The sequence below is a fragment of the Streptomyces griseus genome (assembly GCF_001715295.1).
Taxonomy (GTDB): Bacteria; Actinomycetota; Actinomycetes; order Streptomycetales; family Streptomycetaceae; genus Streptomyces; species Streptomyces griseus_G.
Map to the genome: position 1 here is coordinate 472,856 of NZ_MDKB01000002.1, position 57,003 is coordinate 529,858.

The window sequence follows — 57,003 nt, forward strand, 5'->3', positions numbered from 1 at the left end:
CACATGACGGCGACGCGACCGCGCTCCGCGAGGGAGGTGAGGCGGGTGATGCCCTGCTCGTACGCCGGAAGCAGGGTGTAGTCGGCGTAGTTCCTGAAACCGGTGTTGTGCCAGCCCGCGTTGACGGCGGGGTCCACGTCCTGCTTGCGTCGCCGGCCACCGAGTTCGTCCAGGTACACGTAGTCGATCCCGGCCCGCTCCAGCCATCCGCGCATCGTCCCGCCGCAGAACTGCGGGCTGCGGCGGGAGCCGGGGTGCGCCCGGACGTCGGCCAGTACGTCGATGCGCTGGGCGTCCAGAAGGCCGATGAACGTCTCCTCCGGGCACGTCCAGTGCCCGACCGTCCAGATCTCACGCATCGCACCCCTCCTGCCGAAGGCCGCGCGCCGGGGCCGCCCGGGCCATGATGCCCGGGCCGCGTCCGGAGGACGGGGAGACATGCGGCCCGCGCCGCGGGTCGCATGTCCGCTGCGCCCGGCGCGGCCCATCCCGCGCGCACGGGAAGAGGCGGGTCGCCCAGCCCCACCGATACCGGCCCGCGGTCGCCGAAAGGGATCGACGTATTCACCGCCGGAACATGTGCACGTGCAAAGCATGGCCACGGAAAGGACGGTGATTTCCCGTCCTTCCAGTCCCGGTGAAAACGGCGCTTCCGTTTTTCCGAAGGGTTGTCACTTCCGTTCCCCGACAGGCCCGGTCACCGCGTCTTCATGACGGGCTTTCCCTTTCCGGGCCCCGCCCGTTCCCGCGGGCGGGGCCCGCAGGTCATCACCGGGGGAACGACCCGGACACCCGGCCGTAGCGGAGCACGGCGGAGCACAGGGCCCCGAGGCTGACGACGCACAGGAGGGTGCGGACGACGTTGGCCGGCACCCAGACCGACTTGAAGTCCTCGATCACCGCCGGGAGGTCCTCGGCGGTCGCCGGGTTGCCGAGGTCCGCCAGTTCCGCGTTGAGCGGGAGGTTGACCGCGACCGTGATCACCAGCACCGCCAGGTAGCAGACGGCCGCGACGACCAGGGGCACCGCCACCGCGAGCCGCTTCCTGCGGAAGGCCACGATCGCGGAGGCGACCGTCAGGCCCAGCGCGGCGATGAAGACGAGGCCGAACAGCCCGCTGCCGTCGATCACCGCGTTGAAGCGCTGCATGGCCACCGCGTACGTGCGGTCGTCCAGCTCCGCGAGACCCGGCATGACGGAGACGTCGTAGGCGAAGAACAACCCGGCCATCAGCCCGGTGCACAGCACGGAGGCCACCAGTAAGGGGCCGAAGACCCGTTCACGCGTCGGGGAAGGCGGGGGCGGGTAGCCGGGGTACACCGAGGAAGAGGGGCTGTGGGGTGGGTAGTGGCTCACGTTGCCGTCCTGTCGATCGGGTGGGCTTTTCCCGGCTTCCTGTGGACGGTGCGCGCAGAGAACACACCGTACGCATCGCTCAATTGATCATCCCAGCAGGTGCATGTCCCCGAGGTCCATGCTTCACACGCTCGATCACATACGAGCTCGTCACCGCGCGGGTGCCGGGACGGCCGCGAGGCACTCCTCCAGGAACGCCAGGGCGCGGGAGTGGTAGAGGGGCGCGGCCAGTCCGAGACTGAGGTTGTGGCCGGCCTCCGGGACGCGTTCGACGACGGGCGGGCGGGTACGGGTGAAGCAGGCCGCCACAGCGGCCAGTTCGTCCTCGTGCAGGTCCCACCAGCCCTCGTACTCCCCGAAGGTGAGCCGTACGGGGCAGTGCACCCGCGCCGCCGCCGCCGGGAAACGGGCGGGCCACAGGGCCGTCTCGTCGTCCTCGGCGGCCGGGACGTCACGGAGCAGGGAGCGGCTGGCGCGGAAGGTGCCGCCCGGGTAGAGCCTGAGCGGCCCCCAGTTGAGCTCGCCCGCGCCGCCGGCCAGGGTGTCGGGGAAGTGTGCCGCCGCCGAGGAGTAGTGCCAGCCGCACCCGTTGAGGTCGAGTCCCAGGAGCCGGTCCGCGGGGGTGTCGCCCCAGGGCTCTCCCGCCAGGTGCAGGGCGGTCTTGCCTCCGTCGGAGTGACCGAGCAGGAAGAAGCCGGCCCCGACGGGATCGGTTTCGGCGTAGTCGGCGAGTACCCGGCGCAGCAGCCGGGCCTGGGCGGCCAGCGGCAGCCCGAGGGGGAACGAGGAACGGGACAGGCCGTAGCCGGGCCGCTCCACCGCCAGGACGGTGTGGCCGAGGGAGGACGCCAGGGCGATCAGGGAGGTGTGCGGGGCGACCGGCCCGGCGAAGTAGCCGGGGGACATGCCCCTGCCGTGGACGGCGACGAGCACCGCCCGGGGGGTGCCGTCGGCCGGTGCGGCCCGCCAGGCGCCGAGCCGGTGGCGGCCGCGGCCGAGCACGATCCGTTCCACCCCGTCGGTGGCGGGGCTCTGTGCCGGGCCGGCCGTCACGCGGGCACTCCTTCCGCCTCGGCGGCGGGACCGTCCGGAAGCAGCGGCCCGGGGACGGCCGCGGGCGGTCCGGCCGGGGAGGGCGCGGCCGGCGGTACGGCGGGGCCGACGGCGCGCCCCGCGCGGTGGGCGTCGAACTCCCGCAGCCAGGACTCCACGTCGGTGGCGCGCAGGAGCGAGGTGCCGACGAGCAGGGCCGCGTACCCCTCCGCGAGCAGCCCGGCAGCTGCCTCGGGACCGTTCACCGCGCTGGCGCTGACCGGGCAGAGGGTGCCCGCGGCCCGTACGGCGGGCAGCAGGGACCGGCTGCGCTCCACATCCCCCGCGTCGCGCTCCCTGGCGGCGATGTCCTTGTTGTTGACCGCGATGACGCAGTGGTGCGGGTCGGGGAGCCCTGCCGCCTCCTCGGCACGGGTGATCTCCACGAAGGGGGTGAGACCGAGTGCGTGGCACTCCCCGGCGAGGCTGTGCAGGGCCTCGGGGGGCAGCAGTGCGGCCGTCAGCAGTACCGCGGAGGCGCCGGCGCCGGCCGCGGCGGTGAGCTGGTCGCGGCGGGTGACGAAGTCCTTGAGCAGGACGGGAACGCGGACCCGGGCGGTGACCTCGTCCAGCATGGCGGGCGATCCGCCGAACCACCGGCCGGTCACGACGGACACGCAGGGGGCTCCGGCCCGCTCGTAGACGGCGGCCATGTCTCCGGGGGCACGGCCGCGCAACAGGTCCGCGCCGTGCGCGTCCCGGGCCTTCACTTCCATGATCAGGGGGCGTCCCGCGCCGAGGAGCGCGGAGAGGAAGGGCGGGGTCATGTCGGCTTCCCTGGGGAGGTGACGGATGCGGAAGGGGTGTCCGTGGGCGGCCGGGGGCCGGACGGGGCGGCCACGGCACGGGGGTGAACGGCGTACGGAGCGTCCGCCCCGGCCGGGAGCGCCGGTGAGCCCCGCCCGCCGGTCCAGGCCCGGTCCAGGGCGGCGACCTGTGCGGGGCCGAGCAGGCCGTCGCCGCCCCGGGCGGCGCCGTCGACGTCCACGCCCCGGAAGCCCGGGTGGGCCGCGAGTGCCGGGGCGCGCACCGCGTCGGCCGCGGTGAGGCCGCCCGCCAGCAGGAAGGGCAGCCCCAGGCGGGGCAGCAGGTGTTCCAGCGCCTCCGGCGGGATGCGGTGACCGGTGCTGCCGACCGACCCCCCGGGGGTGGCGGCGTCGACGAGGAACAGGTCGGTGCCCGCCCGCGCGTAGGCCCCGAGGAAGGGGCGTTCGGCGCACTGCCCGTCGAGGACGTGGACGGCCTTGACGACGACCGCCTCGGGCAGCGCGGCGCGCAGGGCGGCGACGGCTCCGGGCGGCTGGTAGGCGTGGAGCTGGATCCAGCGGATCCCGGCGGCCCGGGCCACCCGGCCGAGGCGGTCGGCGTCGTGCAGGAAGGTGACGAGGACGGGTTCGGCGCGGCCCCCGGAGCGGACGGCGTCCGCCATCCCGGCCAGGGCGGGGCCGGTCAGCTGGTGGGCGCCGCCCTCGACGCCGTACCAGAGGCCGACCAGGTCGGCCCGCGCCGCGGCGGCGGCCGCCTCCTCGGGCCGGGTGGCGCCGCACACCTTCAGCAGTGGCCGGGGCGCCGGTGGGGCTGCGTCCGGGTTGCTCATCCCCCCAGCCCCAGGGTCGAGGCCACCCGGTTGTACTGGATGTCGTTGGTCCCGGAGTAGAGGGTGCCCGCGACCGCCGCGCGCAGGTCCTTCTCCAGACCGACCTCGGAGAGGTAGCCCGCGCCGCCGAAGACGCGGATCGCCGACAGGCTGGTGGACAGGGCGGCCTCGCTGGCGAGGATCTTGGTGATGGCGAGGTCGGCCGTGACGTCCTCGCCGGCCGAGAGCCGCTCGGCCGTGTCGTACAGCCACTTGGCCGCCGTCTCGGTACGGATCTTCATGTCGACCACCCGGTGCGAGACCGCCTGGTAGTCGCCGATGGGGTGGCCGAAGGCGCGGCGTTCGCGGGCGTAGGAGACGGCGCGCTCCAGCCGGTGGCGCATCTCGCCGAGGCCGACGGTGAACCCGAAGAGGATCTCGCGCTTCATCACGTGGTCGAGGACGAACAGCCCGCCACCGACCCGGCCGAGGACGCGGTCGGCCGGTACCCGGCAGCCGTCGAGGTGGAGGGTGGACAACGGGGCCGTGCGCAGGCCCATCTTGGCGGTCGGGCCGCCCACCGAGAGGCCGGGCGTGCCGCGTTCGACGAGGAAGGCGGTCGTGCCGAGCGGGCCGCCGTCGGGGTGGGTACGGGCGTAGACGACGAAGACGTCGGCGATCGGCCCGTTGCTCACGAACGCCTTGCCGCCGGTGAGTACGTGGTCCGTGCCGTCGCGCTCGGCTCGGGTGGTCATCGCCATCGCGTCCGAACCGCTGTCGGGTTCGGTGATGGCATGGGCGCCGATCAGCTCCCCGGCGCAGATGCCGGGCAGGAAGCGCTCCCGCTGGGCGTCCGTCCCGAAGGCGGCGAGCGGCACACCGGTGCTGGCCATCGAGGTCGTCGCACAGAAGCTGAGTCCGGTCTCGCGGCAGGTCTCGCCGAGGGTCTCCAGGACGTGCAGCGTGGTGAGGAGGGACTGGCCGGCGCCGCCCCACCGTTCGGGGAAGGGCAGCCCCAGGACGCCGCTCCCGCTCAGCGAACGCCAGCGGGCCGGGTCGAAGGCGGACCGGGCGTCCGCCTCGACGTGTCCTTCGCTCAGGGCCTTGCCCCACTGGGCCATGCCGGCGCACAGCGCCTGCTGATCTGCGTTGCGGTGCCTCACTGCGGAGCCTTCCGTACGGGCCGTGCGGGTGGCCTCGGTCGGTTGCGGACGTGGTACGTGACGACGGGTGACCTGCCCGGGGGGGCAGGCCGTCGCCGGACGGGCGGGCGCCCGGGGAGGCGCCCGGCGGACGGCGGTCGGTGCCGGGACCGGCGAGGTCTGCCCCGCGCCGGACGGTGCGACGGGGCGAAGCCTGCCGGGTGCGGCCCAAGGCCCTGTTTCGAAAGGATCGTCGTCTGCCCGAAGGGCAGGTCCGGGGGCGTCCGGTGCGTGCGATCGCACGGCGGCGGGTCGTCCCGATACCGGATGTATCGGGATGATCCGACAACGCGGCGCGTGCGCGTGCCAGGCGTCGCCGGGCGGACGGTACTTTCGAAACACGGCCTAGTAGGCCGAGGAGACGTTCTCGTCGAGGCGGTGGACCTCGTCACCCCGGAGCGCGGGGGCGAAGACACAGACCAGACGCAGGTCCTCGTGGGGCGAGGCGATCAGGAAGTGCGGGTCGTTGTTGTCCAGCGAGTAGAGGACGCCCGGCGTCAGCGGGTGGCTGGTGCCGTCGAGCTCCACCACCTCCCCGGATCCCTCGATGCAGTAGCAGGTCTCCAGGTGGTTGCGGTACTCCAGCCGTGACTTGGTCCCGGCCCGCACGGTGGTGTCGGTGACGCTGTAACCCAGCCCGTCGGCGTCCAGGACGAAGCGGCGGCTGAGTCCGTTGCCCCAGTCGACGGTCTTCACGCTCTCAAGTCTGCGGATGATCACGGGTGTCCTCCTCTGGACGTGGGGTGATGGGACGGCCGAGGGCGGCGATGAAGGAGCGGTAGGCGTCGACCGGGTCCGTCCCGGCCTCGCGGGCCCGCTCCACCACCGCCACTCCGGCGGAACCGACGATCGCCGCGTCCGCGCCGCTCAGCGCGACGGAGACGAGATCCTCGGCGGCGGACACCCCGAAGCCGACGGCTATCGGGGAGGCGGTGAGGTCGCGCAGGGCGCCGACGAACGGGGCCAGTGCGGCGTGCCCGCCCGGGGGCGTGCCGGCGCCGCTGCGTCCGTAGCGCGCGACCAGGTAGAGGTAGCCGGTGGCGTGGGCCGCCGCCTCGGCCACGGTGGCCGGGGAGCTCTCCGGATAGCAGGTGGTGACCTCGGGAAGCCCGGCGTCACGCAGCGCCTCGCGATGGGCGGTGCGCAGCCGCGGGGGGAGCCCGTGTGCGAGCAGGGCGTCGGCGCCGCTGTCCGCCACGGTCCGCGCGTAGCCGGCGGGCGGCGCGTGGCGCAGGCTGTGGCTCCAGTCGGCGAGCACGGCGATGCGCAGGCGCTTGAGGGTGGGGCGTACGGCCGCGACGAAGGCGAGGGTCTCGGCGAGGCCGACGCCTTCGGCCAGCGCCCGGTCGGCGGAGCGCCGGACGACCGGACCGTCGGTGGGTGAGCCGGGGAAGGGGACGGCCAGTTCGAGGCAGTCGACGTCCGACTCGTCCAGCACGGCGACGAGGTCGGTCAGGACGGGCAGGGGCGGGTCTCCGGCGTTCAGGAAGACGGCCAGGCCCAGTTCGCCGCGGGCCCGGGCCTCGGGGAAGAACTCAGCCGGCACGGCTTCCTCCTCGCGCGTGGGCCGTGGTGAGACGTTCCAGCAGTCCGAGCGCGGCCCCGTCGTCGAGTGCGTCGCCCGCTTCGGCGACCGCCGCGCCCCAGTCGTCGCGGTGCCCGGAGGCGACGGCGAGCGCGGCCGCGTTGAGCTGCAGGGTGGCGCGCAGGGGAGCGCCCGCCCGGCCGGTCAGCACGGCCCGGAAGTGTTCGGCCGCCTCCTCCGCTGCGACGGGTGCGAGGTCGACGAGCGTGCCGTCCGCGGGGACCAGCGCGCCCGCGGGGAGCGCCTGTGTGCCGCCGTCCGGGAGGTGGACCGTGTTGTCGGTGACGCTGAGCAGTTCGTCCGCACCGGCCGGGTTGGTGGTCAGCCAGGTCACCGGGGCGCCCGGCCGGGCGGCGAGGGCGCGGATCGTGGGCGGGGGTTCGGGGGCGGAGACCCCGGTGACCTGGGCGGCCACCGGGACGGCCGCCAGGAAGGGGCCGAGGGTGTTGAGGAAGCGGCCGAAGACCCGCATGGGGGTCGGCACCGCGAGGAGAGCGAGCCGGGTGAGCTGGACCGGGTAGACGAACGGGCCGGTGAAGGCGATGCCGTGGGCGGCCAGTTGGTCGCCGGTGTGGTCGAGGGACGAGGTGAGGGGGACGCCGAGGCGGTCCAGGAGGTCGACCGAACCGGTCCGGGAGGTGTGGGCCCGCGAGCCGGACTTCACGACGTGGACGCCGGTGGCGGCGGCCAGCAGGGCGGATGCCGTGGACAGGTTGACGGTCGGCGGGCCGCCGCCGGTGCCCACCACGTTGACGGTGCCGGGCCAGGGCGCGGACGGCCGGGCCGGGCGTCGCCGGTCCAGGGCGTCCAGGAGCGCGAGCAGGCTCGGGCCGTCGGGGAGCGCCGCCGTGAGCGAGGCGAGCAGGGCGAGGGCGTCGGCACGTTCCAGCGCTCCGCCGGCCAGCGCCTCCCACAGGGCGTCCCACTGGTCCGCGTCGGCCGGGGCCCTCCGGTCGACGAGCGGGACGAGGGCGGAGTGCACGGGTCAGCCGCCCGTGACGGGGGCGCTCTGGGAGCGCGCGACGTAGGCGTCGATGGCCGCGACGCTGCGGAAGTTCTCCGGGTCGAGGTCGGTGTCGCCGACGGCGAGCTGGAAGTGGTGCTCGACCCAGGCGATCAGCTTGAGCACGCCGAGGCTGTCGATCGCGCCGTCGCCCAGGAGGTCCTGGTCGTGCGGCAGCTGGGAGGGGGTGAGGTCGGGCAGGAACTCCCGGACGATGTACTCGCTGATCCGGTCGGCGTTGCTCACGAGGTGCTCCTTGGCGGGTCGTTCGTACGGGTTGGCGTACGGAGAGGGCTGTGCGGACGGCGCACCGGGGGCGCGGGCCCCACGGACGGCGTACGGAGGGGCTGTGCGTGCGGCGCCCCGCGTGTGCTGGTGAGGCGGACGGAGAGGGCTGTGCGGGCGTGCGGCGAGGGCGGCGCCCCCGGGGGGCGGGCCCCGCGGGTCCGGGAGGGGGTTGCCGGTGGGCGGCCCCCGTCAGGGCCCGGTACCGACCGCCGCGGCGGGCTGCCGGGGCGCTGCGGGGAGCATCGCGGCCAGGGCGCGCCGGTCCACCTTCCCGGTCCCGGTGCGGGGCAGGGGCTCGCGTACCGGGACGAGGACGGCGGGTACCCAGCCGCGCGGCAGCCGGGCGGAGCAGTGCCGCTTGAGGTCGAGGCTGGTGGCGGCGGAGCCGGGGTCCAGCCGGACCACGGCGATCAGGCGGCGGCCCTCGACCTGGTCGGGCACGGTCGTCACCCCGGACTCCAGGACGTCCGGGTGGCCGAGCATCACCCGCTCGACCTCGGCGGTGTTGACGGCGACGCCGCGGATCTTGACCTGGTGGTCGAGGCGTCCGACGAGCCTGAGGACCCCGTCGGCGTCCGTCTCGGCGAGGTCGCCGGTACGGAACCAGCGTGTCCGCGCACCGGAGGACCCGTCGGCCGGGTCGGTGGTGAACTTCTCGGCGGTACGGGCGGGGTCGGGGTAGCCGGTGCTCTGGAAGGGTGTGGAGACCTCGAGTTCGCCCCGGCCGGGGCCGGGGAGCAGACGGCCCTCGGAGTCCCGCAGCCGGACGCGAACGCCCGGCAGCGGGCGGCCCAGCGGTGGCGGGGAGGGCAGCGGCCGGTCCCGGTCGATCTCGTGGATCAGGCTGTCGTTGGTCTCGGTGCAGCCGTAGATGTTGTGCAGTCGCGCGGTGGGGGCGAGGGCCGCGAGGTCGGCGAGGGTCTGCTCGGGCATCACGTCCCCGGTGAACACCGCGTGGCGGACGCTCTCCAGCGGACCGCCGCCCTCCGCCCGGGCGGCGGCCGACACCAGCGCGTAGAAGAGCGGTACCGCCTGGACCACCTCGATCCGGTGGGTGCGCAGCAGGCCCAGCAGCCGGGGGGCGCCGGCCGCGACCGCCGGGTCCACCAGGACGGCCTGGCCTCCGTGGGCGAGGGTGGTCCACACGTCCAGCAGGCACAGGTCGAAGTTGAGCGGCGCGTAGTTGAGGACGGGGGTGCCCTCGACGATGCCGAAGGCGTCGGCGGCCCAGCGGGTGAAGGCGTCCACCCCGGTGTGCGGCAGGGGGACCGCCTTGGGGATCCCCGTGGAGCCCGAGGTGGTGAGGACGAAGCCGGTGCCGGGCGGGACGGCCCCCGCCCGGCCGCCGGCGGGCCCCGGGGGCAGGGCCGTGACCGTCCGCTCCGTGTACGCGTACCGGCAGCCCGCCTCGGCGGTCACCGCGGCGAGGTGACCGGACGGCAGGGTGGGTGACGGGAGCAGGGCCGGGTAGCCGGAGGCGAGGCAGGCGAGGACGGTGGCGACGGTCCGGGGCGACTTGGCGTCGAGGACCGCCACCGTGGCGCCCGGGGGGACGCGCTCCGCGAGCCGGGCGCGGACGGCGGCGGTCTCGTCGGCCAGTTCCCGGTAGGTGGTGGCGGCTCCGTTCCACCACAGGGCGGGTGCGTCGGGGATCTTCGCGGCCCAGCGGAGAACGGCGTTCGCCGTCTCGCCGTGCAGGTCGGCCTCGGTCATCGGTTCCCTCCCTCTGCGGGTCCCAGGCGGATCCAGCCCCCCTTGACGGCGGCGGCGCCCTGGGAGCGGACGGTGAACAGGACGGTGTCGCCGGGGCCGGGTGGCGCCGCCGGCGGGGTGATCCCGAGGGTGGTGTCCGTGCCGGGCAGCACCGGGCGGGCGAAGCGGGCGCCGAGCGCCCGGATCCGGTCGGCGTGTCCGTCGGCGTACCGCTCGGCGACCTCCTCGACGGCCAGGGAGACCAGCGCCATACCGTGGGCGATGACGTCGGGGAATCCCGCCTCCCGGCCGGCGGCCGGATCGAGGTGGACGGGGTTGAGGTCCCCGGCGGCCTCGCCGTAGCGGGCGATCCACCCGCGGTCGATCGTGACGGCGCGGTCCACCGGGGCTCCGGGTGCCTCCAGGCGGGGCGCGGCCGACGGTGCGACGGTGCCGTACGGCTCGACGGTGCGGAGGCCGGCCAGCAGGATGTGGGCCGTCAGACCGGCCAGTTCGGCACCGGTCTCCCGGTCGGTGAGGCTGGTGCGCAGGGCGAGCCTGGTGCCCTTGGGTTCGACGCGCGCCCCGAGCACTTCCGCCCGGGCGTCGGTGAGGGTGCCCGGCCGCAGCGGCGCGTGCAGTTCGATCTCCTGCGCGAGGTGGACCAGGGAGTACGGGCCGAGGCCCGAGGCGAGTGCGGTGACGGTGCGTTCGGCGAGCGGATGGGTGAGGACGAACGCGGCGAGGGGGCCCGCGTCGGGCCGGGTGGGCTCCGCCCGGCCGACGGCCAGGCGCGTCACGGTCCGGTAGTGGTGGGCAGCCGCGTCGGACAGCGGGGCGGCCGGGTCGAGGAGGGGGCCGGGGGACGTCATGCGGGGGTCACCACCAGGCTGCTGTTGTGACCGCCGAAGCCGAAGGAGTTGGTCAGCGCGGGGCCGGGTGCGACGGTCCGGGAACTGCCGTGCACCACGTCGATCTCCATCTCGGGTTCCGTTCGTGTGTGGTTGGCGGTGGGGGGCACCTCACCCGCGTTCATCGACAGGACGGCGACGACGAGTTCCACGGCTCCGGCCGCTCCGATGAGGTGGCCGAGGACCCCCTTGCTGGCGGTCACCGGAGGCCCGTACGGCCCGAAGACCTTGGCCAGGGCGGCCGCTTCGGCCCGGTCGTTGTGCACGGTGGCGGTGCCGTGGGCGTTGACGTGGGCGATGTCGGCGGGGACCAGTCCGGCGTCGGCGAGGGCGCCGGACATGGCGTCGGCGGCGAAGGCGCCGTCCGGGTGCGGGGCGGACAGGTGGTACGCGTCCGAGGTGGCGGCGTACCCGGCGACGTGGCCGTGGACGCGTGCGCCCCGGGCCCGGGCGTCCTCGGCCCGCTCCAGGACCACGAACGCGGCCCCTTCCCCCATGACGAATCCGTCCCTGCTCTCGTCGAAGGGGCGGCAGGCGGTCGCGGCGTCCGTGCGGGTGGAGGCGGCGTTGAGGTTGCCGAAGCCGGCGAGGGTGATCGGGGTGAGGGTGGCCTCGCAGCCCCCCGCGATCACCAGGTCGGCACGGTGGTCCCGGAGCATCGCGGCACCCAGGCCGATGGCGTCCGCACCGCTGGCGCAGGTGGTACTGACGGTGAGGGCCGGACCGTGCCAGCCCAGCTGGAGGGCGATCTGCGCGGCGGCCGCGTTGGGCATCGTCATCAGGGGCATCATCGGGCGGACGCCCTGGGGACCCCGCTCGGCGAAGCTGACGGACTCGGCGTCGCTGGTGGTGCGCCCGCCGACGGCGTTGCCGACGACGACGGCGCAGCGGGCGGCGGAGGCCTCGGGGAGCCCGGCGTCGGCGTGCGCGGCGAGGGCGGCGGCCAGTCCGTACCGGGCGAAGGGGTCGAGCCGCTGGGCGGCCTTGCTCGCCAGCGCCCGCTGCCAGGACCGGTCGGGGCCGCCGTCGGTGAGGCCCCGCACCCGGCAGCCGATGCGGATGCGGTGGTGCGTGGTGTCGAAGTGGGTCAGGCCGACGGCGAGGGAGCGGCCGGCCGAGACCGCGGCCCACAGCTCCCCGGTCGTGCAGCCGGCCGGGGTGACGGCGCCCATTCCGCTGATGGCGACGGCCGTTCGGGCGGGACGTTCCGCCGGAGTACGCATGGTCTGTTCTCTCCTTCCCGTTCCGGCGGCCTGGGGCCGGCCGGGGCACGCGGCCTGCTGCTCATCGCTCCGGGGCGGCCGCCGGCAGGACACGGTGGCGAAACCCGCGCGGCTCCCCGGACGCGCGGGGGTGTGGATGTGGTCCCGTCGCCGCTCCGGGCCGGCGGGCGCCCGCGGTCAGGCGGCCGGCAGACCGCACTCCCCCGCCGCCTTGAGGAACGCCTCGGCCGCGAACTCCACGTCGGCGTCCGTGTGCCGGGCGGTGACCGCGATGCGCAGCCGGGCCAGGTCCCGCGGGACGGCGGGGGTCACCACCGGCAGGCCGACGACACCGAGCCGGCGGGCGGCGGTCGCCAGGTCGTAGGCGGCCTCGTCCGTGCCGGCGATGAGCGGCACGACGGCCGTCTCGCTGTCGCCCGTGCGCATCCCGCCCGCCCCCACCAGTTCCCGGAAGCGTGCTCCGTGGCGCTGGACGCGGGCGACGAGTCCGGGTTCGGCGCGCAGCACGCGGAGCGCCTCCAGGGCGGCTGCGGCCGACGCGGGGGCGAGCGCGGCGGAGAAGAGGAACGGCCGGGCCGCGTAGCGGAGATGGCCGATCAGTTCGGCGGAGCCGGCGACCCAGCCGCCCATGGAGGGAATGGCCTTGGAGAGGGTGCCGAGTTTGACGTCGACCCGCACCCGGCGGTCGAAGTGCTCCTCTATACCCATGCCGGTACGGCCGATGACGCCCAGCGCGTGCGCCTCGTCGGTCATCAGCAGCGCCTCGTGGGAGTCGCAGACCTCGCGCAGCCGTGGAAGCGGCGCGATGTCACCGTCCATCGAGTAGACGCTGTCGACGATCACCAGACGGACCCCGCCGGGCGCGGCGGCCTCCAGACGACGCGAGAGGTGGTCGGTGTCGTTGTGCCGGAAGCGGACCACGGTGGCCCCGCTGAGCTTGCACCCGTCCACGATGCTGGCGTGGGCGTACTTGTCGACGAAGACCGTGTCGCCCGGGCCCACCAGGGCACCGATCGTCCCGACGTTGGCGGCGTAGCCCGAGCCGAAGACGATGGCCCGTTCGCGGTCCGCGACCGTGGCGACCTCCGCCTCCAGCTCCTCGTGGAGCGGGATGGATCCCGCGAGCGCCCGCACCCCGTGGTTGCCGGTGCCGTAACGGGCGGCGGCCTCCTGGGCGGCCGCGACCACCCGCTCGTCCCCGGAGAGGCCGAGGTAGCTGTACCCCGACATCATCAGCAGCCGCCGGCCGTCGAGGTCGACGTAGGCCGAGTCGCGCTCGGCGGTGTAGGGGACGAAGCTGTTGCGGCGCTCGGCGTCCCACTCCAGCGAGGCCACGCGGCGCGCAGTTGCTTCGAGCTTGTGCGTGATTCTCCCCCACCCTGCGGATGCCATCGGCCGTCCTCTCGTTCGTGGCGTCCGTCGCACCCGGTGCAACGGTCTGGCGTGCCCCGAATTCAACGCGCGTCACGCAATCGGGGCGCAACACGGAAGCAAGATCAAGTATTCGGCGGGAGAAGTGGCATTGGACGGTTCACCGGATTCATCAATCCTTAACGTCTGCAACTTTGTTAGGCAGTTGACACACCCTCCCTTTTGCAGAGAATGCTGTTTACTCTGTTGTGGAGAAGTTTTGACCAAGCTCCCTCCGTACCGCCTCACTCCTGGCACGGAACCCCCAGTTCCGCCATACGGTCCACGAGACCGACCCCAGACCGTACGCACGAAACCGCACGCCGCACGCCAGCAAGTCGGCTTCCGTCGGGCACACCGGCGAGGGAGCCGCCTCAACCTCTCGGGGGGGATCAGCCGTGCTCATCAGGCTTGTCGGCCTTGTGTCCATCGAACACGACAGAGAGGCCCCCAGGGTCCTCTCCAGTCACCAGGCTCAGATCGCTCTCGCCCGGCTCTGCGTCGAGCGCCCCTCCGGCACCTGCCGTGAGCAGCTCGCCGACACGATCTGGCCGAACGGGCTGCCGAGCACCTGGGCCTCCGCCCTCCGCAGTGTCGTCAGCCGCCTGCGGGCGCTGTTGGCCGAGGGAAGCGTCCCGCCCTGTGAACCGCCCCTGGTCGCCCGCGGGGGGCGCTACCTGCTCCGCCTTCCGCAGGACGCCCAGGTGGATGTGGACCGCGCGGAGAGCGCCGCGGTCAGCGCGGCCGCGGCGTACCGCGCAGGTGACCACAGCGGCGCGCAACGACTGGCCACCACAGCCGTCTCCCTGCTGCGCGGGCCCTTTCTCGCCTCCCACGAGGGCGAGTGGGTCGACTCCGTCCGCGCCCGCCTGAAGGAGGTCCGCGTCTCCGCGCTGGAGACCGCGAGCAGTTCCTCCTCCGCACTCGGCGACACGCACCACGCCCTGCGGTACGCGGAGGAGGCGGTGCGCCAGGCGCCGTTCAGGGAGAGCGCCTACCGGTGCCAGATGACGGCGCACCGGCTGGCCGGCAACAGGGCCGAGGCCCTGCGGATATACCAGCAGTTACGGGTCGTGCTCACCGAGGAGCTGGGCATCGACCCGAGCCCGGAGAGCGAGGCCGCGTATCTGGGGCTGCTGGACAGCCCCCGGCTGGTCCCCTCGTCCGTCCGGATGTCCCGGGGGGCGGTGCCCTCGCGGCCGCGGAGCTGACGGTCCAGGGCGGCCGGGGCCTCTGCTTTGGTCCCCCCGGTGTACTCGCGGTTCGGCCGCGGGGCGCTCACCGAACGACGCGAGCCGGGGCACGGGCCCCGGCTCGCGAGCTTTTCCCGGCCCCGGCACCTACCCCGGCCGGCCCGCCGTCCCCCTCCTGGTCGCGGATCCGTACGGCCCCGGCCGGGCGGGCAGCCCGGAAGGGCACGACGTCCGTGAGGGACGCGCGCGTGCGTCCCTCACAGATGCCGTGCCCTTCCGGGCCTCTCCTCACATGACGGAGACACCGCTGTCGATGCTGACCACCTGACCGGTCATGCAGTCCTGGTCGAGGAAGAGCGAGACGCTGCGGGCGACTTCCTCCACCGTGACGAACCGCGGTACCGGCGCCCTGCGGGCCATGTCCTCCATGATCCTCTCCGGCAGGTTCTCCGTCATGCCCGTGATCATGAACCCCGGTGACAGCGCGTTCACCGTGACCCCGCGCCGGCCGCACTCGGCCGCCAGCGTCCGGGTCATCCCCACCACCCCCGCCTTGGAGGCGGAGTACGCCGTCTGGCCCGCGGTGGCGATCAGGCCCGAGGGCGAGACGATGTTGAGGACGCGGCCCCAGCGCTGCCGCAGCATGTGCGGCAGCGCCACCCTGCTGGTGTGGAACGCCCCGAGCAGGTTGGTGCGGATGACCTCGTGCCAGTCGTCCGGGGACTGCATCGCCATCAGGCCGTCCCGGCGGATCGCTCCGTTGTTGACGACGACGTCGATCGGCCCGAGGGACTCCTCCACGCGCCGGTACAGCTCCTGGGTCTCCTCCCACGACCCCACGTCGGCGCCGACGACGACGGAGTCGTGCGTCAGCTTCTCCCGCACGGCCTCGGCCTGGCCGGCCGCGCTGCGGTAATGGACGGCCACCCGGCAGCCCAGCGCGTCGAGTTCGACCGCCAGGGCCTGCCCGAGTCCGCCCGAGGCGCCGGTCACCAGGGCGACCGGCGCCTCGGGACGCCGGCCCGCTCCCTGCCCGCTCACGTCGTACCTCCCCAGCGCAGCAGCACCGAACCCCAGGTCATCCCCGCCCCGAAGCCGGCCAGCAGCACGAGCTGCCCCGGCCGGATCCGCCCGGCCTCCAGCGCCTCGGTGAGCGCCAGCGGGATGGAGGCCGAGGCGGTGTTCCCGTACCGCTCCAGGTTGGTGACCAGGGACTCCGGCCTCAGGCCGGTGTGGTGGAGGACGGAGTCGATGATGCGGATGTTCGCCTGGTGCGGGACGACGTGGTCCACCTCGGCCGGGGCGACCTTGGCGCTCTCCAGGGTCTCCCGCACCGTGCGGACCGTGTAGCGGACGGCGTTGAGGTAGATCTCGTTGCCCTTGATCCGGGCGTAGTGGAGCCCCTGGGCGACCGTCTCCGCCGTGGTGGGCATCCGGCTGCCGCCCGCGGGCACCTTCAGCGCGTCCGCGCAGGAGCCGTCCGCGCCGAGGTTCCATGCCAGCACGGGGTCCTCCGGGCCCGGTACGAGGACCACCGCGGCCGCCCCGTCACCCACCAGGATGGACAGGTCGCGGTCGGCCGGGTTGGCGGTCAGGGTGTGCGTGTCGGACCCGATCAGCAGGATCGGCCGGCGGTCCATGCGCAGCAGGCCCATGGCTGTGACCAGGCCGTACACGAAGCCCGCGCACTCGGAGTTGACGTCCATCGCCCCGCCGCCGATACCCAGCTCGTGGTGGACGAAGGCGGAGGTGGCGGGCGAGGGCTGTTCGGGGGTGGCCGTGGCCACGATCAGATGCGCTATGTCTCCACCGGTCAGCCCCGCCTTGTCCAGCGCCGCGCGGCCCGCCTCGACGGCCAGGGAGGCGGTGGTCTGGCCGGGGTCGACCGCGCGCCGCTCACGGATGCCGCAACGGCTGACGACCCAGTGCTCGTCGACCCCGAAGCGGTCCGCCAGTTCGGCGCTGGTGATGACGCGTTCGGGCAGGGCCTTCCCCCAGCCCGTGATGTCGAATCCACTCATGTGACGCGCCCTCAGCGCTCGGCCGGCTGGGGGGTCAGGTCCAGCAGCCTGGCGTGTACGTCCCGCATGGTCGTGGTGTCGTCCAGGTCCGCGAACAGGGACTCGTCGGCGGGGATGTCGGGGTGCTGGTTCTGGAAGTTGTAGAGCCACTCCATCAGGTCCAGCGAGTCCACATCCGCGATGTGCTGGATCGGCGCGTCGGGTGTCACCTCGGTGGCCCCCGAGACGACGGCGAGCTGCTGCGCGAGTTCCTCGACGGTCGGCAGTGCCATGATTGTTCCTCTCTGAACGCGACGGACGGTCCTCTGTCCGCATGGAAGCCGTTCCTCGCAATCCCGCCGCAACAAGGCGGTCACACGCTGCTGTTGCGGTCGGATTGCGCCGATCCGGTTGGCTCACTCCCCAGCACGGTTCAGACGGCCGGACAGCCGGACAGCCCGAGGGCGCCCGGCGGCCGAAGCTGCGAGGAGAGGGCGAGGATGGCGACGATTGCCTCCCACACCGCGGAGCCGGAGGTGGACGCAGTCCGCCACCACTACGAGGTGGGAAACGAGTTCTACCGCCTGCTGCTGGGGCCCAGCATGATGTACAGCGGGGGCTACTGGGAGCGTGGCGAGGGCCTGGTCGAGGCCCTGGACGTCGCGCAGGTACGAAAGCTCGACGTGTTCGCCGGCCTGGCCCACGCGGCCGGGAAGGACCGGGTGCTGGACATCGGATGCGGCTGGGGCACCCTCGTCGACCGCCTGACGACCGAGCACGGCGTACGGGAAGCGGTCGGCCTCACCCTGAGCCGTACCCAGGCCGCGTACGTCGCGGGTCTCGGCAACCCCGCCGTGACCACCCGGGTCGAGAGCTGGTCGGAGCACCACGCCCCGGGCGCCTACGACGCCGCCTTCTGCGTCAACGCCCTGGAGCACTTCGTCCCCTCCAGCCTCCCACCGAAGGAGCGGACCAAGCGTTACCGCTTCTTCTTCCAGCAGGTGCACGAGGCGCTGGTGCCCGACGGCCGGTTCGTGCTGCACACGATGACCGCGGAGGCCCAGCCGATCGGCCGGCGGATCCTGGCGGACCTGAAGTTCCTCCAGCGTTCCGAGTTCGCCGGGATGCACATCCCGCACCTGCACGAGCTGACGGCCGCCGCCGAGGGGCTGTTCGAGGTCGTGGAACTGGTCAACGAGCGCGAGGCGTTCGCCCAGGCCTGCCGCGCCTGGCTGGCCCGGCTCGCCGAGCGGCGCGAGGAGGCCGTCGCCCTGGAGAGCGAGGAGGTGGTGGCCCGCTTCGAGCGCTACCTGGACATCTTCGCGTACACCCTGGAGGACCGCTTCTTCAACAACTTCCGGCTCACGCTGGCCCGCAAGGGGTGACGGGAATGACTCAGGCACCTCCGGACCCCGCGCGCGACCTGCGGGTGGCGGTGATCGGCAGCGGCTTCTCGGGGCTGGGGACCGCGATCAGGCTCGTGCAGCAGGGCATCGACGACTTCCTCGTCTTCGAGCGGGCCGACGAGGTCGGCGGCACCTGGCGGGACAACACCTACCCGGGCTGCGCGTGCGACGTGATGTCACACCTGTACTCCTTCTCCTTCGCGCCGAACCCCCGGTGGAAGAGCACCTTCGGCAAGCAGCAGGAGCTCTTCGACTACCTGCGCGACTGCGCCGACCAGTTCGGCGTGCGCTCCCGCATCCGCTTCCGGCACGAGCTCACCGAGGCGCGCTGGGACGACCTGTACAAGCGGTGGCGGATCTCGACCACGGGCGGCGACTACACCGCCCGGGTGCTCGTCACGGGCACCGGATACCTCAGCGAGCCGGCCATTCCCGACATCCCGGGTCTCGCCGACTTCCAGGGGGAGGTCTTCCACTCGGCCCGCTGGCGCCACGACCTGGACCTGACCGGCCGCCGGACGGCCGTGATCGGCACCGGTGCCTCGGCCATCCAGTTCGTCCCGGCCATCCAGCCGAAGGTCGGCCACCTCGACCTCTACCAGCGCACCCCGCCCTGGATCGGGCCGAAGAAGGACAAGGCCACCAGCGCCCTGCAGACCAGGCTGCTGACCTCCGTGCCCGGTTACCAGCGCTTCCGGCGGAACTTCAACATGTGGGGCCGGGAGATCCTCGCCTTCGTGATGGCACGCCCCGCCGTCGCCGCGAAGATGCAGAAGATGGCCTCCGACCACCTCCGCAAGAGCGTGCCGGACGAGCGGTTGCGCGCGGCGCTCACGCCCGACTACGTGATGGCCTGCAAGCGCCTGCTCTTCTCCGACACGTACTACCCGGCGATCCAGCAGCCCAACGTGGAGCTGGTCACCGACGGCATCGCCAAGGTCACGGCCGACGCGGTGGTCACGGCCGACGGCCGGGAGCGCCCGGTGGACACGATCATCCTCGGGACGGGTTTCGAGGCCGTCCGGCGGCCGGTCGCGGAGCGGCTGTTCGGGCGGGAGGGCGTCAGTCTCGCGGACACGTGGAGCGAGGGCATGAGCGCCCTGCGCGGGACCGGCGTCTCCGGCTTCCCCAACCTCTTCATGCTGCTCGGCCCCAACACCACGCTGGGCCACTCCTCACAGGTGATCATGATCGAGGCGCAGATCGCCTACCTCCTCGACGCCCTGAAGACGATGGACGAGCGCGGGCTGGCCGGCGTGGAAGTACTGCCGGAGGCTCAGCGGGCCTACAACGAGCGGCTCGCCGAGCGGCTGGAGGGCACCGTGTGGAACGCGGGCAACTGCCGCAGCTGGTACCTCGACGAGCACGGCCGCAACCCGTCCATCTGGCCGACGTACACCTGGCGCTTCCGCCGGGCCACCAGCCGCTTCGATCCCGCGGAGCACCTGCTGACCACCAGCGAGGACCTGCGCGCCTCGGTGCCCGCCGCTTCCTGACCACCGCACCGCGTACCCGCGACCGACGAGACACGGAGTACTTCCCGATGAACCTGCACTCCCCCTCCAGAAGAGCGGTCCTCGGCACGGTGGGCGCCGCCGCCACGGTGATCGGCTGGAACGCCACCACCGGAAGCTGGGCCTCGGCCGCCGACGCCTCCAGCCGTCCCGGTGACCGCGTCGTGTCCGTACCGGCCCTCGACGGCACCCTCACCACCGACACCTCCCAGTTCGGCTCGTACGCCCACGACTTCGGCCGTCTGGTCACCGGAACGGTTCCCCGGGCGGTGCTCACCCCCGGGTCGGTCCAGGACATCAGCAAGATGATCTGCTACGCGCGTGCCAACAGGCTGAAGATCGCCGTCAACGGCCGCAGCGGCACCGGCGGGGACCTGGAGTCCCACTCCTGCTACGGCCAGGCCGCCGTCACCGGAGGCATCGCGGTGAACGCCCGGGGCATGGCGCGCATCCTGTCCACCGGCTCCGACTCCGTCACCGTCGAGGCCGGCGCGACCTGGGCGGAGATCACCGACCACCTGCTGTCCCGGGGCCGTACGCTGCCCGCCCTGCCCGACTACCTGCCGCTCTCCGTCGGCGGCACCCTGAGCGTCGGCGGCATCGGCCTGACCATGGGCACCCAGGGCCTGATCGCCGACACCGTCACGTCGATGGTCGTGGTGACCGGCACGGGCGAGGTGGTCACCACGTCGCGGACCCGGCGTCCCGAGCTCTTCCGCACCGCCCTGGCGGGCGGCGGGCAGGTCGGCATCATCGTGCGGGTGACGCTGCGGACGGTACCGGCCGCCGAACGCGCCACGGTCTTCAGCCTGTTCTACGCCGACGTCGCCTCCTTCATGCGGGACTCCGAGACCCTGCTGGCGGACCGCCGCTTCCAGATGCAGGGCGGTGAGATGGTCCGGCGCCCGGACGACTCCGGCTGGCGCTACAAGATCGAGGCGATCGCCACGTACTCGGGCGGACGGGTCCCCGACCACGCGCGGCTCCTCTCGGGCCTGAACGACCTGCGCGCCGAGGCGCACACCGAGGACTACACGCTGCGCGAATACCTGTTCCGCCTCGACGGCTTCGAGGCCTACCTCAAGGACGCCGGGCACTGGGACCAGCCCAAGCCGTGGCTGAGCCTGTTCCTGCCGCGCTCCTCCGCCGCGAGCTTCCTGAGCCTGGTGGAGAGCCAGTTGACCCAGGACAGCCTGGGCGGCGGCGTCCTGCTGAGCTACCCCTACCTCACCGGCAACGTCACCGCCCCCATGGCCGTCCAGCCGAACGACCGGGTGGGCTACCTCTTCGACCTGCTCCGCTTCCCGAACCCGGGCACGAGCAACGCCGGCATCGACGCCATGGTGCAGCAGAACCGGTGGCTGTACGACCGGGCGGTCGCGATGGGTGCCAAGCGCTACCTCGTGGGCGCGGTGCCGAACATGACCACCGCCGACTGGCGCCGCCACTTCGGCACCGCCTACCCGGTGCTGTGCGACGCCAAGCAGCGCTTCGATCCCGGCAACGTCCTCACCCCCGGTCAGGGCTTCTTCGGCTGACCGAGCACGGCCCCGGGGCCGCTCCCGCGGGAGCGGCCCGTCCCCGTTGAACCCGTGAGGAGGAGAAGCAGGTGAAGAACTACGACCTCGTCGACGAGGTGTTGCTCGCCGCCGGCCCGGACGCGGTCTGGGAGGCGCTGGTACGCGAGCTCTCCGGCGGAGCCGAGTGGTGGGTGCCGGACAACACCTTCGAGCCCGTGGACGGCGCCCCGGACCGGGTGGGCGCGTCGACCCGGATCACCGTCCACACCAAGGGCGTGGACAAGGGGGGCAAGAAGATCCGCTTCACCGCGCGCACGACCGCCGTCGAGCCGGGCCGGCGCCTCGCCCTGGGGTACGTCGAGGGGGCTTTCCGCGGCACCGCGGAGTTCACCCTCAGCCCGCTCGCCGACGGCGGCAGCCGGCTCGTCATGGTCTTCCGGGCCCGGCCCCAGGGCGGGCTCGCCGTGCTGGCCCGGCTCGTGGACATCGGCGCGCAGCACACCCGCGCCACCCGCGCGGCCTTCGCCCGGCTCAACCGTCTGCTGGCCCGGGAGACATCCCCCTCGGCCCCGGCCTCCGGACGGTCCCGGTGACCCGGCCCGCGCCCCTCCCGCCCCCCGGTGAGACGTTCCTGCGGACGCGGGACGGGGCCCGGCTGGCCGTCTCCGTCCTGGAGCCGCTGGAGCGGAGCTCCGTGGACCGGCCCGTGGTGGTCCTCACCCACGGCTGGGGCGGAGGCCGCCGGATCTGGAGTCCGGTGACCGACCGGCTGCTGCGGCGCGGCTTCCCGGTCCTCGTCCACGACCTGCGCGGGCACGGCGCCTCCACCGTGGGCACCTCGGGGGTGACCGCCGAGGCGATGCGCACCGACCTCGAGGCGGTCGTCCGGTACGCGGGAGGCGCGCCCCTCCTGGTCGGGCACTCCGGCGGCGGATTCGCGGCACTCGCCCTCTCGGCGGCGCCCGGGCCAGGGACCCACCCGGTGGGCCTCGTCCTGGTGGCCTCGGCCGCGTACGACCAGGACACGCCGGAGAAGGAGGCCCGGATGATGGAGGCGCCGCTGTTCTCCTGGGCCCTGCGCCGGCCCGCCCTCGGGCGGGCCCTGCTGGGCCAGATGACGGGTACGGCGCTGTCCCCCCGGCTCCGCGAGGTCAACCGGCAGGTGTTCGCGGGGACCGCGCCGGCGGTGCGGGCGGCGTGCTTCCGCTCCTCCCGGGGGATGGATCTGCGGGCCTCGCTCGCCGGCGTCCGGCTGCCCGCCGCGGTCCTCGCGGGCGACGCGGACCGGATCGTCCGGCCCGAGCTGGGACGTGAGCTGGCCTCCGTCCTGCCGGACGCCGAGTTCACGTCGCTCCCCGGGGCCGGGCACGTCCTGCCGCTCGAGAGCCCCGACGCGGTGGCCGACGCGGTCACCCGGACCTCCGTCCGCACCGGTGGGCACGGCCTCGACGCCGAGGGCGTGAGGGGGGCGGGCACCCGGTGAGCGGGGCGCGGCCCCGGCCGGTCACCACCGCCCGCTGCGGAGCTCGGCCCGTACCGAGGACGACCGGGTGGCGCCCGCGGTCCGGCCGGCCGGGGGCCGCCCGGCACGGTACGCCGCCCCGCGTCCCGGCCGGGACGCCGCGCGCCGCACGGACGGGCGTCCGGTGATCGAGCGGCTGGTACCCGAAGGGGTGGCCCGGGCCGAGGCCTTCGACGACGTGCTGCCCCGCCTCCCCGACCCCAGGGAACTCGCGCTCCTGCGGGGGCGGCCGGAACGGGTCGTCCGTCAGTTCGCCGCCGCGCGCGCCTGCGCCCACCGCTGTCTGGACGCGCTCGGCGCCCCGCCCGGCCCGTTGCTGCGTACGGCGGACGGCGGCCCGGCCTGGCCGGCCGGGGTCGTCGGCAGCGTCACCCACTGCGCGGGGTACCGGGGGGCGGTGGCGGCGCGCGCCGAGGTGTGGGCCGCCCTGGGGGTGGACGCCGAACCCGCCCTCCCCCTGCCGCCCGGTGTCCTCGGCCTCGTGGCGTCCGGACGCGAGCGCCGGATGGTGGCCCGGCTCACCGCGGAACGCCCCGGCATCCCCTGGGACCGGCTGCTGTTCAGCGCGAAGGAGGCCGTCTACAAAGCCTGGCACCCGGCCACCCGCCGCTGGATCGGCACCCGCGCCGTCGAGGTCACGTTCACGGCCGGGGGCCTGCTGACGGCCGCGGTCAGGCCGGACCGTACCCCGCCGCCCGGGGCGCGGCACCGGTGGAGGGAGGGCTCCCCGGCGTCCGGGGTCACCGGGACGTGGGAGAGTGGCGGGGTCGCGGCCCGGTACTCCGGCCGCTGGTGCGCGGAGGACGGCCTGCTCGTCACCGCGGTGGCCGTGCCGGCCACCGCTCCGCACCCGGAACCACCGGCCGGCGTCCGGGGCCCGGGGCCCCGGTGGGCGGCGCGCCTCAGCGCCTGAGGACCACCGTCCGCCCGTCGGATCCCGTGGCCAGGGTCTCCGCCGCGGGCCGCCGGCCCCGCCGGTACTCCTGGGGGCTGACGCCCCGTTCGCGCTTGAACGCGGCGCTCAGCGCGAACGGCCCCGAATACCCCACCTGGTCGGCGATGTTGGCGACCGACAGGTCGGGGTCGCGCAGCAGGTCGGAGGCGAGCGTCAGCCGCCACCCGGTGAGGTAGGACATCGGCGGCTCACCGACGAGTTCGGTGAAGTGCCGGGCCAGCTTCGCCCGGGAGACCCCGACGGACGAGGCGAGCGACGCGACCGTCCACGGCTCGCTGGGCCGTTCGTGCATCAGCCCCAGCGCGCGGCCCACCACGGGGTCGCTCTGCGCGCGGAACCAGAGCGGCGCGCCGGTGCCCGGCTCCATGAGCCAGGAGCGCACCACGTTGATGAGCAGAAGATCGAGCAGCCGGTCGAGGAACACCTCCTGCCCGATGTCCTCCTCCTCCATCTCGGCTGCCAGCATGCCGATCAGCGGGGTCCGCGCGGCCGAGGCGGGCTGCACCAGCAGCGCCGGCAGACTGGCCAGCAGCCTGCGCCCGACCTCGTTGGGCGCCTGGTAGGTACCGCTCAGCATCACGGTCGACCCGGTGCGGTGCGGCTCGCCCCAGGTCCGCACCCCCAGCGACATCGTCTCGGTGACGTCCTCGCCGTCCGTGGTGTTGCAGCGCTGCTCGGGGGCGACGGTGACACCGGGGGGCGTCGCGGGATCGTCGACGAGCGTGTACGGCTCGGGGCCGCGCAGGACCGCGACGTCACCCGCCGCCAGTTTCACCGGCTCGGCACCCTCGCGGAGCACCCACGCCGACCCGTGCAGCAGGGTGACGAGCGACAGGGGGGCGCGGTCCTCGACCCGTAGTCCCCACGGGGGGTTGAACACCGACTTCAGGAGGAAGGCGCCCCGCGCCTTGGGGCTTCCCAGCAGGCCGCTGAGGGCATCCACAACCGTCACCTCGCACCGTCTCGCGATCCTGGTCCCCCGGGCCGTCCCCGCACCGGCCGCGCCCCGCCCGCCCGGCGGAGCGCGCCACGGGGCGGCCCGGCTGCCGGAGGGACGTGCGAAGCCGGCCGGGAGACGCCCGCAGGAGTCTCCGGCCCGGCGCTCATTGCCGTACCACGGTCTGTCAACGTCTTCCGCCCCCGTGCCCCGTCGCCGCTCCCGGTCATCCCACCGGGGCAGTCGTCCGCCGCCTGGCCGCGTCGCCGAGCAGGGCGAACGCACTCAGGCAGGCAACTGTACGGACCGCGTTGGCCAGCCGCCAGGGCTTCTCGTACGCCTTCCTGGCGGTCGCCAGCGCCGCCGGGGACCCGCCGGTCGCGTCACGCAGCCGGCGGTTCAGGGGCAGGCTCACGCCGACCGTGACCACGACGCTGAGGCCGTAGAGCACGGTCGCCGCACGGGCCCGCCGGGCGGCGTGGCTCCGCCCGGCCCGGCCGAGCCTGCGGGCGGCGACACCGGCGGCCACGAACACCCCGAGGAAGAGCGTCCCGAACGAGGCGTCGTCGTCCAGGGCGTCGTTGGCCCGGCTCATCGCGGCGACGAACCTCTCGTCCTCCCGGCGCGCCAGGACGGGCATCACACCGATGTCGAAGGCGAGGTACAGACCGGCCATCAGACCGGTGCCGAGGGTGGCCGCGACGAGCACCGGATCCGGCCGGGGGCCCGCGGGCAGGACGGGGTCAGGGCTCATGGTGTTCCTCCGGTCGCTTCGGTGGGGCGGGTGCGCGGCCCGTCGGGTTGGTTTGACGGACCGTCACCTGGGTTCCAGGATTCCGGCCAGCGAGCGGCGGTAGGCGCCCCCCAGCAGGGTGCGTCCCATCAGCCGCACCGGGCCGGGCATCAGCCCGTCCGGCACCGGAAGCCCGTCCAGCAGCCACGGCGGCAGGACGCGCTTGACCCGGAAGGGCGCCGCCGCGAGGACACGTCGCTCCAGGGCCGCGAAGACACCGGCCGGCACGCGGGCGAAGACGGGGAAGGTCAGCTCCTCCTCCTCACGCAGGTGCCGGTGCAGGACGGTGTCGAAGGTGTCGACGGCCGCCCCGACCAGCTCGGCGCGCCCCTCCTCCAGTACGCGGGTCACCCGGAGCATGGAGTCGTCCAGCGCCACGTGGTCCTGCACCATCCGGTGGGACCCGACGGCGATCTCCGGCGCGTGCTCGATCAGGCCCGGCCACAGGATGTCGTCCTCCGTGCGGTGGTGCCAGTCGACGATGGCCCGGAACTGTCCCCACCACTGCGTGACCTGGGGAAGACCGGAGGAGGTCAGAAGCGGTGCCGCGACCACCAGTCGGCGGGAGTCGCGTCGCAGCGCGAGGTGCGTCTGCGCGAATCCGCGAAGGTGGCGGGGCAACGCCTCCACACCCCTGCCTCCCCACACCAGCCCGTCCATCGCGTGCCTCTCTTCTCTGGGCTGCCCCGGCGATACCGCAGCAGGGACGCCTCGCTAGGTCTGTCTGTGCTCTACGCGGGTCGGTGCGGTGGTCCGCCGGCCCGGGTCCCGGGCCGGCGGACCACCTCTGTCGGACGCCGGTGCTCAGGCGTCCCAGACGCCGGTGGCGGCGGCTTCCTTGGCGAAGTCCGCGAAGTCCTTGGGCTCCCGGCCGATCGCTTCCCGGACGCCGTGCACGACGCTGGCGTTGCGGCCGTCGACGATCAGGGTGAAGAGGTCCGCGAACTCCTCCGGCTCACCGAGCTCCCGCAGCGCCGCCCGGTAGTCGTCGATGCTGACGGGGATGTAGGTGATGGTCCGGCCGGTCGCCGCCGACAGCTCGCGGGCCACGTCGTAGAAGCTCAGCAGCCGCTGCCCGGACAGCTCGTACGTCCTGCCGATGTGCCGGTCGTCGGTGAGGGCGGCGACCACCACGTCGGCGATGTCGTCGGCGTCCACGAACGGCTCGACACCGTCGCCGGTGGGCAGCGCCAGCTCACCGGCGCGTACGGGGTCGAGGAAGAAGCTCTCGCTGAAGTTCTGGTTGAACCAGTTGGCCCGGACGACGGTCCAGTCGCAGCCGGACGCCTTGAGGGCGTCCTCGCTCGCGACCGCACCCTCCTCGCCCCGGCCGGAGAGCAGGACCAGGCGGCGGACACCCCGCTCGACGGCGAAGGCGGCGAAGCGCTCGACCGCCTCCTTGGCCCCGGGGAACGCGAGGTCCGGGTAGTAGGTGACGTAGGCGGCCGAGGCTCCGTCGAGGGCAGCCTCCCAGGTGCTCTCGTCCTCCCAGACGAAGGGCGGCTCGCCGGTGCGCGAGCCGACCCGTACCGGGCGGCCGAGCCCCCGCAGGTTCTCCACGACGCGGCGTCCGGTCTTGCCGGTGCCGCCGATGACGAGGATGGGTGCTGTGTTCTCCACGTGAGTGCTCATGAATTCATTAAAGTCTCCGCACCACAGACGGTGAATAGCTCACCAGCTCAGTTTCATACGCGATCGTCTCGAATCGCGGGCGCGAGACGTAGGTGCAGGCTTCGCCTCCTCCCGGCGTGCCCCCGCCCGGTCCCGGGGCGGATCATCGGGTGAGGGCCACAGCCACCAGAACGAACGCCGCGACGGCGAACAGGGTCCGGGCCACGTGCAGGGCGTTCCATCGCCCCTCGAACGCCGCCCGCGCTCCCCGCGCGTCGCTCCCGCCGCGCGAGGCCTCCAGCGCGTTGTTGAGGGGGACGTTGCCGCCCGAGGTGATCAGGTGCCCCACCAGCGCGCAGACGGCGGCGGCTCCCACGAGAGCCGTGCCCGCGCCGTCACGCGCCTCCGGTGCCACGAAGAAGGAGACGGCGGGGAAGGCCGGCGAGCCGAGGAACAGCAGAAGAAAGAGCGGACCGGGGACCGTACGGTTCACCGTCCGCATGACCAGGGTGAACGTGGCGTCGTCCACCTTCTTCAGGGCGGGCATGACGCCCGACAGGAAGGCGAGCATGTATCCGGCGTACAGCCCCGTGCACACCAGGGCGAGGATCTCGAGAGCTTCCGACATGCCGATCATCATCGCCGCTCCGGGCCACTCTCCGCAGGGCCGGTTTCGGACGCACCCCGACCTGGCCCGTATCCCCCCGGCCAGGGGCGGGAACGCGCGGCCGGCGCCCGCCGGTCACCCGTTCGGCCGCGCCGGACGGCCCCGTGCACATGGTGCGGCGACACCCGGGGCACATACGCGTCGGACCGGACCGGCGGCACGGGGAACCGGCGTCCGGCCGGCCCGAGTCGAACGGTGAGGAGTGTGACGGGTGGCGAAGGACACGACTGGGTCCCGCGGGGCGCGCCACGGCCGCCGATGGCCCCGTGCGGCACTCGTCGCCCTGTGCGGGGCCCTGGTCTTCGCACCGTCGGCCGACACGTCACCGGCCTCCCCCGGTACGGCGTCCAGGGCGGGAGGACCGGATTCCGCGGGCCACGCCGGGGACACCGGGGAAGCCGGCTGCCGCAGGACCCTGGTCGGAGTCGCCCACGAGGACGACGACCTCCTCTTCACCAGTCCCCGAGTGGCGCGGCTCGTGGAGCGGGGGTGCCCCGTACAGGTGGTCTACCTGACGGCCGGCAACGAAGGACACCCGGTCGGCACCGGCAGTTACGCCGCCCGCCGCGAGGCGGGGGCGCAACAGGCGTACGCACGGCTCGCCCGGGTCACGGGGAGGTGGACGCCCGACCCCCTGCGGGTGGGACGGGAACGGATCCCGTCCGTGCGTCTGCGCACCGGCGGCGGGGAAATCCGCCTGACCTTCTTCCGGCTGCCGGACGGGTTTCCGCGCGGCGGCGGCGCACCCGGCAGCCACGAGAGCCTTCTGCGCCTGTTCCGGGGCGAGATCACCGCCATCCGCGCCCTGGACTCCTCCCGCAGGTACGACGAGGATCGCCTCATCGCCGCACTGGTGGCGGTCGTGGAGCAGTGGCGGACCGACGACGTCCTGACGCTCGACCACGACTACGTGAGGTTCGGCGGTCCGCGGGTGAAGGGCGCGGACCACAGCGACCACGGTATCTCCGCGCGGTACTTCCGCAGGGCCGCCTACGCCTCACGGGTCGGACCACCCGTCACCCCGTACCTGGGCTACGGAATCTCCCTGCTGCCGGCCAACCTCGACGCCGGGCAGCGGACGGTCAAGAGCACCGGGCTGGTCGCCTACGCGGAGACGGCGCGCTGTACGCCGCTGCACTGCCCCCGCGCGGGCGCGATCATCCACACCTACCGGAGCTGGCTCGCCCGGGAGTACCCGCGCCGGCAGCACGCCCCCGCGCGCGGAGAGATCGTCTCGGACATCGGGAGAGCGCCTGCGCGCGGCACGACCGAACTCTGCCTGTCCGCCGACCGGGGCGGGTCACGGGTGAGTACCCGCCCGTGCGACGGATCCGCGGACCGCCGATGGGAGTTCGCGGCGGACGGAACCGTCCGGCCGGCCGGCTCCACCCGCTGCCTCACCGGTGGGCCCTACGTCGGCCTCGCCGCCTGCTCCGGCGCGGCGGAGCAGGTGTGGCGGCGGGACGGGCGCGGACGCGTGGAGACCGGCGGCCGCTGCCTGACCCAGGACGACATGGCCCGGGTCGCGCCCCGCCTGCACATGGGCGCCTGCTCCCCGTACCGTCCGGAGATCGTCTGGCGCTGGTGAGCCCGGCCGGGCCCGGGTCCGCGCCGCACAGCGGCCGGAGGCGCCGCCCGGCGCATCCCTACCTCCCGCGGTGCGGAAGGATCGCGTACATCGCCGACGCCGCCACGATCGCGACCAGGTGTTCCCTGCCCGCGAGATCGGGCTTGACCACCGCCTCACCGACCATGAGCGCCGTCACCAGGATTCCGGTGGCCCAGGCGCGGAAGCGCAGGCAGAGGTAGACGGCGAGACCGACGACGGCACCCGACGGGCCGGTGTCGACGATCCGGGCGTCGGCGGCCGGAAGCCCGAGTACGCCGCCCGGCCCGAGCGCGACACCGAGGCGGGCACAGAGGCTACCGGCCAGCGTGCAGACGTAGGCGACGAGCAGCGTCCGCCGTCGGCCCAGCGCGGTTTCGGCGATCCCGAAGACCACCAGCACCTGTACGAGCGCCCCCCACACCGGGAGGTCGGCGGCCGGCACGAACAGGGACAAGGGGGTGCGCGCCAGCGCGAGCCACCACGGATCCGCCGCCCGTACGAAGCCGATGTCCTCGACGAGTCCGGAGCCCCAGCCATGCCCCCGCCGGCCCTGTGCCAGCTGGAAGAAGACGATGAGGAGGAGAGCGGTGAGCGTCAGTGGAAACGCCCGACACCCCCGGCCGGCGGCCCCGGCCCGTACGGCCGCCCACAGCGGACCCCACTCCCGGCGTGCGAAGGCGGCTGCGTGTCTCACCCGGCGGTTCCCCCGGGGCCGCCGGGCGCGGGGCCCCCGGACGCGGCGTCCGGCCGGGCCGCGGCGGGCAGTGGCGGCGGGATGTCACGGCCGTCCGGCTGTGGGGGGCGCTCGGTGGTCACGGAGTCGGCCTGGCACCCCGGAGGCGGAGACACATCCACGTTCTCAGTCGTTCCGGCCTGCGTCCGAACGCCCCGGCTGCCGCCCGGCGCCTGTGCGTCCCCCGTACTGCCGGTCGAGCCGTCCCGGCAGTCCCGGTGCTTGCAGGAAGCCCTCGGCGCGTGCTGCGGCCACGGTGATGCGCAGCAGGTCGGCGCTCGAGCCGAAGAGCAGGAACCGCGGCTCCCAGATGGGCCGGTACTTGGCATTGGCCCGGTACAGGGACTCGATCTGCCACCAGCGGGAGAAGAAGCTCAGCAGGGAGCGCCACAGGCGCAGCACGGGACCCGCACCGAGCCTGGAGCCACGCTCGAAGACGGAGCGGAACATCGCGAAGTTCAGGGAGATCTGACGGACACCGAACGCATCCGCGTGTCCGATCAGCTCCAGCACCATGAACTCGAAGAGACCGTTCTCGGAGCGGCGGTCCCGGCGCATCAGGTCGAGGGACAGTCCGGTATCTCCCCAGGGGACGAAGTTGAGGAGCCCGCGCGGCCGCTCTCCGTCATGGCAGACCACCACCACGCAGCGGCCGTCCCGGGGATCGCCGAGGCGGCCCAGCGCCATGGAGAAACCGCGTTCGGTCTCCCCGTCGCGCCAGTCGTCGGCGAGCCGGGCCAACTCGGCCATCTCCTGGGACGGGATGTCCCGCTGCCGTCGGACCCGCACGCCGTAACCCGCGCGTCCGACGCGGTGGTATGCCTGGCGCACCCCCCGCATGGCACGGCCCTCGAGCGTGAAGTCCGCCAGGTCCACGATCGCTTCGTCGCCCAGTTCCAGGGCGTTCAGGCCGTGCCGGGCGTAGACCGTGCCGCCTTCCTCGCTCGCGCCGATCACGGCCGGGGTCCACCCGTGTTCCCGGGCCTGCAGGAGCCAGCGGTGGATCGCCCCCGGCCACGCCTCCGGGTCACCGATCGGATCACCGGACGCCAGTGACACCCCGCTCACCACCCGGTAGGCGACGGCGGCCTTGCCCGAGGGGGACCAGACGACGCTCTTGTCACGCCGCAGCGCGAAGTACCCGAGGGAGTCGCGTTCCCCGTGCCGCTCCAGCAACGCCCGCAGATGCCTCTCGTCCTCCTCCGTCATGGCGTCGACGGCCCGCCGGGAACGGAACGCCGCGTACAGGACGAGCAGGACGAGCACCGTGCCGAGGATGTTGATCAGCACATTGGTCCATGTGGGCGTGCTGATTCCCCCGAAGTGGATGTCGTCGTAGGCGAGGGAGACCATGCGGAGCGCGCCGTAGTGCCAACGCTGCAGGAAGGTGGTGTGCCCGGCCTCCGGGTCGGTGTTGGACGCCGTGACCAGGACGGCGGCGAGGAGGGAACACGCGAGGAAGCCTCCCGCCGCGACGAGGACCGCCAGACGCGGGTTGGACGGGTCGCCCTTCGCGTGGAACTCGCGCCGCCCGCCGAGCAGGGTGGCGACGAAGAGCGCGGTGAGGACCACCGAGACCCAGTTCTGGGCGTGCTGCCGGTAGACGGGCATCCCCATCGCCAGTACGCCCAGGACAAGGACGAGGCCGGCGAGCACGAGATTGAGGATCCACGCCGCCCGCTTGCGACGCCGCATGGTGACGGCCAGAAGGAGGGCGAGAGAGCCGGAGAAGAACCCCGCCGTGAGCAGATAGGGCGTGAGGAACTCGTCGTTGTTGTGCCGGCGGATCTCGTTGCCGAACGAGACCCAGACCGCGGCGAGGAAGTTGACCCAGGCGACGGCCCGCAGATACCAGACCGCCGACAGATAACACCGCCGCGACAGGCTTCCCCCACCACTGTCTCCACCCGGGCCCGGCCGGACACGCTCCATGGACGTGACGATAGAAGCAGAAGGAGCGGTATGCGCGCTCCGTGGCTTCATCGGTGAGTTGTCCCCTCTACAGTTCCCCTGTGCTCCTCGGGATGATCTGTGCTCTCGCCTCGGCGATCTGCTACGGAACGGCCTCCGCACTCCAGGCCCTCGCCGCACGCGCCGCCGAACCCGGCACCGGCTCCGCCCTGGACCCCGCCCTGCTGGCGCGCGCCCTGCGCCGGTGGCCTTATCTCGTCGGCCTCCTCCTCGACGGAACCGGGTTTCTTCTCCAGATCGTCGCGCTGCGGACCCTTCCGCTCTACGCGGTGAGTTCGGCGCTCGCCGCCAGCCTCGCCGTCACCGCGGTGGCCTCCGTCCGGCTGCTGGGCACCCGGCTGAGCAGGGCCCGGTGGGGCGCGGTGGCGACCGTCTGCTGCGGGCTGACGGTGATCGGCTTCGCTTCCGGTCCTGCGGGCAGGCGGGCCGCGCCGGGCGCCCTGGGCTGGGTGCTGCTGGCCACCATCGTGGTGATCCTCCTCAGCGGCGTACTGCTGGGCAGGCTCCCCGCCGGACCGCGCGCGCTGTCGCTGGGTCTCGGGGCCGGAGTGGGGTTCGGCACGGTACAGATCGCCGTCCGGCTCATCGACTCGCCCGCCCTGCCCGGACTGCTCACCGGGCCGGCGCTGTACGCCCTGCTGGCCGGTGGCGCGACCGGATTCCTCTTCCTCACCTCCGCGTTCCAGCGGGGTTCCGTCACGACGGCGACGGCGGGCATGGTGCTCGGAGAGACGATCGGCCCCGCTCTGGTGGGCGTGGTGTGGCTCGGCGACCGGCCTCGCCCGGGTCTGGAGTGGGCGGCGCTGGCGGGTTGTGCGGCGGCGGTGGCGGGGTCCGTGGCGCTCGCGCGCTTCGGCGAGCCGTCCGGGCAGGGCGCCGGGGGGACGACCGGCGGTACGCGGCGCGGCGGGTGAGGCGGGGCCGGGCCACCGAAGGCCGTGTGGTAGGCCGTCCGGGCAGGGCTGCCGGGCGGCTGTCAGAACGTGCCGGACGCCGCCGGGCGCACACTGCGGGCCGGCCGGAAGCCCAGGTCGTCGATGGCGAAGGTGGGGTGGCTGCGGCGGCGTACCGTGGCGCCGCAGCCGCGCTCCGACTCGGCCCAGCCGCCGCCGCGGAAGATGCGGTACGAGCCGTAGACCTCCTCGTCGTAGAGGTCCCAGCACCACTCCCAGACGTTGCCCAGCATGTCGTACAGCCCCCACGCGTTGGGTGCCTTGGCGCCGACACCGTGGGCCCGGCCGTCCGCGTTCCCGTCGTACCAGGCGATGTCGTCGATCGCGCCGTACCGGTAGCCGGCCGTGCCCGCCCGGCAGGCGTACTGCCACTCCGCCTCGGTGGGCAGGCGGTAACCGTCCGAGCCACGGTCCCAGACCACCTGACCGGTCGCGGGGTCGTGGGAGTACGCGGGGGGCAGTGCGGCCGCCGCCGACATCCGGTTGCAGAGTTCGACGGCGTCGTGCCAGCTGATGTTCGTGAGGGGCACGGCATCGGCCGGAGTGGGGTCCGCCGGGGTACCCGTCGCCGTGAGCGCGCCGTACAGGCCGGCCGTCACGGGGTACCGGCCGAGCCGGAAGGCGGCGACGTCCGTCTGCCAGCGGGTGCCGCGACGGTCGTCACGGAGATCGACGGTGCCGGCGGGGATGTCGGCCATGGGCGGATGCACGGGTCGGGCCTCTCTGTCCGCAGCGGTCCTCGTGCCGCCGTCCCCGCACCCTACGAGGAACGGCCTACTCGGCGTCCCCGAACGGCCGTTACCGACATGTGCCGTTCACATACGGCACCGGGCCCGGACGTGCACGGCCTCTGCCGCGGGCCGCGTCCGGGCGGATCTCCGCGTCAGCCGAGCAGCCGTACGGGTGCGCCGTCGAGATACGCCCGGATGTCCTGCACGGCGTGCGTGTAGTAGGTGGCGTAGTTGGCCCGGGTGACGTAGCCCAGGTGCGGAGTCGCCAGCAGCCGCGGTGCGGTGCGCATCGGATGGCCGGCCGGGAGCGGTTCCACGTCGAACACGTCGACGCCCGCGCCCGCGATAACGCCCCGGGTGAGAGCGTCGAGCAGCGCGTCCTGGTCGACGATCGCCGCCCGCGACGTGTTGACGAGGAAGGCGGTCGGCCGCATCAGGGCCAGCTCCGCCGGACCGATCAGGCCCCGCGTACGGTCGCCGAGCACGAGGTGGACGGAGACGAAGTCGCTGCTCTCCAGCAGGGCCTCCTTCGACGGGGCGAGACCCACCCCGACCTCGTCGGCCCGTTCCCGGGTCAGGTGGTGGCTCCAGGCCACCACGTCCATGCCGAACGCCCGGCCCACGGCGGCGACCCGGCCGCCGATCTTCCCCAGCCCGAGCAGTCCCAGCCGCCGGCCGTGCAGATCGGCACCGACGGTGGACTGCCACGGCCCGTTCCCGCGCATCGCTCCGGCCTCGGTCACGAGACCACGGGCCAGGGCCAGCAGCAGCGCCCAGGTGAGTTCGACGGGCGGCGTCGCCGTACTGGCAGTCCCGCAGACGGTGACCCCGTGCCGCCGGGCCGCCGCGTGGTCGATGACGGAGTTCCGCATGCCGGAGGCGACGAGCAGCCGCAGGCGGGGCAGCCGCTCGAAGAGCCCCGCCGGGAACGCGACCCGCTCCCGGAGCGTCACGACGATGTCGAAGTCCGCCAGGAGTGAGGCGAGTTCGTCCTCGCCGGTGCAGTGCTCCGTGAAGCTCACGACCTCGACGTCCGCGGTGACCGGCGACCAGTCGGCGACGGTGGTGGCGACGGACTGGAAGTCGTCGAGCACGGCACAGCGCAGTCTCATGAGGCTTCTCCCTGGGCGGCACGGAAATCCACCGGCCCTGCCCGGGGTTCACCCGCCCGCCCAGGCCTCCCGGTTCCGCGCGACATCGTAGACCTTCTCCACCTGGGTGGGGGTGAGTACGCCGGTCAGCGGGGCCAGCGCGGACACCTGACGGTCCCGGAGGACGCGGACGCCGGGCGGGGTGACGACGACCTCGAGTCCGGCGACGCCGACGAAGACCAGCACGGTCTCGACGGGTACGGGGAAGGAGCAGTGGGTCTCCAGCACCGTCCGGGCGGCCGCGGCCCCGGGGCGGCCGTCGAGTGCGTACGGCCGGGGGGCGTCGTCGTCGGTCCGCAGGGTGCCGTCCTCGATCCGTACGCGGGCCTGCGGGTGGTGTTCGGTGTACACGGCGAACACGCCGCCGGGCCCGATGAGGAGGTGGCCGAGTTCCGTGCCGTCCGGCAGGGGCACCGAGTGCAGGACCCGCCAGCCGTGCCGGGTCAGCCGTTTCAGCTCGGCGCCGGAGCGTCGCTCTCCCGCCAGCGCGGTCCGGCGGGGATCCCCGTCCTTGTGGCGGCGCAGGGCGCCGGTGGCGGCCCGCACGAGGGCTCCGGTCCCTGCCCCGTCCAGTTGCGCCCGCAGCGCGGCGCCGGGACGCCGGGACGCCAGGTCGCTCGCGGGCGTGAGCGCGGGCAGCACGGGCCGGGGGGTCCGCACCGGTGGCGGACCCGGCGCGGGAGCGGACGGCCGCTGCTGAGCGGGGCCCGGGACGGCTGCGGGTGCGAGCGGTCGGCGGGGAGGGATCTCCGGGGCGACCGCGGGGGCGGGTGCCCGGTCCGGGGTGGGGCCCGTGCTGGGTTCCGGGGCGGGTGCCCGGTCCGGGGCGGCTGCGGGCCCGCGGTCGTGGCCGGATTCCGGAGCCGGGGATGCGGCCGCGGATGTCCCGGCCTGGCGGCGCGGCGCCGGGGCCTGGGCGGGTTCAGGGATGTGGTGCGGCGACGCGGCCCGCGCGGGTCCAGGGACCCTGCTCGGTACGGGAGGAGGTCCGGACGCCGGACGCCGGGGCGGTCCCGGGGGCGAGGCCGGCGCAGGCTCCCGGCGCGACACCGGTGCCCGGACCGACGGGGGCACCGGCGCACGGTCCTGCCGCGGGCGCAGGACGGTCTCCGGGACCGCAGCGGGGCGCGGCTGCGGGACCCGGCCGCGCTCCGCTGCGCCCGGACGCCCCCGCCCGCTCTCCGCTCCGTTCCCCGGTTCGTCCCCCGGCCTCCCGGGTTCGTCCCCGGGCCTGTCCAGGCCGCGCTTCCGCATCCGCCGTAGGGGCGGGATCCGGGGCGCTGCCGGCGGAGCCGGCGGCCCCTGGGGCGTCACCTCGCCGAGGGCGGGGATGCCCGGGACCTGGCGCGCGAGCGCGTCGGTGACGGCGTCACGGTAGCGGGGGTGCAGGACCGTGATCGTCCCGCTCCCCAGGTCCGCCCACCCGATCGCGGTGCCGTCCGGCAGGTTCACGTAGAGCCGGTCGTGCCCGAAGAGCTGCCATGACGTGACCTTGAGATCCTGCATCGTGCCCCTCCTGATAAGCCGTTCCGACGTCCCTGCCCCCAGCGTGTACAGCGGTCCGGCCACCGGACAGGGCGCAGAGCGGGCGCGCGGAGTCGGGGGCACGGCGTTCCGGAGCGGTCCGGGCACCGGTGTGCCCCGGACCGCTCCGGAACGCGGTCGGACCGGAGGGAGACCGAGCATCGGACGGGTGTCCATCATGGCCCGCACGTCGGCCCTGACCTCGGAAACGGTGCTTTCGTCACCTGTACGGGCGGCTTCTGCCACGAGATCGATCCACTGTGCGACGGCGCCTTCTCCCCGCCGGCGCGCTCCGGGACGCCAGGGCCGGGTCCCGGTACGGATGCCTGAGGGCCGGACGCCCGAGAGGACTTCCCCAACCGGGGAGCCGGACGGGCTCCGCGTGGCGCCGGGCCGGGCCGCCCCGGGAGAGGGTGAATCGGCACGGGGACAGGACGAGCCCCACCGCAGGCCGTGCGCGGAGCCGGACCCTCGGCAACGACGCACCGCACCGCCCGGGGCAAGGCGGGCCGACACCGAACGGGCCAGCCCCGCACGTCGACAGGACGAACCCCGGCGGAGGCCGTGCGCGAAGCCCGGCTCCCGGCAACGACGCACCGTACCGCCACGGGATTAGGCCAGGCCGGTACGGGGACACGGCGGGCCGCAGCGGGGGCCGTGCGCGGAGACGGGCTCAGGCCGAGGTGCGCTTCCTGGAGGAGGCGGTCGCCTTCTTCGCGGAGGAGCGGCTGCCGGAGGCGGCCTTCGTCCCGCCCGTCTCCTTCGCGGGGGCCTTCCTCCCGGGGCTCCTCCTGGCGGCCGTCTCCTTCGCCGGGGCCTTCTCCTCCGCGGTCCTGGCGGCCGGCTTACCCGTCGCGGCCTTCCTCGTCCCGGTCTTCTTCGCCGCGGTCTTCGCGGGGGCCCCCTTCCCGGCGGGCGCCGTCTTCCGGGGCGGCTTGTCGGCGCTCTTCTTCCCCGCCCCCTCCTTCCGCGCCTCCTTCCCCACCCCCTCCTTCCCGGCCGGGGACCCGGCCGCCGTCCTCTTCCGCGCCCCGCCGGAGGAGATGTGGTGAACGTCCGCGACGCCGCCCGCGCCCTGGGACTCCTCGGCCGCCCGCACGCTGTTCTCCAGCGCCGCCATGAGGTCGATGACCTTGCCCCCGCCCGCCCCCTCGTCCTCCTGGGGCTCCACGGCCTCCCCCGCGGCCTTCGCCGCGACGAGTTCCTCGACCGCCTCCCGGTAGTCGTCGTGGAGCGTGTCGAGATCCGCCTCCCCCAGGGTGTTCATCAGCGCGTCGGCCAGATCCAGTTCGGCGTCGCGCACCGTGACGCCGGAGTCCGGCGCGAGGCCCTCCGGGGCACGGATCTCGTCCGGCCACAGCAGCCCGTGCATCGCGATCACCTCGTCGGCCACCCGCAGCATGCCGAGCCGTTCCCGGCCGCGCAGCGCGTACTTCGCGACGGCCACCTTCCCGCTCCGTCTCAGGGCCTCGCGCAGGAGCGCGTACGGCTTGGCGGCCGGGACTCCGTTGGCCGAGAGGTAGTAGGCGGAGTCCAGTTGCAGCGGGTCGATCGCGGACGCGGGTACGAACCCCTCGATCTCGATCGTCTTGGCGGTGGGCAGCGGGAGCGAGGACAGATCCTCGTCGGTGACGGGCACCACGGTGCCGTCGGGCTCCTCGTACGCCTTGACGGTCTCCGACGCGGGCACCTGCTTCTCGTCGAGCTCGCAGACCTTGCGGTACCGGATCCGGCCGCCGTCGGCGAGATGGATCTGCCGGAAGGAGATCGAGTGGTTCTCGGTGGCATTCATCAGCTTGACCGGGATGCTGACCAGCCCGAACGAGATGGAGCCGTTCCAGATGGACCTCACCGCGCACCCCTTACGCCAGAAATCACCGTATACGCCAGATTTCATGTGATTCTTATCGTATGACGCCGATCACGGAGGTGGAGGGGCGGCGGCTGGCGCTCAGCAACCTCGACAAGGTGCTGTACCCGGCCACCGGAACCACCAAGGGCGAGGTCCTGCACTACTACGCCGCCACGGCGGCGGACGTGATGCTCCCGCATCTGCGCGACCGGCCGTTGTCGTTCCTGCGGTATCCGGACGGCCCGGACGGCCTCCGCTTCTTCACCAAGAATCCGCCGCCCGGTACACCCGACTGGGTGCGGACGGCCCCCGCGCCCCGCTCCGACGACCCCGGGGCCCGGCAGGTACTCGTCCAGGACCTGCCCTCGCTGATGTGGGCGGCCAACCTGGTCGTGGAGTTCCACACCCCCCAGTGGCGGCAGGAGACGCCCGCGGTCGCGGACCGGATGGTGTTCGACCTCGACCCCGGGGCGCCCGCGACGGTCGTCGAGTGCTGCGAGGTCGCCCTCTGGCTGCGGGAGCGGCTGGCCGAGGACGGGCTGACGGCGTACGGGAAGACCTCCGGCTCCAAGGGGCTGCATCTGCTCGTCCCCCTGGTACCCACCCCCTCCGAGGAGGTGACGGCGTACGCGAGGAGCCTGGCCGTCGAGGCGCAGAAGGCGCTGCCCGAGCTGGTCGTGCACCGGATGACGCGTGCGCTGCGCCCGGGGAAGGTGTTCGTCGATTTCAGCCAGAACGCCGCGGCCAAGACGACGGCGGCCCCGTACACCCTGCGCGCCAAGGACGGCCCGGCCGTCTCCGCGCCCGTCACCTGGGACGAGGTCGGGGCCTGCCGGACCCCCGCCGAACTGGTCTTCCTGGCCGGGGACATGGCGCGCAGGCTGGCACGGCACGGTGATCTGCTCGGCCCGCTGAACGATCCCGAGCAGGCACGGCGGCTGCCCGGCGGATGAGACCGGGCAGGAAGCGCACAGCCCCTCCACATCCACCCCTGCACAGGTCCGGGAAAGGCCACAAGTGGAGGGTGGATTTCGCCCGGCCGTGGTGCACACTCTGCGCAGGCGCTGCTTCGTGGACCCGGTGTCCACCGGGTCCGCGGCACAGGACGACACCGGGAGGGGATGGCGTGTTCGCGGGGATCGACGAGGTCGACTGGGCCTCGATGGAGCATGCCTACGGGCCTGCCGACGACGTACCGGAACTGCTGCGGGGACTCGCCTCGGCCGACACGGCCGAGCGCGAGAAGGCACTCGACGGGATGTACTGCGCGGTGCACCACCAGGGCGACGTGTACGCGTGCACGCTCGCCTGCATCCCCTTCCTCTTCGAGCTGGTCGTGGACGCCCGGGTACGGGACCGGGGCTGCCTCGTCGAACTGCTCACCAGCATCGGCGGCATCGATCTGGACGAGGACGACGAGGACGACCTCGACGAGGAGGAGAGGGAGGGCGCCGCGAACTACGCGATGGCGGCGGCCGCCGTCACCGCCGGCGCGGAGGTCTTCTTCGCGCTGGCGGCCGACGACGACCCGGGGGTGCGGCTCGCCGCCCCGCTGGCCCTGGCCACGTTGCACGGCCACCCGGTCAGGGTGCTCGCGCTGCTGCGTGAGCGGCTGTCCGTGGAGACCGACGGCGAGGTGCGGCTCGCGCTCGTCGAGGCCGCCGGCCGGGTGGCTCTGCGCCATCGTCCGCTGGCGGCCCGGGTGGCGGACTGGCTGAGCAGGCTGGCCGCCGAGGCGTACGCCCCGGGGCTGCGGCTCGCGGCCCTCGCCCAGCTGGCCCGGTGCGCCCCGGACGCGCTGCCCGGTGACGTGGTGCGAATCGTGTCGGGGCTGCTGCGGGAGCTCCGGTCCGGGCCAGGCCCGTCGTCGGAGCCCCAGCAGGCCGGCGCGCAGGTGGAGCGGGCCTCCTCGACGCTCGTGGGACAGTTGCGGGCGCTGTCGGCCGCGGAGTCCGCGGAGCGCCGGACGCCGTGGGCGGCCGATCTGCTGCGGACGCTGCACGTCGGCCTGGACGACCGCGTCGAGGACCGTACGGCCCTGCTGGCGGACCAGCTGCGCAGCCCCGACCCGTGGCAGCGCATCGACGCCGTGCGGATGAGCGGCGGGCTGATCCGGGCCTGGCGGGGCCCGTACGAGGGGCTGGTGCGGCTGGTCGGCGCACAGCTCGCGGACGCGGAACCGCGGCTGGCCGAGGCGGCCTCCCACGTGCTGGAGGAACTGTTCTGCCTGGCCGCGCCCGCCGCCGACGCCCTGGCGGCACGGGTGGCGGCCGATCCCCGGGCCTGGGTCCGGGAGTGGGCCGGCGGCCCGCCGGGGCTGGGTTCCGCGGTGAAGGCGCTCGCCCGGCTGGGTGACGCCCGCGTGCTGCCCGCGCTGGCAGCGGCCCTGGAGCGGCCGGAGATCCCGCACGACCTGGGCTTCGCCATCGGCCATCTCGGCGCCTCGGCCGCCCCGCTGGCCGGGGCGCTGCGGCGCAGGCTCGGCGAGGTCGGGCTGGACGAGAGTGCCTACGACCGGGCGAGTCCGCTGCTGGGCGGGCTGACGGCCCTGCGCGCGGGCGAGGCCGCGCCCGAGGTGCTGCGGGTGCTGCGGGGGGCGCCCGAGTACCGGGGCGAGTGGCTGCGCACGGCGGCCCTGCGCGCCCTGCGGGCGTTCGGGCCGGCGGCCCGCTGTGCCGTCCCCGAGCTGCGCACCCTGCTCGGCCGTCCCGGCACTGCGGCGGCCACGGAGGCCGCGGAGGCCCTCTGGGCGGTCTCCCGGGACGCCGACGCGGTGCTACCGGTGCTGCTCGAGGGCCTGCGGACGGAACGGGTCCACGACTGCCGGGCGGCGGCGAGCGCGCTGGGCGGGCTCGGCGAGGCGGCGGCGGTGGCCGCTCCCGGGCTGCGTGCCCTGCTGGCGCACGAGGAACTGTGGCTGCGGGTCGACGCCGCGATCGCCCTGTGGGAGGTCACGGGACGGACCTCCGAGACGGTGCCGGTCCTCCTTGCGGCATGGGAGAAGAATCGTCACGTCAGAGTCCGGGTCGCCGAATGTCTGGCGCGGATGGGGCCTGCTGGTGCAGGGTCGGACGCGGTCCGCGTCCTGCGGGCCGAGCTCCTGTCCGTACGCCGCCACAACGCCATGGACGGCGGCTACGGCAGTCACGACACCTACGAGGACGAGAAACTGCTGGCGATCTGCCGGCGGGCACTTCCCGGAAGCACGGGGAAAGGAACCACATCATGATCATCTTCGGTACGCGGGGCTACCTCCACCAGCTCGCGGTTCTCACCATGGTGTGCGGCTGGTGCGGCAATCCCGCCGCGCACACGCTGCGCAAGCGCGTCACCAAGTTCACTCTGTTCTTCGTACCGCTGTTCCCCTTCTCCACGAAGTACGCGACGCAGTGCACCTTCTGCGGCGGCGAGCGGCAGATACCCGAGGAGGAGGCCGACCGGCTGCTCGCCCAGGCCCACGCCGGCCAGGACGGCAATCCGTACGGGGCCGCGCCGCAGCAGCCCGGGTACGCGCCCGGTGGCCGAAACCCGTACCAGGGCTGAGCCGCACCGGCGGGTGCCACGAGGCCGGCATAAGGGAAATAGCACCCGCCTCTTGCTACGTTGCGGAGCATGACCGCAACGACGGCGGAGGCGCGCCCGCCCGAGCTCCGCCTGCCCAAGCGGCGCGGGGTCGAGCTCTCGCTCCTGATCGGGGCCGTGCTCATCTCCGTCTACGGTTACGCGGCCGTCGGCCTCGCCCGGAACGACGCGGTACCTCCCGACGTCTCCGGATACGGCGCCGGTCTCGGTCTGCTGGCCCTGCTCGCCCACCTCGCCGTCCGCTTCCGCGCCCCCTTCGCCGATCCGCTGCTGCTGCCCATCGCGGTCCTGCTCAACGGCCTGGGCCTGGTCCTCATCTACCGGCTCGACCTGGAGACGCCGAGCGACCGGGCAGCCACCCCCCAGCTGGTCTGGTCCACGCTCGGGGTCGCGTTCTTCATCGCGGTCGTCGTGCTGCTGCGCGACCACCGGGTACTCCAGCGCTACGCCTACCTCTCGGTCGCCACCGCACTGGTACTGATGACCGTACCGATCTTCTTCCCCGCCGTGAACGGGGCCAAGATCTGGATCCGGGTCGGCGGACTCTCCTTCCAGCCGGGCGAGTTCGCCAAGATCCTGCTCGCCGTCTTCTTCGCCGCCTACCTCGCCGCGAACCGCAACGCCCTCGCGTACACCGGCCGCAGGATCTGGAAGCTGCAGCTGCCCACCGGCCGGGTCCTGGGCCCCATCGTGACGATCTGGCTGCTCAGCGTCGGCGTCCTGATCCTCGAACGGGACCTCGGCACCTCGCTGCTCTTCTTCGGGCTCTTCGTGATCCTGCTGTACGTCGCCACCGGCCGGACCGGCTGGATCGCCGTCGGGCTGCTCCTCGCCGCCGCGGGGGCCTTCGTCGTCGGCTCGTTCGAACCCCATGTGCACAGCAGGGTCCAGGACTGGCTGGACCCGTACGCGAGCATCGACGCGGGGCAGGGCCCCGGTCAGCTCGCCCAGTCGCTCTTCGCGTTCGCCGCGGGCGGCATCTTCGGGACGGGCCTCGGCCTCGGCCACTCCATCCTCATCGGCTTCGCCGCCAAGTCCGACTTCATCCTGGCGACCGCGGGCGAGGAGCTCGGGCTGGCCGGGCTCACCGCCGTCTTCCTGCTGTACACGCTGCTGGTGGCCCGCGGTTACCGGGCGGGGCTCGCGCTGCGCGACCCCTTCGGCCGGCTGCTGTCGATCGGCCTCGCCTCGATCCTGGCGCTCCAGGTCTTCGTGATCGCGGGCGGCGTGATGGGCCTGATCCCGCTGACCGGCATGGCGATGCCGTTCCTGGCCCAGGGCGGTTCGTCCGTGGTCACCAACTGGATCATCGTGGCGCTGCTCATCCGGGTCAGCGACGTGGCGCGTACCCCTCGTCCGGATCAGCCGCCGGGTGTCATCGCCCCCGTCGTCGAGCAGGAACCACCGGACCTCGGACCGCACGGGAGGTCCGGACGGTGATCCGCTATATCCGGCACGCCGCCGCCTTCTGCCTGCTGCTGCTCGTCGCCCTGCTGGCCAACGCCGCCCGGGTCCAGGTCTTCGAGGCCGACGAGCTGAACGGCAACCCCGCCAACCGCCGCACCACGATCGACCGCTACGACCAGCCGCGCGGCGACATCCTGGTCGGCGACGAGTCCGTCACCGGCTCGAAGGACACCGGCGAGCAGCTCGCGTTCGAGCGCACCTACCGGCACGGCCCGCTGTACGCGCCGGTCACCGGATACGCCTCCCAGACGTACGGCACCTCGCTGCTGGAGAACGCCGAGGACGACATCCTCTCCGGTACCGCCCCGATCCTGGCCCCCCTCCCCCTGTGGGGTGACGTCACCCACAGCCGGCAGCCCGGCGGCAACGTCGTCACCACCGTCGACGACGCGGTGCAGCGCGCGGCGTACGAGGGCCTGGGCGGCCGGCGCGGCGCCGTCGCGGCCCTCGATCCGGCCACCGGCAGGATTTTGGCGCTGGTCTCCTCCCCGTCCTACGACCCCGGGGTCCTGTCCGGTACGGGCTCCTCGGTCACCGACGCGTGGGCACGGCTCAACCGGTCCGCCGCCCGGCCCATGCTCAACCGGGCCATCCGGCAGACCTACCCGCCGGGTTCCACCTTCAAGATCGTGACGGCGGCGGCGGCGCTGGACGCGGGCGTCGTGAAGGACCCGGACGCGGAGACGGACACGCCGTCCCCCTATGTGCTCCCGGGGACCTCGACCACGCTCCCCGACGAGGCGCGGGGCTGCGAGCGGGCGTCGTTGGCGGAGGCCATCCGGGTGTCCTGCAACACGGTGATGGCCCACCTGGGGGTCCAGGTGGGGCTGGAGGGCATGCTGGACGCGGTGGGCAGGTTCGGCTACAACGACGACGGGCTGGACATCCCCTCCCGGGTCGCCCGCAGCAACTTCGACCGGGACATGAGCGACGACCAGCTGGCGCAGTCCTCGATCGGCCAGTTCGACACCACCGCGACCCCGCTCCAGATGGCGATGGTGGCCTCGGCGGTTGCCAACGGCGGTGAACTCCGGCGCCCGCACCTGGTGGACCGGGTGACCAACGCCGCCGGGGGCACGGTGCGGCGGGGGGACGGGGATTCCCACCGCCGGGCGATGGAGCCGGCGACGGCGGACCGGCTGCAGCGGATGATGGTCGACGTCGTGGAGAACGGAACGGGCACGAACGCGGCGATCGACGGGGTGAGGGTCGGCGGCAAGACGGGTACCGCCCAGCACGGCGTCGACAATTCCGGCAGCCCGTACGCCTGGTTCATCTCGTGGGCGCAGGACCCGGACTCCGGCCGCCCCGCGGTGGCCGTGGCCGTGGTCGTGGAGGACGCCTCGGCACACCGGGCCGACATCAGCGGCGGCGGCAGCGCCGCCCCGATCGCACGAGCCGTGATGGAGGCCGCGCTGGATGGCTGAGAACGACCCGGCGGTGCCGGCCGCCGAGACGGCCCTGGCCCGGATCGACCGGCTGGACCCGGAGCTGTCCGCCTTCACCGAGGTCTGGCACGAGGAGGCGCGGGCCCGGGCCCGCACCGCCACCGGTCTCCCCCTGGCCGGGCTGCCGTTCGCGGTGAAGGGCCCGGCGGGCCTCCGTTCCTACGCGGCCCGCCGGCTGATCGCGGCCGGCGGGGTCCCGGTCGGCGCGACGTCCGTGCCCGGCCCGGGGACGGACTGGCAGACCTGGGGCGAGGGCGCGCACGGCAGGACGGTCAACCCGTGGCGCGCCGACCGCACTCCGGGCGGTTCGTCGGCGGGATCGGCCGTCGCGGTCGCGGCGGGCATGGTGGAACTGGCGACGGGCAGCGACGGAGCCGGGTCGGTGCGCATCCCGGCCGCGTGGTGCGGGGTGTTCGGCCTGAGGACGACGACGGGCCTTCTGCCCTCCCCCGACCGCACGGGCCTGGCCTCCCCCGGCGTCCTGGCGAGCTCGGCGGCGCGCGCGGAGACGTATCTGCTTCATGTGCTGGACACGTACGCGCCCCGGCCCCCCGGGCTCCCCGTCCCGGCCGTCTTCAGCCCGGACCTGGGCTTCGCCTCCGTCGACCCCGAGGTCGCGGCAGTGGTGCGGAGCGCGGTGGACCGGCTGGTGGCGGCGGGGGTGGTGCGCCTGGCCCCCCGGCCGCTCGGCCTGTCCGACCCGGTGGAGGTGTGGACGGCGGTGCGCCGGCGCGCGGTGACGGCCGCCACCCGGGCGCTCCGGGCCGCGAACGACCGCGTCCTGGACGCCTTCTTCGCCCGCACGCCCCTGCTGCTCAGCCCGGTCACGCCGAACCGGCCGCACGGCCACGAGGGCCCCGGTGAGGTCTTCTCGACGGCCCTGACGTGGGCGTTCAACCTGAGTGGGCATCCGGCGGCGAGCGTGCCCGCCGGTTTCACGCCGGACGGCTGCCCGGTCGGCCTCCAGCTGGTGACCGACCGGGGGTCGGACGCGGAACTGCTGGGCGTTGCGCGGGCGGTGGAACGGGTCCTGCCGCCGTCGCGTCCGCCCCGGTTCAGCTGATCGGCCTGCGGACCTCGGAGCGGACCCGCGCGGCTTCCTCGGCGGCCTTCGCCAGGTCGAACGACTGCGCGTCCGTGTTCATGTCCTCCGGCCGGAGCACGGCGACCGCGGCGGCGGTGTTCCCGTCGCCCCACGCGCACATCGGCATGTTGGTGGTCAGGCCGATCTCCTTGGACTGCACGACCTGGCACTCCAGCGTGATCCCGTACCCCTCGGGCGTGTACTCCCTGGGGGGCACGACGACCCTCGCGCCGTCCCCCTGGGCCGCGCCCTCCAGAATCTTGCCCCGCGTGAACACCGGGTCGGCGAGCCGTCCGTACATGCCGGAGAGCACCAGCATGCCGTTCTCCTCGGAGCCGTACTGGGCGACCGCGGCCCTGCCGTCCCGGACGCTCGGGTCGGGGGTGTTCTCGATCTTCTTGCCCTCGGTGTCGGACATGTCCTTGTTGAGGGTGAACTCCCCGTCCAGCACCGCCGGTTCCACGACGAGTTCGTGCGTGGCCCGGGGAAACACCGCGTCGGCGCCCCTGTCGACCAGCTCGTACACACCGAAGCCGAGGGCGGCGACGAGGACGAGGGACCCGGCCACGATCCCGGCGACGAGCCCGGCCCGCTTCCGGCGAGGCGGCTGCGGCGGCCACCCCGGCGCACCCGGTTGCCCGTGGTACGGCCCGGGCACGCCCTGGGGCGGCTGCGGCGGGTAGGCGTAGGCCGGCTGCTGGTACGGGTTCTGCGCGGGCTGCTGCCCGTAGGGGTTCTGCGGGAACGGGGGCGGCCCGTACGGGTGGTGCGGCGGCTGCGGCGGCATCGTCATGCGCTCACGCTACGTCACCCCTGCGAACGGGAGTCCGTCGCACAGCCGGTCGACGGTCGTCGGTGGGCACCGGCTGTGCGTACCCCGGCGGTCCGGCCTGAGTACGCCTACTCATGGTCGGCGTGCCGCCTCCCGGGCAGGCTGTACCCGACCGGTCCGGCCGCACACCGAAGGAGCCAACCATGCCCAGCAGCACCGCAGTTCTCCCCCCGATACCTACCGGCGGAACCCGCCGTGCGAGGCGGGCGGCGGCAGGCCTCGCCGTGGCGGCCGTGACCGTCGCCCTGCTGGCGACCGGCTGTTCCATGGCCGACGCGACATGCAGCGACGGGGAGTACCCGGTCCTGTGGGTCGGCGGCACGGGCAGCGCCTGCGTACCCGACGACGAGGAGCCGCCCAAGGGGTACACCCGGTACCCCGAGGGCAAGGTCCCCCAGCACGTCGGCGACAGGTGGGACACGTACTGGGAGAGGCGGACCGTCGACGAGCACGGCAGGATCGTGAAGGCGCCCGAGGAGTGAGGGCCGCTCAGGCGGAGGGCCCGGCGCCCTCCGCGATCGTCTCCGCGACCTCGGCGACCCTGGCCTCCTCCTCCCGCGCGAAGCGGTCCCGGTCCAGTTGTTCGGCTATCTCCTCGTCCTGGGCCATCAGCAGGTCCAGGTTCGAGTCCCCCAGCTCGAAGACGCCCATGTCCACGTAGGCCTTCTGGAGCCGCTCCCCCCACAGACCGATGTCCTTGACGCAGGGGACGATCCGGCTGAACAGCAGTTTCCGGAAGAGCCGCAGGTACTCCGAGTGCTCGGAGAGGTCCTGGGCCTCCTGCCGGCCGATGCCGAAGTTCTCCAGCACCTCGACGCCTTTGAGCCGGTCACGCATCAGGTAGCAGCCCTCGATCACGAACTCCTCGCGCTCGCGCAGTTCCGCGTCGCCGAGCTGCTTGTAGTAGTCGCGCAGGGCCATGCGCCCGAAGGCGACGTGCCGGGCCTCGTCCTGCATGACGTAGGCGAGGATCTGCTTCGGCAGCGGCTTGGTGGTCGTGTCGCGGATCATGCCGAAGGCGGCGAGCGCCAGACCCTCGATGAGCACCTGCATGCCGAGGTAGGGCATGTCCCAGCGGGAGTCGCGCAAGGTGTCTCCGAGCAGGCCCTGGAGGCTGTCGTTGACCGGGTAGAGCATCCCGACCTTCTCGTGCAGGAACCGGCCGTAGATCTCCGCGTGCCGCGCCTCGTCCATCGTCTGGGTCGCGGAGTAGAACTTCGCGTCCAGGTCCGGTACGGATTCCACGATCCGGGCCGCGCAGACCATCGCCCCCTGCTCACCGTGGAGGAACTGGCTGAACTGCCAGGAGGTGTAGTGCTTGCGCATCTCCCCGCGGTCGCGCTCGGTCATCTTCGCCCAGTGCGGGGTGCCGTGGAGGGGGAGCACCTCGTCCGGTGTGCCCAGGGGGTCGGCGGGATCGACCTCCAGGCTCCAGTCGATGCGCTTGTCGCCGTCCCACTGCTTGTCCTTGCCCTTCCGGTAGAGGGCGAGGAGGCGGTCGCGGCCGTCGTCGTAGTCCCAGGTGAAGCGGGCGGCGCCGGTGGCGGGAACCTGCCATGTGGGCGCGTGGGGCGGTGTGATGTAGAGGTCGTGTGTCGACACGGACAGCTCCTTCGCCTGGCGAGGATGGTATGTCCCGTGGTTCTGGGGTCAGTTGGCAGGTTCACACGTTGGTAGACGCGGGGTCAACAAGTCGCGCACAAGGGATTGACGCCCTTGCTGACAGGCAGTCTCATAAAGAGTGACCGCCGGTAACCCATGAGCTAGGGGCTACAGCCATGACGACAGTGACCGACCAGGACGTCCAGGCGCTGCGTGACGCGCTCGGACCGCTCAAGGACCGCGAGCAGGTCGCGGCGCGCCTGCTCGAGGCGTCGGCCAAGCACTCCTTCGACCCGGACACCGAGCTCGACTGGGACTCCGCCGTCGAGGAGGGCAAGTGGTTCTGGCCGCCCGAGCTCGTCTCCCTGTACGACACCCCGCTCTGGCGGAGGATGTCCGGTGAACAGCGCATGGACCTCGCCCGGCACGAGGCGGCGTCCCTCGCCTCGCTCGGCATCTGGTTCGAGATCATCCTGATGCAGCTGCTCGTCCGGCACATCTACGACAAGCCCGTGACCAGCAACCACGTCCGGTACGCCCTCACCGAGATAGCCGACGAGTGCCGGCACTCGATGATGTTCGGCCGGATGATCGAGTGGGGCGGCGCCCCCACGTACCCCGTGCCGCGGGTGTACCACAACCTGGCGCGGGTGCTGAAGACCGTCTCCACCACGCCCGGTTCCTTCGCCGCCACCCTGCTCGGCGAGGAGATCCTGGACTGGATGCAGCGGCTCACCTTCCCCGACGAGCGGGTACAGACGCTCGTACGCGGGGTGACGCGCATCCATGTCGTCGAGGAGGCCCGGCACGTCCGCTACGCACGGGAGGAGCTGCGCCGCCAGATGGTGACCGCGCCGGCCTGGGAGCGCCGGCTGACGCGGCTGAGCTGCGGGGAGGCAGCGCGTGTCTTCTCCGTCTGCTTCGTCAACCCGCAGGTCTACGACAACGTCGGCCTCAACCGCCACGAGGCCGTCGCCCAGGTGCGGGCGAGCGGCCACCGGGCCGAGGTGATGCAGACGGGCGCGCGGCGGCTGACGGACTTCTTCGACGACATCGGGGTGCTGAACGGTGTCGGGCGCAGGCTGTGGAAGCGCTCCGGCCTGCTGGCCTGAGCACGGCACCGGGGGTGCGGCCGTGTCCGGTCGCCGCACCGGCTGGGTACGCTCGTCCGCGCGCGGTCCGAGCGGGCGAGCGGTGATCCGCCCCGCGCGGCACCGGAAAGGTGGACACATGCTGCGACTCCTGCGGCTCGCACCGTTGTTGCTGTTGCTGTTCACCGTCGCCTGCGGTGCGGTGCGCTCCTCCGAGGCCGAAGCGGCGGACACCGCCCGGGAGACGGCCAGGAAGGCGGGTCAGCGGCTCTACGGCCAGCGTCCGCGCACGGCGGAGGAGGTCGGGCGCTCCGTCTCCGGCATCGAGGGGGTGGAGGTGATGCGGGTGACGGGTACCTCGACCCACGACGGGGACGGCGTCGGCGTGGTCCTGCGCACGTCCGTCTCCGCGCGCGACGGATGGCTCGACTCCGACGGGATCACCGTGCGGCGCTGCTTCGCCCTGCGGGTCTCGCCCACGTCCGCCTGGGACGAGGACCCCCGTGACGTGGACTGCCCGGACGGGCTCCCGTTGACCTTCGCCCCACCACCCGCACCGCCCCGGCTGCCGTACGAGGAGCTCCGCGCGAGGCTTCCCCGGGTGCCGGAGGGCGGCCGGGCGGACGAGGCCGGGGTGCGCCGTCTGCTCGCCGCCCTGGACATGGATCCGGCGATCCGCACCGAGGTGCGGGCGGACGGCGCCCGGGTCGGCGTCCTCCTGTCGGTGCGGGGCAACGGCTTCGACGCGCAGGACTGCCTCCTCGCCCGCGTGGCCCCCGGCGCCACCGAGGTGTGGTCACCGCCCCGGATCCAGCGGATGCCCGGGGAGGGCGGCTGCACCGTCGGCAACGCCCTGGACCCGGCACCACCTCCGCACTGAACGGAGGCCCGGTTCCGGCGAAGGCCGTCCCCGCCCCGCGACCCGCCCGAGCCGTCCTCGGTCCGGCAGAGCACAGCACGGCACGACACGGTCAATCACAGCCCGGCGCATTAGGCTTCTGAGCATGACCTCGGTCCCCGCAGCACCGCCGGCCCGCGCCTACCGAAGGCTCGGCGTCCAGGAGCGCCGCACCCAACTGCTCGGCGCGGCGCTCACGCTCTTCGCCCACCGGGCTCCGGACGACGTGTCGATCGACGAGGTGGCCGCCGTGGCCGGCGTCTCCCGGCCGCTGGTCTACCGCTACTTCCCGGGCGGGCGGCAGCAGTTGTACGAGGCCGCGCTCGGCTCGGCCGCGGAGCAGCTGACCCTCTGCTTCGCCGAGCCCGCCGCCGGCCCGCCCACCGAGCGGCTGAGCCGGGTCCTGGACCGCTACCTCGGCTTCGTCGACGAACACGACGCGGGCTTCAGCGCGTTGCTGCGCGGCGGCAGCGTCGCCGAGACCTCGGAGACCTCCACGATCGTGGACGGGGTACGCCGTGCGGCGGCCGAGCAGATCCTGCACCACCTGGGCAGGGGAGGCGGTCCCGGCGAGGAGAGCGCCGGACCGAGGCTGCGGATGATGGTGCGTACCTGGATCGCGGCCGTGGAGGCCGCGTCGCTGATCTGGCTCGACGAGGCGAAGCAGCCGCCCGCCCCCGACCTGCGCGGCTGGCTGGTCGACCATCTGATCGCGCTGCTCGCGGCCACCGCGGCCACCGACGGCGAGACCGCCTCCGTGGTCGCGGAGCTGCTGGACCACGAGACCCCGGACGGCCCGGCCGGACGACTGGCCGCGCTGGTGGCCCCGGTGGCGGAGCGGGCGGCACACCTGCTGCCTCCCGGCTGACGGCCCGCCGCACCCGGCTGAGTCAGACTGGCACCGTGAAAAGCGAGAACACGTCCTTCCGCGGCGGCCCCCTGGACGGCCGGGTACTCCCGATCCTGCTCGGGCCCACCGGGCACCCGCCCAAGTGGTACGAGGTCCCGGTGCCGGACCCGGACGGCGGCCCGCCCACCGTGTACGCCTACCGACGGGTCCCCGCCGGTCGCACCAGGCGGCTCGGGCTCCGACGCGGCTGGGTGTACGCGTACGAACCCGGCGGACGCGAGCGCCCGACGCCCAAGTGGCCCTGGACGAAGCCGGACCGGAGCGTCTGAGCGGCGGCCCCGCCGGGGCTCCCCGCACCCTCTAAGATCGGCGGTCAGGTGCCGAGGACACGGTCACAAGGGGGGTGCGCCATGGAGGCGCTGCGTCAGGACGATCCACGCCGCTTCGGCCCGTACACCGTGCTGGCGCGCTTCCGGGAGACCGCGGCCGCGGTGCGGTACCTGGCCAGGGGAACCGACGGGGACCTCGCCGTGGTGACCTCCGCACGGCCCGCCCTCGCCGCCGTGCCCGCCTTCCGGCGCCGCTTCCTGGCCGAGGCGAACACCGCCGAACGGCTGTCCGGCGGCTGGGTCCAGCCCCCTCTCGCCGCCGCCGATGCGGACGGCGAACTGTGGACGGCCACGGCGTACGTGCCCGCCCTGACGCTCGCCGAGGCGATCGGCCTCGCGGGCCCGCTGCCCGAGCGTGCCGTGCGGGTACTGGGCGCCGGCCTGGCCGAGACCCTCTCCCGGGTGCACGCCATCGGGGCCGTCCTCCAGGGGCTGGCGCCGGGGACGGTACTGCTGGCCGAGGACGGCCCTCGGCTGACGGCGTTCGGTCCGCTGGGGGCGGCCGCCTCGGCCGAGGCGAGGGCGGGTGGTCAGCTGTCCGTCCGGCTCGGCTACCTGACGCCGGAACAGGTGGAGGGCAAGGAGGCCGGCCCGGCCTCCGACCTCTTCGTCCTGGGCCTGCTCCTGGCATACGCGGCGACCGGTACGACCCCGCTCGCCGACGGGCCCGCCGACGAGGCTGCCGAGCGGATCGCGCACGCCTCGGCCGAACTGGACCCCGTTCCGGACGGGTTGCGCGACCTCGTCGCACGCTGTCTGTCGAAGGATCCGGACGGCCGTCCGGGTGCGGGATCGGTCGCGGCGGAGCTCGCTCTGGAGGGCGCCGCCGGCCTGGCCGAGGGGGGCTGGCTCCCCCGCGCCCTGACCGACGCCATGGCGGACCAGGCGGCGCGGGCCCGGGCGCTGGAGACGCCGGGGACGCCGGCCCCGGCACAGGCGGGGGAGGTGCGGCGGCCGCAGGACGTACCACCCGCACCGGCCGTCCCGCAGACCCCCGCCCCCACGCCCTCACCGGCCCTCCCGGAACCGCAGGACACCCCGCCCCCGCACCCCACCGGCGGCCCCTCGGAGGGACCGTCCGGCGCCGGTGAGACCCGTGAGACCGGTGCGACTGGTGCGACTGGTGCGACTGGTGCGACCGATGAGACCGGTGAGGACAGCCGGGCCACGCGCTTCCTGGCGACCGGCCCCCGCGCCCCTCGCACCGACCGGGAGACCACCCATCTCTCCGTCCCCCGTGAGCCGGCCGGCGCCGCGTCCGCGCCCTCCCCGGTCGCCCCGCCCCAGGCCGCCCCCGCACCGCCACAGGTGCAGCCGACGCCCGCACCCGCGCTGCCCGCCGCGGCGCACCCGCACTCCTCCGCGTACCCGGCCGCCCCCGCCCCGCTCCCCCGGCCCCTCCCGGCCGCCGAGCCCGCCGCCTCCCCCGCGCCCGCGACGAGCAGGCGGGCGGTGCTCACGGCGGCCGCGGCCGGGGCCGCCGGACTGCTGGTCGGCGGCGGAGCCGTACTCGCCCTCGGCCCGGACGGCCCGGCCCCCTCGGCCCCCGACGGCAAGCCCACGGCGAAGCGCCGCCCGTCGGTGCCGGGACGTGCTCCGGAGCCGCGGTGGATGTACACGCAGCCCGCCGCCCCCGCACCGCTCACCGCCGGACTCTGGCGGGACAGGCTGCTGGTGCTGACCGGTACGGCCGGGGCCACCGCCGTGGACCTGCGGACCGGCCGGAAGGCCTGGGAGCAGCCGGACGCCGCCGGTGCCCAGGCGGTCCTGCCCGGCGGGGACGGGCTGTGCTTCCTGGCGAACCCGACCGAGTTCCTCTGGCTCACCTCCGCTGACGGGAAGATCGCGCACCGCGTCCGGTACGCCGAGCTGTTCCCCGGCGTACCGGACCTGAAGGTGGCACCCCTGAGCGGGAGTTCCGGGTCCGTCGTCTGGTTCACCGGCTCGCACACCGTCACCGTGAAGGCGCCGAAGCCGAAGAAGGGCAAGAAGCCCGGCAAGGACACCCAGGCCGTCAGGGCCTACCTCTTCGCGTACGACAGGGTGACCCGCGAGGAGCTGTGGCGCACCGCGGTCCCCGCCGGAAGGGCGCCCGGCACGCCCGCCTACCGGCTGACCGCGGTCCGGGACGCCGACCTCGTCGTAGCCCAGGACGCGGCGACCCTCACCCCGGCGGACGTCAAGGCGGGCAAGGGCCGAGCCTCCTTCCGCTGCTTCGACCGCGCGACCGGCAAGCAGCTCTGGAACCGGCAGTTCGGCGCCCTCGCACCGGCCGGCGCGGCGCTCGGGGACGAGGAGGGGCGGCTGTACGGCGCGGTGGGCGACGACCTCCAGGCGTTCGAGACGGCCACGGGCAAGCCGGTGTGGACGCTGAACGGCACCGCGGGGTCCGTGTTCGGCGCCCCGGTCCCTGCCGGAAAACTGCTGCACACCACCAACCGCAATCAGGAGGTCGGCGCGGTGGACCGGGCGACCGGGCGGCTGCTCTGGCGGCGGTCCACGGAGGTACCGCCAGGCGGGGCCGCGCCCGCCCTCACCCTCAGCGGTACCGGGAAGACCCTGCTCGCGGCGGACGTCTCGCAGGTGACCGCGTTCGCGGCGGTGGACGGCCGGCGGCTGTGGAAGTTCCAGGACATCGGCGTCCAGGAACCAGGAGGCGCCACGGTCGGCGGGCCGTACCGCGTGCTGGCCGCCGGCCGGACCGCGGTCGTCCAGCGGGGCCGGGCCGTCTACGCGTTCCCCGTGGAGTGACGCCGGCGCGTCCCCCGTCCGGGGGACGGAGGCGGCCGCCACGCCGGGCGGTCCTTGCCTCGCCCGGCACGGAGTGACCGGATGGAGGCGACCCGATCACTTGTGGGCTGGTCCTCCGTACGGCTGGTCCCCCGTCACCGGAGGTGATGCCGTGGCAGGCCGACTCGTCCATACGCTCTGTACGGCGGCCCTGGCCGCGGTCGTCGCCGCCTCCCCCGCCACCGCGAGCCCGACGGCCCTCCCCACGGCCGGCCCGAGCCGGGCACCGGCCGACACGGACCCCGCGCCCGCCGCAGGCGCCCCGCAGGGCGTGGCCGGGCTGCTGAAGCAGTTGCAGACGCTCTACCAGCGGGCCGAGGAAGCCGGGGAGCGCTACAACGCCACCGGGGAGGAGCTGAGGAAGCGGGCCGCCGAGGCCAGGAAGCTGAACTCCGCGCTCCACCGCGCCCGCAAGGCCCTCGGCGCCGGCCGCCGGGACGCGGGGCGCCTGGCCCGCGAGCAGTACCAGGGCCGCACCGGCTATTCGCTCTATCTGCGGCTGCTGCTCTCCCGCGACCCGCAGCAGGCGCTGGTGCAGACCCATGTGATCCAGCGGGCCCAGGCCGGCCGGACCGCCGCGGTCGAGCGGCTCACCGGTGCGGAGAAGCGGGCGAAGGCGCTGGCGGCCGAGGCACGGCTGGCCATGAACCGGCAGAAGGTGCTGGCGAGGAAGCAGCGCGCGCAACGGGACGCCGCGAGGGCCCGGCTGAAGGACGTCGAGGCGATGCTCGCGTCGCTCTCGAAGGAACAGCTCTCCGAGGTGTCGCGGCTGGAGCAGAAGAACGTCGACAAGGCCCAGGACGACCTGGTGGCCTCGGGAGCGCTCAGCTCGGCCCGCCCGCCCTCCGCGGGGGGCCGCGAGGCTGTACGGTACGCCGTCGAGCAGATCGGCAAACCCTACGTCTGGGGCGCCGAGGGGCCGGATTCCTTCGACTGCTCCGGGCTCACCTCGAAGGCGTGGGCGGACGCGGGCCGGGCCATTCCGCGCACGTCCCAGGAACAGTGGCGGCTCCTTCCCAGGATCCCCGTGGCGTCGCTGCGCCCCGGCGATCTGGTGGTCTACTTCCCGAAGGCGACCCATGTGGCGCTGTACATCGGCAACGGCCTCGTCGTACAGGCGCCCAGGCCCGGGGCCTCGGTGAAGGTGTCCCCCGTGGCGTCGAACCCGCTGCTGGGCGCGGTCCGTCCAGATCCCGGGAGCGAGCCGCTGACCACGTACACCGGGCCGGACCTGCCCGAGGGTGCCACGGCAGGCCCGGACGCGGGCTACGCGGCGGAGTCCGCCCCGGCTGCCTGAGCCCGTAGCGCGGTGGTCCCGCTCCGCCGGGGGCCGGCCCGGTCCGCCGCGCCCGTGCGGCGGACCGGCCGGTCCGTGCGCGGAGGTCAGCCGGCCTGGCGGCCCGAGACCTCGGCGAGGTACGCGTTCGTCTTCTCCGGCTCGAAGAAGAAGTTGTCGAAGTCCGCCGGGTCGTTGAACCCGTTGGCGAAGCGGTCCGCGACGGGCTGGAGCCGGCCGGCGGCACCGATCAGGTTCAGCACGTGCTCGGGGGGAACGCCGAGCATCGCGTTCGTCCACTTCACGACGTGCTGCGTGTTCTCCCAGTGCCGGTCGAAGGTGGCCTGCATCCACTCCGCGTCGAACTCACGGTCGCCGTGCTCGATGATCGACCGGAGATAGGAGTGGGCGCACTTGGACGCCGTGTTCGAGCCCTGGCCGGTGATCGGGTCGTTGGCCACGACCACGTCGCCCACCCCGAGGACCAGGCCGCCCCCGGGCAGCCGGCCGATCGGCTTGCGGACGGTGGGGGCGTAACGGCCCGCCAACGTCCCGTTGGCGTCGGTCAGCTCGACCTTGGTGGCTCGTGCGTACTCCCACGGCGTGAACTGCTCCATGAGCTCCAGCGTCTTCGCCAGGTGCTCCGAGGGGTCCTTGATGCCCTGGAAGGCGTCCAGCGGGCCGCCGGGAACGCCCTCCCAGAAGAGGATGTCCGCCCGTCCCGACGTGGTCAGGGTCGGCATGACGAAGAGCTCGCCGACACCCGGGACCAGGTTGCAGCGGACCGCGTCGAAGTCCGGGTGCTCAGGGCGCGGGCCCATCCCGTGGACGTAGGCGACCGCCAGCGCGCGCTGCGGGGTGTCGAACGGCGAACGGGAGGCGTCCCTGCCGAACATGGAGACCAGCTCGCCCTTGCCCGCCGAGACCATCACCAGGTCGTAGGTGCGGGAGAAGTAGTCGAGGTCGGAGACGGCCGCGCCGTGGATGACGAGCTGGCCGCCGCGCTGGGCGAAGGTCTCCATCCAGCCGGCCATCTTGACCCGCTGGTCGACGGACTGGGCGTACCCCTCGAGCCTGCCCACCCAGTCGACGGCGCGCGAGGAGTCCGGCGCGGCGACCGAGACGCCGAGGCCCTCGATGCGCGGGGCCTGCGACTCCCAGAAGTTCAGCTGGAGCTCGCGCTCGTACTCGAGCGCGGTGTGGAACATGCACTGCGTCGACATGACCCGCCCGGACCGGATCTCGTCCGCCGTGCGGTTGGACATGAGGGTGACCTCGTACCCTGCGGACTGCAGGCCGAGAGCCAGCTGGAGACCGGACTGGCCGGCTCCGACTATGAGTATCTTCCGCATCGCGGTTCTCCGTAACGTGAGCCTGGTTGCGTCGGGTTACGCGGGAGTGACGTCGAGGGCGTGCCCCACCAGGGCGAGCAGCGACTCGACGACCGTGATCCTCTTACGCGCGTCCATGATCAGAACAGGCACCTCCGGCGGCACGGACAGGGCGTCCCTGACGTCCTGCTCCGCGTAACCGGTCGTTCCCTCGAAGTGGTTGACGGCCACGATGTACGGGAGCCCGCAGCTCTCGAAGTAGTCGAGCGCCGCGAAGCAGTCGGCGAGGCGGCGGGTGTCGGCGAGCACGATCGCGCCGATCGCACCGCGCACGAGGTCGTCCCACATGAACCAGAACCGTTGCTGGCCGGGGGTTCCGAAGA

The 57,003-nt window shown here is 73.7% G+C and carries 54 protein-coding genes (2 of these 54 only partly in view); 22 read left to right on the plus strand and 32 right to left on the minus strand.

The genetic code is table 11. The features are described 5' to 3' along the window. The 14 genes from BA175_RS08600 to BA175_RS08665 form a co-directional block, all read right to left on the minus strand. Window positions 1–359, minus strand: partial view of a DUF488 domain-containing protein gene (locus BA175_RS08600; protein WP_069170701.1) — the 5' portion only. It extends 178 nt beyond the left edge of the window; only the first 359 of its 537 coding nucleotides appear in the window; it begins with the start codon at window positions 357–359; its stop codon lies off the left edge, out of view. 409 nt (window positions 360–768) lie between these two features. Beyond that, the gene (locus tag BA175_RS08605; RefSeq protein WP_368073316.1) at window positions 769–1,440 is read right to left on the minus strand and encodes a DUF1772 domain-containing protein; all 672 of its coding nucleotides are present in this window, start codon (window positions 1,438–1,440) and stop codon (window positions 769–771) included. A gap of 66 nt (window positions 1,441–1,506) precedes the next feature. Beyond that, on the minus strand, window positions 1,507–2,409 hold the full coding sequence (locus tag BA175_RS08610; protein WP_069170703.1) for an alpha/beta hydrolase: 903 nt from the start codon (window positions 2,407–2,409) through the stop codon (window positions 1,507–1,509). After that, the gene (locus BA175_RS08615) at window positions 2,406–3,215 is read right to left on the minus strand and encodes an indole-3-glycerol phosphate synthase (protein WP_069170704.1); all 810 of its coding nucleotides are present in this window, start codon (window positions 3,213–3,215) and stop codon (window positions 2,406–2,408) included. The genes BA175_RS08610 and BA175_RS08615 overlap by 4 nt, the downstream gene beginning before the upstream one ends. After that, a complete protein-coding gene (locus BA175_RS08620; protein WP_069170705.1) occupies window positions 3,212–4,045 on the minus strand; it encodes a hypothetical protein in 834 nt (277 codons plus the stop codon). Before BA175_RS08620 ends, BA175_RS08615 begins: the two co-directional genes overlap by 4 nt. Next, on the minus strand, window positions 4,042–5,187 hold the full coding sequence (locus BA175_RS08625; protein ID WP_079159464.1) for an acyl-CoA dehydrogenase family protein: 1,146 nt from the start codon (window positions 5,185–5,187) through the stop codon (window positions 4,042–4,044). The genes BA175_RS08620 and BA175_RS08625 overlap by 4 nt, the downstream gene beginning before the upstream one ends. 384 nt (window positions 5,188–5,571) lie before the next feature. Next, window positions 5,572–5,946, minus strand: coding sequence for an ectoine synthase (locus tag BA175_RS08630; RefSeq protein WP_069170706.1), 375 nt, complete (start codon window positions 5,944–5,946; stop codon window positions 5,572–5,574). Further along, window positions 5,927–6,772, minus strand: a complete 846-nt coding sequence (gene trpA, locus BA175_RS08635) for a tryptophan synthase subunit alpha (protein ID WP_069170707.1) — start codon at window positions 6,770–6,772, stop codon at window positions 5,927–5,929. Before trpA ends, BA175_RS08630 begins: the two co-directional genes overlap by 20 nt. Next, complete coding sequence (locus BA175_RS08640) at window positions 6,762–7,793, minus strand: hypothetical protein (RefSeq protein ID WP_069170708.1); 1,032 nt, start codon at window positions 7,791–7,793, stop codon at window positions 6,762–6,764. The genes trpA and BA175_RS08640 overlap by 11 nt, the downstream gene beginning before the upstream one ends. Window positions 7,794–7,796: 3 nt before the next feature. Continuing rightward, a complete protein-coding gene (locus tag BA175_RS08645) occupies window positions 7,797–8,060 on the minus strand; it encodes a phosphopantetheine-binding protein (RefSeq protein WP_069170709.1) in 264 nt (87 codons plus the stop codon). Between the two features lie 231 nt (window positions 8,061–8,291). Next, on the minus strand, window positions 8,292–9,815 hold the full coding sequence (locus tag BA175_RS08650) for an AMP-binding protein (RefSeq protein WP_069170710.1): 1,524 nt from the start codon (window positions 9,813–9,815) through the stop codon (window positions 8,292–8,294). Next, window positions 9,812–10,666, minus strand: coding sequence for a MaoC/PaaZ C-terminal domain-containing protein (locus BA175_RS08655; protein ID WP_069170711.1), 855 nt, complete (start codon window positions 10,664–10,666; stop codon window positions 9,812–9,814). The genes BA175_RS08650 and BA175_RS08655 overlap by 4 nt, the downstream gene beginning before the upstream one ends. After that, window positions 10,663–11,928, minus strand: coding sequence for a beta-ketoacyl-[acyl-carrier-protein] synthase family protein (locus BA175_RS08660; protein ID WP_069170712.1), 1,266 nt, complete (start codon window positions 11,926–11,928; stop codon window positions 10,663–10,665). The genes BA175_RS08655 and BA175_RS08660 overlap by 4 nt, the downstream gene beginning before the upstream one ends. Window positions 11,929–12,105: 177 nt before the next feature. Next, window positions 12,106–13,320, minus strand: coding sequence for an aminotransferase class I/II-fold pyridoxal phosphate-dependent enzyme (locus BA175_RS08665; protein ID WP_069170713.1), 1,215 nt, complete (start codon window positions 13,318–13,320; stop codon window positions 12,106–12,108). 416 nt (window positions 13,321–13,736) lie between these two features. Between BA175_RS08665 and BA175_RS08670 the strand changes: the two genes are divergently transcribed. Next, a complete protein-coding gene (locus tag BA175_RS08670; protein WP_069170714.1) occupies window positions 13,737–14,549 on the plus strand; it encodes an AfsR/SARP family transcriptional regulator in 813 nt (270 codons plus the stop codon). A gap of 270 nt (window positions 14,550–14,819) precedes the next feature. On the opposite strand, the gene BA175_RS08675 is transcribed toward BA175_RS08670, so the two are convergent. From BA175_RS08675 to BA175_RS08685, 3 genes are read right to left on the minus strand one after another with little or no spacing between them, the layout of a single operon-like run. Continuing rightward, complete coding sequence (locus BA175_RS08675) at window positions 14,820–15,572, minus strand: SDR family NAD(P)-dependent oxidoreductase (protein ID WP_069170715.1); 753 nt, start codon at window positions 15,570–15,572, stop codon at window positions 14,820–14,822. Next, window positions 15,569–16,552, minus strand: coding sequence for a 3-oxoacyl-ACP synthase III family protein (locus BA175_RS08680; RefSeq protein WP_069170716.1), 984 nt, complete (start codon window positions 16,550–16,552; stop codon window positions 15,569–15,571). Before BA175_RS08680 ends, BA175_RS08675 begins: the two co-directional genes overlap by 4 nt. 11 nt (window positions 16,553–16,563) lie before the next feature. Further along, entirely contained in the window at window positions 16,564–16,824 is a 261-nt protein-coding gene (locus BA175_RS08685; RefSeq protein ID WP_069170717.1) for a hypothetical protein, read from the minus strand. A 207-nt stretch (window positions 16,825–17,031) separates the two neighbouring features. Between BA175_RS08685 and BA175_RS08690 the strand changes: the two genes are divergently transcribed. The 6 genes from BA175_RS08690 to BA175_RS08715 all read left to right on the plus strand — a co-directional run bounded on the left by BA175_RS08690 (window position 17,032) and on the right by BA175_RS08715 (window position 23,406). Beyond that, window positions 17,032–17,916, plus strand: coding sequence for a class I SAM-dependent methyltransferase (locus BA175_RS08690; protein ID WP_069170718.1), 885 nt, complete (start codon window positions 17,032–17,034; stop codon window positions 17,914–17,916). A gap of 5 nt (window positions 17,917–17,921) precedes the next feature. Then, on the plus strand, window positions 17,922–19,433 hold the full coding sequence (locus BA175_RS08695) for a flavin-containing monooxygenase (protein WP_069170719.1): 1,512 nt from the start codon (window positions 17,922–17,924) through the stop codon (window positions 19,431–19,433). Window positions 19,434–19,480: 47 nt separating this feature from the next. Next, window positions 19,481–20,989 (plus strand): FAD-binding protein, encoded by a 1,509-nt coding sequence (locus tag BA175_RS08700; protein WP_069170720.1) that lies wholly within the window; start codon window positions 19,481–19,483, stop codon window positions 20,987–20,989. 71 nt (window positions 20,990–21,060) lie between these two features. Continuing rightward, a complete protein-coding gene (locus BA175_RS30495; protein WP_069170721.1) occupies window positions 21,061–21,564 on the plus strand; it encodes an SRPBCC family protein in 504 nt (167 codons plus the stop codon). Beyond that, a complete protein-coding gene (locus BA175_RS08710) occupies window positions 21,561–22,454 on the plus strand; it encodes an alpha/beta fold hydrolase (protein WP_069170722.1) in 894 nt (297 codons plus the stop codon). The genes BA175_RS30495 and BA175_RS08710 overlap by 4 nt, the downstream gene beginning before the upstream one ends. 163 nt (window positions 22,455–22,617) lie before the next feature. Further along, window positions 22,618–23,406, plus strand: a complete 789-nt coding sequence (locus BA175_RS08715; protein WP_069172014.1) for a 4'-phosphopantetheinyl transferase family protein — start codon at window positions 22,618–22,620, stop codon at window positions 23,404–23,406. Here BA175_RS08715 and BA175_RS08720 read toward each other — a convergent pair. The 5 genes from BA175_RS08720 to BA175_RS08740 form a co-directional block, all read right to left on the minus strand. Then, window positions 23,396–24,391 carry an AraC family transcriptional regulator gene (locus BA175_RS08720; protein ID WP_069170723.1) on the minus strand — a complete coding sequence of 332 codons (996 nt, stop codon included), beginning with the start codon at window positions 24,389–24,391 and terminating at the stop codon, window positions 23,396–23,398. The two genes, BA175_RS08715 and BA175_RS08720, sit on opposite strands and share 11 nt — an antisense overlap. Window positions 24,392–24,611: 220 nt before the next feature. Further along, complete coding sequence (locus BA175_RS08725) at window positions 24,612–25,139, minus strand: anthrone oxygenase family protein (RefSeq protein WP_069170724.1); 528 nt, start codon at window positions 25,137–25,139, stop codon at window positions 24,612–24,614. A 63-nt stretch (window positions 25,140–25,202) separates the two neighbouring features. Further along, the gene (locus BA175_RS08730) at window positions 25,203–25,838 is read right to left on the minus strand and encodes a hemerythrin domain-containing protein (protein WP_069170725.1); all 636 of its coding nucleotides are present in this window, start codon (window positions 25,836–25,838) and stop codon (window positions 25,203–25,205) included. 144 nt (window positions 25,839–25,982) lie between these two features. Beyond that, complete coding sequence (locus BA175_RS08735; protein WP_069170726.1) at window positions 25,983–26,810, minus strand: NmrA family NAD(P)-binding protein; 828 nt, start codon at window positions 26,808–26,810, stop codon at window positions 25,983–25,985. 142 nt (window positions 26,811–26,952) lie between these two features. Then, entirely contained in the window at window positions 26,953–27,417 is a 465-nt protein-coding gene (locus BA175_RS08740; protein ID WP_069172015.1) for a DUF1772 domain-containing protein, read from the minus strand. A gap of 250 nt (window positions 27,418–27,667) precedes the next feature. On the opposite strand from BA175_RS08740, the gene BA175_RS08745 reads away from it, so the two are divergent. Next, entirely contained in the window at window positions 27,668–29,044 is a 1,377-nt protein-coding gene (locus tag BA175_RS08745; RefSeq protein WP_069170727.1) for a PIG-L family deacetylase, read from the plus strand. Between the two features lie 58 nt (window positions 29,045–29,102). Here the strand turns inward: BA175_RS08745 and BA175_RS08750 are convergent, their stop codons facing one another. Then, window positions 29,103–29,759, minus strand: a complete 657-nt coding sequence (locus BA175_RS08750; RefSeq protein ID WP_069170728.1) for a hypothetical protein — start codon at window positions 29,757–29,759, stop codon at window positions 29,103–29,105. 165 nt (window positions 29,760–29,924) lie between these two features. Continuing rightward, window positions 29,925–31,730, minus strand: coding sequence for a phosphatidylglycerol lysyltransferase domain-containing protein (locus BA175_RS08755; protein ID WP_069170729.1), 1,806 nt, complete (start codon window positions 31,728–31,730; stop codon window positions 29,925–29,927). A 92-nt stretch (window positions 31,731–31,822) separates the two neighbouring features. Here BA175_RS08755 and BA175_RS08760 point away from each other — a divergent pair, with 92 nt between their 5' ends. Beyond that, window positions 31,823–32,683, plus strand: coding sequence for a hypothetical protein (locus BA175_RS08760; RefSeq protein ID WP_069172016.1), 861 nt, complete (start codon window positions 31,823–31,825; stop codon window positions 32,681–32,683). Between the two features lie 62 nt (window positions 32,684–32,745). Here the strand turns inward: BA175_RS08760 and BA175_RS08765 are convergent, their stop codons facing one another. The 4 genes from BA175_RS08765 to BA175_RS08780 form a co-directional block, all read right to left on the minus strand. After that, window positions 32,746–33,420, minus strand: a complete 675-nt coding sequence (locus tag BA175_RS08765; protein ID WP_069170730.1) for a formylglycine-generating enzyme family protein — start codon at window positions 33,418–33,420, stop codon at window positions 32,746–32,748. Window positions 33,421–33,605: 185 nt separating this feature from the next. Beyond that, on the minus strand, window positions 33,606–34,565 hold the full coding sequence (locus tag BA175_RS08770; protein WP_069170731.1) for a D-2-hydroxyacid dehydrogenase family protein: 960 nt from the start codon (window positions 34,563–34,565) through the stop codon (window positions 33,606–33,608). A 48-nt stretch (window positions 34,566–34,613) separates the two neighbouring features. After that, on the minus strand, window positions 34,614–35,246 hold the full coding sequence (locus BA175_RS31690) for a nuclease-related domain-containing protein (RefSeq protein WP_254667880.1): 633 nt from the start codon (window positions 35,244–35,246) through the stop codon (window positions 34,614–34,616). Between the two features lie 1,555 nt (window positions 35,247–36,801). After that, window positions 36,802–37,980: a non-homologous end joining protein Ku gene (locus tag BA175_RS08780; RefSeq protein ID WP_069170733.1), complete on the minus strand. Its 1,179-nt coding sequence runs from the start codon at window positions 37,978–37,980 to the stop codon at window positions 36,802–36,804. A gap of 59 nt (window positions 37,981–38,039) precedes the next feature. Between BA175_RS08780 and ligD the strand changes: the two genes are divergently transcribed. The 6 genes from ligD (at window position 38,040) to BA175_RS08810 (ending at window position 45,540) form a co-directional block, all read left to right on the plus strand. Beyond that, a complete protein-coding gene (gene ligD / locus BA175_RS08785) occupies window positions 38,040–38,933 on the plus strand; it encodes a non-homologous end-joining DNA ligase (protein ID WP_069170734.1) in 894 nt (297 codons plus the stop codon). A gap of 173 nt (window positions 38,934–39,106) precedes the next feature. Continuing rightward, window positions 39,107–41,209: a PBS lyase gene (locus BA175_RS08790; protein WP_069170735.1), complete on the plus strand. Its 2,103-nt coding sequence runs from the start codon at window positions 39,107–39,109 to the stop codon at window positions 41,207–41,209. Continuing rightward, complete coding sequence (locus tag BA175_RS08795; protein ID WP_069170736.1) at window positions 41,206–41,523, plus strand: zinc-ribbon domain-containing protein; 318 nt, start codon at window positions 41,206–41,208, stop codon at window positions 41,521–41,523. The genes BA175_RS08790 and BA175_RS08795 overlap by 4 nt, the downstream gene beginning before the upstream one ends. Window positions 41,524–41,592: 69 nt before the next feature. Then, the gene (locus tag BA175_RS08800; protein ID WP_069170737.1) at window positions 41,593–43,002 is read left to right on the plus strand and encodes an FtsW/RodA/SpoVE family cell cycle protein; all 1,410 of its coding nucleotides are present in this window, start codon (window positions 41,593–41,595) and stop codon (window positions 43,000–43,002) included. Next, window positions 42,999–44,456 (plus strand): peptidoglycan D,D-transpeptidase FtsI family protein, encoded by a 1,458-nt coding sequence (locus BA175_RS08805; protein WP_069170738.1) that lies wholly within the window; start codon window positions 42,999–43,001, stop codon window positions 44,454–44,456. Before BA175_RS08800 ends, BA175_RS08805 begins: the two co-directional genes overlap by 4 nt. Continuing rightward, a complete protein-coding gene (locus BA175_RS08810) occupies window positions 44,449–45,540 on the plus strand; it encodes an amidase family protein (RefSeq protein WP_069170739.1) in 1,092 nt (363 codons plus the stop codon). The genes BA175_RS08805 and BA175_RS08810 overlap by 8 nt, the downstream gene beginning before the upstream one ends. Here BA175_RS08810 and BA175_RS08815 read toward each other — a convergent pair. Next, a complete protein-coding gene (locus BA175_RS08815) occupies window positions 45,533–46,354 on the minus strand; it encodes a hypothetical protein (protein ID WP_069170740.1) in 822 nt (273 codons plus the stop codon). The genes BA175_RS08810 and BA175_RS08815 overlap by 8 nt on opposite strands. Window positions 46,355–46,536: 182 nt before the next feature. Here BA175_RS08815 and BA175_RS08820 point away from each other — a divergent pair, with 182 nt between their 5' ends. Then, complete coding sequence (locus tag BA175_RS08820; protein WP_069170741.1) at window positions 46,537–46,875, plus strand: SCO0607 family lipoprotein; 339 nt, start codon at window positions 46,537–46,539, stop codon at window positions 46,873–46,875. Between the two features lie 7 nt (window positions 46,876–46,882). On the opposite strand, the gene BA175_RS08825 is transcribed toward BA175_RS08820, so the two are convergent. Further along, window positions 46,883–47,995 carry a ferritin-like domain-containing protein gene (locus BA175_RS08825; protein ID WP_069170742.1) on the minus strand — a complete coding sequence of 371 codons (1,113 nt, stop codon included), beginning with the start codon at window positions 47,993–47,995 and terminating at the stop codon, window positions 46,883–46,885. A 176-nt stretch (window positions 47,996–48,171) separates the two neighbouring features. Here BA175_RS08825 and BA175_RS08830 point away from each other — a divergent pair, with 176 nt between their 5' ends. The 6 genes from BA175_RS08830 (at window position 48,172) to BA175_RS08855 (ending at window position 55,310) form a co-directional block, all read left to right on the plus strand. Next, window positions 48,172–49,107 carry an AurF N-oxygenase family protein gene (locus tag BA175_RS08830; protein WP_069170743.1) on the plus strand — a complete coding sequence of 312 codons (936 nt, stop codon included), beginning with the start codon at window positions 48,172–48,174 and terminating at the stop codon, window positions 49,105–49,107. 118 nt (window positions 49,108–49,225) lie between these two features. Beyond that, window positions 49,226–49,966 (plus strand): translation initiation factor IF-2, encoded by a 741-nt coding sequence (locus tag BA175_RS08835; RefSeq protein WP_069170744.1) that lies wholly within the window; start codon window positions 49,226–49,228, stop codon window positions 49,964–49,966. 124 nt (window positions 49,967–50,090) lie between these two features. Further along, window positions 50,091–50,852 carry a TetR/AcrR family transcriptional regulator gene (locus BA175_RS08840; RefSeq protein ID WP_069170745.1) on the plus strand — a complete coding sequence of 254 codons (762 nt, stop codon included), beginning with the start codon at window positions 50,091–50,093 and terminating at the stop codon, window positions 50,850–50,852. 35 nt (window positions 50,853–50,887) lie between these two features. After that, complete coding sequence (locus tag BA175_RS08845; protein WP_069170746.1) at window positions 50,888–51,163, plus strand: hypothetical protein; 276 nt, start codon at window positions 50,888–50,890, stop codon at window positions 51,161–51,163. A gap of 81 nt (window positions 51,164–51,244) precedes the next feature. After that, the gene (locus tag BA175_RS08850; RefSeq protein ID WP_069170747.1) at window positions 51,245–53,974 is read left to right on the plus strand and encodes an outer membrane protein assembly factor BamB family protein; all 2,730 of its coding nucleotides are present in this window, start codon (window positions 51,245–51,247) and stop codon (window positions 53,972–53,974) included. Between the two features lie 151 nt (window positions 53,975–54,125). Then, a complete protein-coding gene (locus BA175_RS08855) occupies window positions 54,126–55,310 on the plus strand; it encodes a C40 family peptidase (RefSeq protein ID WP_069170748.1) in 1,185 nt (394 codons plus the stop codon). Window positions 55,311–55,396: 86 nt separating this feature from the next. Here the strand turns inward: BA175_RS08855 and BA175_RS08860 are convergent, their stop codons facing one another. After that, a complete protein-coding gene (locus BA175_RS08860) occupies window positions 55,397–56,641 on the minus strand; it encodes a styrene monooxygenase/indole monooxygenase family protein (RefSeq protein ID WP_069170749.1) in 1,245 nt (414 codons plus the stop codon). A 36-nt stretch (window positions 56,642–56,677) separates the two neighbouring features. Next, window positions 56,678–57,003: the final stretch of a GTP-binding protein gene (locus BA175_RS08865; protein WP_069170750.1), read on the minus strand. The gene runs 328 nt beyond the window's last position; only the last 326 of its 654 coding nucleotides appear in the window; its start codon lies beyond the right edge, outside the window; the stop codon is at window positions 56,678–56,680.

Coding starts and splice junctions, on each gene's coding strand:
- BA175_RS08680 (WP_069170716.1), bottom strand. CDS start 16,552: ATGAGTGGATTCGACATCACGGGCTGGGGGAAGGCCCTGCCCGAACGC.
- BA175_RS08830 (WP_069170743.1), top strand. CDS start 48,172: ATGACGACAGTGACCGACCAGGACGTCCAGGCGCTGCGTGACGCGCTC.
- BA175_RS08765 (WP_069170730.1), bottom strand. CDS start 33,420: ATGGCCGACATCCCCGCCGGCACCGTCGATCTCCGTGACGACCGTCGC.
- BA175_RS08730 (WP_069170725.1), bottom strand. CDS start 25,838: ATGGACGGGCTGGTGTGGGGAGGCAGGGGTGTGGAGGCGTTGCCCCGC.
- BA175_RS08815 (WP_069170740.1), bottom strand. CDS start 46,354: ATGACGATGCCGCCGCAGCCGCCGCACCACCCGTACGGGCCGCCCCCG.
- BA175_RS08650 (WP_069170710.1), bottom strand. CDS start 9,815: ATGACCGAGGCCGACCTGCACGGCGAGACGGCGAACGCCGTTCTCCGC.
- BA175_RS08770 (WP_069170731.1), bottom strand. CDS start 34,565: ATGAGACTGCGCTGTGCCGTGCTCGACGACTTCCAGTCCGTCGCCACC.
- BA175_RS08685 (WP_069170717.1), bottom strand. CDS start 16,824: ATGGCACTGCCGACCGTCGAGGAACTCGCGCAGCAGCTCGCCGTCGTC.
- BA175_RS08810 (WP_069170739.1), top strand. CDS start 44,449: ATGGCTGAGAACGACCCGGCGGTGCCGGCCGCCGAGACGGCCCTGGCC.
- BA175_RS08755 (WP_069170729.1), bottom strand. CDS start 31,730: ATGGAGCGTGTCCGGCCGGGCCCGGGTGGAGACAGTGGTGGGGGAAGC.
- BA175_RS08860 (WP_069170749.1), bottom strand. CDS start 56,641: ATGCGGAAGATACTCATAGTCGGAGCCGGCCAGTCCGGTCTCCAGCTG.
- BA175_RS08655 (WP_069170711.1), bottom strand. CDS start 10,666: ATGACGTCCCCCGGCCCCCTCCTCGACCCGGCCGCCCCGCTGTCCGAC.
- BA175_RS08615 (WP_069170704.1), bottom strand. CDS start 3,215: ATGACCCCGCCCTTCCTCTCCGCGCTCCTCGGCGCGGGACGCCCCCTG.
- BA175_RS08660 (WP_069170712.1), bottom strand. CDS start 11,928: ATGCGTACTCCGGCGGAACGTCCCGCCCGAACGGCCGTCGCCATCAGC.
- BA175_RS08700 (WP_069170720.1), top strand. CDS start 19,481: ATGAACCTGCACTCCCCCTCCAGAAGAGCGGTCCTCGGCACGGTGGGC.
- BA175_RS08665 (WP_069170713.1), bottom strand. CDS start 13,320: ATGGCATCCGCAGGGTGGGGGAGAATCACGCACAAGCTCGAAGCAACT.
- BA175_RS08740 (WP_069172015.1), bottom strand. CDS start 27,417: ATGTCGGAAGCTCTCGAGATCCTCGCCCTGGTGTGCACGGGGCTGTAC.
- ligD (WP_069170734.1), top strand. CDS start 38,040: ATGACGCCGATCACGGAGGTGGAGGGGCGGCGGCTGGCGCTCAGCAAC.
- BA175_RS08795 (WP_069170736.1), top strand. CDS start 41,206: ATGATCATCTTCGGTACGCGGGGCTACCTCCACCAGCTCGCGGTTCTC.
- BA175_RS08850 (WP_069170747.1), top strand. CDS start 51,245: ATGGAGGCGCTGCGTCAGGACGATCCACGCCGCTTCGGCCCGTACACC.
- BA175_RS08695 (WP_069170719.1), top strand. CDS start 17,922: ATGACTCAGGCACCTCCGGACCCCGCGCGCGACCTGCGGGTGGCGGTG.
- BA175_RS08690 (WP_069170718.1), top strand. CDS start 17,032: ATGGCGACGATTGCCTCCCACACCGCGGAGCCGGAGGTGGACGCAGTC.
- BA175_RS08620 (WP_069170705.1), bottom strand. CDS start 4,045: ATGAGCAACCCGGACGCAGCCCCACCGGCGCCCCGGCCACTGCTGAAG.
- BA175_RS08760 (WP_069172016.1), top strand. CDS start 31,823: ATGATCTGTGCTCTCGCCTCGGCGATCTGCTACGGAACGGCCTCCGCA.
- BA175_RS08800 (WP_069170737.1), top strand. CDS start 41,593: ATGACCGCAACGACGGCGGAGGCGCGCCCGCCCGAGCTCCGCCTGCCC.
- BA175_RS08735 (WP_069170726.1), bottom strand. CDS start 26,810: ATGAGCACTCACGTGGAGAACACAGCACCCATCCTCGTCATCGGCGGC.
- BA175_RS08840 (WP_069170745.1), top strand. CDS start 50,091: ATGACCTCGGTCCCCGCAGCACCGCCGGCCCGCGCCTACCGAAGGCTC.
- BA175_RS08725 (WP_069170724.1), bottom strand. CDS start 25,139: ATGAGCCCTGACCCCGTCCTGCCCGCGGGCCCCCGGCCGGATCCGGTG.
- BA175_RS08820 (WP_069170741.1), top strand. CDS start 46,537: ATGCCCAGCAGCACCGCAGTTCTCCCCCCGATACCTACCGGCGGAACC.
- BA175_RS08835 (WP_069170744.1), top strand. CDS start 49,226: ATGCTGCGACTCCTGCGGCTCGCACCGTTGTTGCTGTTGCTGTTCACC.